This window comes from Pseudomonas sp. M5A4_2d (assembly GCF_053345295.1).
On sequence record NZ_JBKEZW010000002.1, the window covers coordinates 738,374 to 780,880 of the forward strand.

Annotated in this window: 39 protein-coding genes (1 of these 39 running past the window's edge); 14 read left to right on the forward strand and 25 right to left on the reverse strand. The window is 59.3% G+C overall.

Annotated features, from left to right (window positions below):
* On the reverse strand, positions 1 to 920 hold the 5' portion of the coding sequence (locus ACLBW8_RS10420; protein ID WP_064450051.1) for a homoserine kinase. Its footprint begins 34 nt before the window's first position; the window shows 920 of its 954 coding nt (coding positions 1-920); it begins with the start codon at positions 918 to 920; its stop codon lies beyond the left edge, outside the window.
* 56 nt (positions 921 to 976) lie between these two features.
* Positions 977 to 1,267 (reverse strand): DUF2782 domain-containing protein, encoded by a 291-nt coding sequence (locus tag ACLBW8_RS10425; RefSeq protein ID WP_053253671.1) that lies wholly within the window; start codon positions 1,265 to 1,267, stop codon positions 977 to 979.
* A gap of 74 nt (positions 1,268 to 1,341) precedes the next feature.
* Here ACLBW8_RS10425 and polA point away from each other — a divergent pair, with 74 nt between their 5' ends.
* Positions 1,342 to 4,137: a DNA polymerase I gene (gene polA, locus ACLBW8_RS10430; RefSeq protein WP_064450052.1), complete on the forward strand. Its 2,796-nt coding sequence runs from the start codon at positions 1,342 to 1,344 to the stop codon at positions 4,135 to 4,137.
* Between the two features lie 268 nt (positions 4,138 to 4,405).
* On the opposite strand, the gene yihA is transcribed toward polA, so the two are convergent.
* Complete coding sequence (gene yihA, locus ACLBW8_RS10435) at positions 4,406 to 5,047, reverse strand: ribosome biogenesis GTP-binding protein YihA/YsxC (protein WP_128591139.1); 642 nt, start codon at positions 5,045 to 5,047, stop codon at positions 4,406 to 4,408.
* Positions 5,048 to 5,239: 192 nt separating this feature from the next.
* On the opposite strand from yihA, the gene ACLBW8_RS10440 reads away from it, so the two are divergent.
* The 6 genes from ACLBW8_RS10440 to ACLBW8_RS10465 all read left to right on the forward strand — a co-directional run bounded on the left by ACLBW8_RS10440 (position 5,240) and on the right by ACLBW8_RS10465 (position 10,807).
* Positions 5,240 to 5,542, forward strand: coding sequence for a c-type cytochrome (locus ACLBW8_RS10440; protein ID WP_053253674.1), 303 nt, complete (start codon positions 5,240 to 5,242; stop codon positions 5,540 to 5,542).
* Between the two features lie 33 nt (positions 5,543 to 5,575).
* A complete protein-coding gene (locus tag ACLBW8_RS10445; protein ID WP_064450053.1) occupies positions 5,576 to 6,181 on the forward strand; it encodes a c-type cytochrome in 606 nt (201 codons plus the stop codon).
* 169 nt (positions 6,182 to 6,350) lie between these two features.
* Positions 6,351 to 6,986: a thiol:disulfide interchange protein DsbA/DsbL gene (locus tag ACLBW8_RS10450; protein WP_128591137.1), complete on the forward strand. Its 636-nt coding sequence runs from the start codon at positions 6,351 to 6,353 to the stop codon at positions 6,984 to 6,986.
* Positions 6,987 to 6,996: 10 nt separating this feature from the next.
* Positions 6,997 to 7,875, forward strand: a complete 879-nt coding sequence (locus ACLBW8_RS10455; protein ID WP_064450055.1) for an endonuclease/exonuclease/phosphatase family protein — start codon at positions 6,997 to 6,999, stop codon at positions 7,873 to 7,875.
* Positions 7,872 to 9,932: a GGDEF domain-containing protein gene (locus ACLBW8_RS10460; RefSeq protein ID WP_447805304.1), complete on the forward strand. Its 2,061-nt coding sequence runs from the start codon at positions 7,872 to 7,874 to the stop codon at positions 9,930 to 9,932. Before ACLBW8_RS10455 ends, ACLBW8_RS10460 begins: the two co-directional genes overlap by 4 nt.
* A gap of 98 nt (positions 9,933 to 10,030) precedes the next feature.
* Positions 10,031 to 10,807 (forward strand): N-acetylmuramoyl-L-alanine amidase, encoded by a 777-nt coding sequence (locus ACLBW8_RS10465; protein WP_128591136.1) that lies wholly within the window; start codon positions 10,031 to 10,033, stop codon positions 10,805 to 10,807.
* Positions 10,808 to 11,000: 193 nt separating this feature from the next.
* Here ACLBW8_RS10465 and ACLBW8_RS10470 read toward each other — a convergent pair whose 3' ends face one another.
* Together ACLBW8_RS10470 and algB are read right to left on the reverse strand one after the other, a co-directional pair.
* Complete coding sequence (locus tag ACLBW8_RS10470; RefSeq protein WP_447805305.1) at positions 11,001 to 12,788, reverse strand: KinB sensor domain-containing domain; 1,788 nt, start codon at positions 12,786 to 12,788, stop codon at positions 11,001 to 11,003.
* A gap of 10 nt (positions 12,789 to 12,798) precedes the next feature.
* Positions 12,799 to 14,145: a sigma-54-dependent response regulator transcription factor AlgB gene (gene algB / locus ACLBW8_RS10475; RefSeq protein ID WP_053253681.1), complete on the reverse strand. Its 1,347-nt coding sequence runs from the start codon at positions 14,143 to 14,145 to the stop codon at positions 12,799 to 12,801.
* Between the two features lie 390 nt (positions 14,146 to 14,535).
* Between algB and ACLBW8_RS10480 the strand changes: the two genes are divergently transcribed.
* The 5 genes from ACLBW8_RS10480 to ACLBW8_RS10500 all read left to right on the forward strand — a co-directional run bounded on the left by ACLBW8_RS10480 (position 14,536) and on the right by ACLBW8_RS10500 (position 18,924).
* Positions 14,536 to 14,823 (forward strand): hypothetical protein, encoded by a 288-nt coding sequence (locus ACLBW8_RS10480; protein WP_064450059.1) that lies wholly within the window; start codon positions 14,536 to 14,538, stop codon positions 14,821 to 14,823.
* 78 nt (positions 14,824 to 14,901) lie between these two features.
* Positions 14,902 to 15,066 (forward strand): DUF1328 domain-containing protein, encoded by a 165-nt coding sequence (locus ACLBW8_RS10485; RefSeq protein WP_003170804.1) that lies wholly within the window; start codon positions 14,902 to 14,904, stop codon positions 15,064 to 15,066.
* A gap of 2 nt (positions 15,067 to 15,068) precedes the next feature.
* Positions 15,069 to 15,536 (forward strand): inhibitor of vertebrate lysozyme family protein, encoded by a 468-nt coding sequence (locus ACLBW8_RS10490; protein ID WP_064450060.1) that lies wholly within the window; start codon positions 15,069 to 15,071, stop codon positions 15,534 to 15,536.
* 730 nt (positions 15,537 to 16,266) lie between these two features.
* Positions 16,267 to 17,598, forward strand: coding sequence for a glutamate/aspartate:proton symporter GltP (gene gltP, locus ACLBW8_RS10495; protein ID WP_064450061.1), 1,332 nt, complete (start codon positions 16,267 to 16,269; stop codon positions 17,596 to 17,598).
* Between the two features lie 96 nt (positions 17,599 to 17,694).
* Complete coding sequence (locus ACLBW8_RS10500) at positions 17,695 to 18,924, forward strand: nucleoside recognition domain-containing protein (protein WP_064450062.1); 1,230 nt, start codon at positions 17,695 to 17,697, stop codon at positions 18,922 to 18,924.
* A 94-nt stretch (positions 18,925 to 19,018) separates the two neighbouring features.
* Here the strand turns inward: ACLBW8_RS10500 and ACLBW8_RS10505 are convergent, their stop codons facing one another.
* The 20 genes from ACLBW8_RS10505 to ACLBW8_RS10600 form a co-directional block, all read right to left on the reverse strand.
* The gene (locus ACLBW8_RS10505; protein WP_447805306.1) at positions 19,019 to 19,630 is read right to left on the reverse strand and encodes an ABC-type transport auxiliary lipoprotein family protein; all 612 of its coding nucleotides are present in this window, start codon (positions 19,628 to 19,630) and stop codon (positions 19,019 to 19,021) included.
* Positions 19,627 to 20,565, reverse strand: a complete 939-nt coding sequence (locus ACLBW8_RS10510; RefSeq protein WP_053253687.1) for an MlaD family protein — start codon at positions 20,563 to 20,565, stop codon at positions 19,627 to 19,629. The genes ACLBW8_RS10505 and ACLBW8_RS10510 overlap by 4 nt, the downstream gene beginning before the upstream one ends.
* Before the next feature lies 1 nt (position 20,566).
* Entirely contained in the window at positions 20,567 to 21,370 is an 804-nt protein-coding gene (locus ACLBW8_RS10515) for an ABC transporter ATP-binding protein (protein ID WP_064450064.1), read from the reverse strand.
* Positions 21,367 to 22,515 (reverse strand): ABC transporter permease, encoded by a 1,149-nt coding sequence (locus ACLBW8_RS10520; RefSeq protein ID WP_221296002.1) that lies wholly within the window; start codon positions 22,513 to 22,515, stop codon positions 21,367 to 21,369. The genes ACLBW8_RS10515 and ACLBW8_RS10520 overlap by 4 nt, the downstream gene beginning before the upstream one ends.
* A 54-nt stretch (positions 22,516 to 22,569) precedes the next feature.
* Positions 22,570 to 23,601, reverse strand: coding sequence for a DUF5924 family protein (locus tag ACLBW8_RS10525; protein ID WP_447805307.1), 1,032 nt, complete (start codon positions 23,599 to 23,601; stop codon positions 22,570 to 22,572).
* A gap of 70 nt (positions 23,602 to 23,671) precedes the next feature.
* Positions 23,672 to 25,054 (reverse strand): M16 family metallopeptidase, encoded by a 1,383-nt coding sequence (locus ACLBW8_RS10530; RefSeq protein ID WP_447805308.1) that lies wholly within the window; start codon positions 25,052 to 25,054, stop codon positions 23,672 to 23,674.
* A 169-nt stretch (positions 25,055 to 25,223) separates the two neighbouring features.
* Positions 25,224 to 26,882: a Na/Pi cotransporter family protein gene (locus ACLBW8_RS10535; protein WP_064450068.1), complete on the reverse strand. Its 1,659-nt coding sequence runs from the start codon at positions 26,880 to 26,882 to the stop codon at positions 25,224 to 25,226.
* A 211-nt stretch (positions 26,883 to 27,093) separates the two neighbouring features.
* Positions 27,094 to 27,861 (reverse strand): TerC family protein, encoded by a 768-nt coding sequence (locus tag ACLBW8_RS10540; protein ID WP_064450069.1) that lies wholly within the window; start codon positions 27,859 to 27,861, stop codon positions 27,094 to 27,096.
* Between the two features lie 65 nt (positions 27,862 to 27,926).
* Positions 27,927 to 29,234, reverse strand: a complete 1,308-nt coding sequence (locus tag ACLBW8_RS10545) for a CitMHS family transporter (protein WP_064450070.1) — start codon at positions 29,232 to 29,234, stop codon at positions 27,927 to 27,929.
* Positions 29,235 to 29,489: 255 nt separating this feature from the next.
* Positions 29,490 to 31,451: a DUF7844 domain-containing protein gene (locus tag ACLBW8_RS10550; protein WP_447805309.1), complete on the reverse strand. Its 1,962-nt coding sequence runs from the start codon at positions 31,449 to 31,451 to the stop codon at positions 29,490 to 29,492.
* Complete coding sequence (locus ACLBW8_RS10555; protein ID WP_064450072.1) at positions 31,448 to 31,768, reverse strand: DUF2388 domain-containing protein; 321 nt, start codon at positions 31,766 to 31,768, stop codon at positions 31,448 to 31,450. The genes ACLBW8_RS10550 and ACLBW8_RS10555 overlap by 4 nt, the downstream gene beginning before the upstream one ends.
* Positions 31,769 to 31,808: 40 nt before the next feature.
* Entirely contained in the window at positions 31,809 to 32,117 is a 309-nt protein-coding gene (locus ACLBW8_RS10560; RefSeq protein WP_064450073.1) for a DUF2388 domain-containing protein, read from the reverse strand.
* Positions 32,118 to 32,223: 106 nt separating this feature from the next.
* Positions 32,224 to 32,544, reverse strand: coding sequence for a DUF2388 domain-containing protein (locus ACLBW8_RS10565; RefSeq protein WP_064450074.1), 321 nt, complete (start codon positions 32,542 to 32,544; stop codon positions 32,224 to 32,226).
* 159 nt (positions 32,545 to 32,703) lie between these two features.
* The gene (locus ACLBW8_RS10570) at positions 32,704 to 32,889 is read right to left on the reverse strand and encodes a DUF1127 domain-containing protein (protein WP_082895802.1); all 186 of its coding nucleotides are present in this window, start codon (positions 32,887 to 32,889) and stop codon (positions 32,704 to 32,706) included.
* 262 nt (positions 32,890 to 33,151) lie between these two features.
* Positions 33,152 to 33,367, reverse strand: coding sequence for a DUF1127 domain-containing protein (locus ACLBW8_RS10575; protein WP_003214752.1), 216 nt, complete (start codon positions 33,365 to 33,367; stop codon positions 33,152 to 33,154).
* Positions 33,368 to 33,685: 318 nt separating this feature from the next.
* Positions 33,686 to 35,179: an acetyl-CoA hydrolase/transferase family protein gene (locus tag ACLBW8_RS10580; RefSeq protein WP_447805310.1), complete on the reverse strand. Its 1,494-nt coding sequence runs from the start codon at positions 35,177 to 35,179 to the stop codon at positions 33,686 to 33,688.
* Positions 35,180 to 35,358: 179 nt separating this feature from the next.
* On the reverse strand, positions 35,359 to 36,795 hold the full coding sequence (locus tag ACLBW8_RS10585) for an NAD(P)(+) transhydrogenase (Re/Si-specific) subunit beta (RefSeq protein WP_447805311.1): 1,437 nt from the start codon (positions 36,793 to 36,795) through the stop codon (positions 35,359 to 35,361).
* Entirely contained in the window at positions 36,795 to 37,115 is a 321-nt protein-coding gene (locus tag ACLBW8_RS10590) for an NAD(P) transhydrogenase subunit alpha (protein ID WP_003187417.1), read from the reverse strand. Before ACLBW8_RS10590 ends, ACLBW8_RS10585 begins: the two co-directional genes overlap by 1 nt.
* A 15-nt stretch (positions 37,116 to 37,130) precedes the next feature.
* Positions 37,131 to 38,252: a Re/Si-specific NAD(P)(+) transhydrogenase subunit alpha gene (locus ACLBW8_RS10595; protein ID WP_447805312.1), complete on the reverse strand. Its 1,122-nt coding sequence runs from the start codon at positions 38,250 to 38,252 to the stop codon at positions 37,131 to 37,133.
* Between the two features lie 450 nt (positions 38,253 to 38,702).
* Entirely contained in the window at positions 38,703 to 39,602 is a 900-nt protein-coding gene (locus ACLBW8_RS10600; RefSeq protein WP_447805313.1) for a LysR family transcriptional regulator, read from the reverse strand.
* A 157-nt stretch (positions 39,603 to 39,759) separates the two neighbouring features.
* On the opposite strand from ACLBW8_RS10600, the gene ACLBW8_RS10605 reads away from it, so the two are divergent.
* On the forward strand, positions 39,760 to 40,941 hold the full coding sequence (locus ACLBW8_RS10605) for an acyl-CoA dehydrogenase (RefSeq protein ID WP_447805314.1): 1,182 nt from the start codon (positions 39,760 to 39,762) through the stop codon (positions 40,939 to 40,941).
* 12 nt (positions 40,942 to 40,953) lie between these two features.
* Positions 40,954 to 42,174: a CaiB/BaiF CoA transferase family protein gene (locus ACLBW8_RS10610; RefSeq protein WP_064450080.1), complete on the forward strand. Its 1,221-nt coding sequence runs from the start codon at positions 40,954 to 40,956 to the stop codon at positions 42,172 to 42,174.
* The last annotated feature ends 333 nt before the right edge of the window (positions 42,175 to 42,507 follow it).

Genomic DNA, 42,507 nt, shown 5'->3' on the forward strand with positions numbered 1-42,507 from the left:
TGACGCTGTGCCAGCCGATGCTCGAACTCTGCAGGGTCATGAATCAACACGTCCTGCCCGGCAAATGATTCAGCGGCGATCAGGCGTGACAGCCAGAAACGCACACACGCTACCCGCAACATCGTCGGCCACAATTGCGCTTCCTTGGCCGTGAAGGGACGCAGCCCTGCGTAGGCACCCAGCAGCGCGCGGGCGCGTTGGCCATCAATCACGCCATCGGCGTCCGAGCACCAGTCGTTCAGCGCGATCGCCACGTCGTACAGCATCGGGCCCGAGCAGGCGTTGTAGAAGTCGATCAACCCGGTCAGGTGCGTGCCTTCGAACATCGCGTTGTCGCGGAACAGGTCGGCGTGAACGTTGGCGCGGGGCAGGGCGAGGATCTGGGCCTTGTGAGCGTCTATTTCGGTCAGTGCATCTTGCAGCAGGCGCTGCTGGGCGTCGTTCAGGTGCGAAATCAGCTGCGCCCCTTCAGTCAGCATCCAATCCAGCCCGCGATCCGTCTTGCGCTCCAGCACCTTTTCGCCTTGAGTCGCCAGGTGAAGGTGGCCGAGCAGGTCGCCGACCTGGGCGCAATGCTGCGCATTGGCGTCCTTGATGTGCTTGCCGGCCAGGCGCGGTTGTAACAGCGCTGGTTTACCGGCAAGTTCGCGCAGGGCCACGCCATCGATGGTCCGCAGGGCGTAAGGCACCGGCAGATCGGCGTCGTGGAGCACGTCGAGCAGTTCGATGAAGAACGGCATTTCTGCGACGGGGCCGCGTTCAACCAGGGTCAGGACGAATTCGCCCTGTTCCAGGCTGATGAAGAAGTTGGTGTTTTCGCTACCGGCGGCAATCCCCTGGAAATCAAGCAGGCGGCCGAGCCCGTAAGGGGCGAGAAAGGTTTCCAGCTCGGGCCGAGCCAGGGGGGTAAACACAGACATGGTTAAAACTGCCAGTACGGGCGCCGCAGTGCGCGGCGCCAATTTAAGTTAAGAAATCATTTCCATTCGAAGATCTTCCATGACGGGATCAGCATATCCGGCTGGTCAGAACGGATGAAGTTCGCATCGGTTCCGTCCGCGCGCACCAGGAAATACGGCGGAAAGCCTTTCTGGGTCACCTTGATCGCGTACAGGAAGCCATTTTGGCGGTATTCCTGAATGGTCTTGTCGCCTTCCGTGCGAATGGTGACTTCCGGGTCGCCCGAAGGCGCACTGTCTGCCGCCATGGCCACCATCGGAGTGAGTGCAATCAAGCCGGTCAACAACAGGCGATTTACTGTACGCATGATAACCTTGTCCCTTTGTCGTCATTGGTCCGGCTATTCTAGCGCCTGACCCGCCGAAAAGGTTGATCCTGCTCATGAGCCAAGCCCCCCTCGTCCTGGTGGACGGTTCTTCTTACCTGTACCGCGCCTTTCACGCGCTGCCACCGCTGACTACCTCCAAAGGCCTGCCGACCGGTGCGGTCAAGGGCGTGTTGAACATGCTCAAAAGCCTGCGCAAGCAGTACCCGGACAGCCCGTTCGCGGTCGTGTTCGACGCCAAGGGTGGGACCTTTCGCGATGACATGTACGCTGAATACAAGGCTAATCGCCCGAGCATGCCTGATGACATGCGCCTGCAGATCGAGCCCCTGCACCAAAGCGTGATCGCGCTGGGCTTCCCGCTGCTGTGCGTTGAAGGCGTCGAGGCCGATGACGTGATCGGCACACTGGCCCGCAGCAGCGCGGCGGCCGACCGCCCGGTGGTGATTTCCACCGGCGACAAGGACATGGCACAACTGGTCGACGGGCACATTACCTTGGTCAACACCATGACCGGTAGCGCGATGGACATCGAGGGCGTGAAGGAGAAATTCGGTGTCGCTCCCGAGCAGATCATCGATTACCTGGCGTTGATGGGCGATTCCTCCGACAACATCCCGGGCGTTCCGGGCATTGGTCCGAAGACCGCTTCCGGTCTGTTAGTGGGCGTGAATGGCGGCCTCAAAGAGCTTTATGAGCAGTTGGATATTGTGCCGACCCTGCCGATTCGGGGCGCCAAGAACCTGCCGGCCAAGCTGGAAGAACATCGGGAAATGGCGTTCCTGTCCTATCAACTGGCGACGATCAAGATCGACGTGCCGCTGGATGTGGGCCTGGATGATCTGCACCTGATCGAGCCGGATCGCGACAAGCTGCTGGAGCTGTACACGCTGCTGGAGTTCAAGAGCTGGTTTGATGAGATTCAGCGCGACGCCAAGCGCGTTGAATTGAAGGCTTCGGCCCAGGCTGCGCCGACTGCTGAAGCTGTCGTTGAGGAGGTTGCGTCGGCCCCTGTGGAGACGGCGTACACCACCATCCTCGACCAAGCGACATTCGACCGTTGGCTGAAGAAGCTCAATGACGCGACGTTGTTCGCGTTTGACACGGAAACCACCGGGATTGACGCCCAACAGGCGCAGCTGGTCGGGGTTTCCTTTGCCGTGCAGCCTCACGAAGCGGCCTACATACCGCTGACCCACTCTTACGAGGGTGCGCCGCAGCAGTTGGACCGTGACACCGTGTTGCTGGCCCTCAAGCCATTGCTGGAAGACCCGACCAAGCTCAAGGTTGGCCAGCACGCCAAGTTCGACATGAACATCCTGGCCAACTGCGCCATCGGTGGTGACTTTGAACGGGGCATTACCGTGCGCGGTATCGCCTTCGACACCATGCTTGAATCCTACGTGCTGAATTCCACTGCGACTCGGCATGATATGGACAGCCTGGCGAAGAAGTACCTGGACTACGACACCGTCAGCTTCCAGGACATCGCCGGCAAAGGCGCCAAGCAGCTGACGTTCGACCAGATCCCGCTTGAGCAAGCTGGCCCTTACGCCGCCGAAGATGCCGACGTGACGCTGCGTCTGCATCAGGCACTGCACGCACAACTCGCGGCCATCCCGAGCCTGGCCAGTGTGCTCACGGATATCGAAATACCCTTGGTGCCGGTGCTGGCACGTATCGAGCGCCAGGGTGCGTTGGTGGATAAGGAGCTGCTGGGCATCCAGAGCATCGAGTTGGGCAACAAGATGGTTGAGCTGGAGCGCCAGGCGTTCGAGATCGCGGGCGAAGAGTTCAACCTGGGCTCACCCAAGCAGCTTGGGGCGATTCTCTACGAGAAACTTGGCCTGCCGGTGCTGAAAAAGACCGGCAAGGGGCAGGCGTCCACGGCGGAAGAAGTGCTGGCCAAGTTGGCCGAAGATGACTTCCTGTTGCCCAAGGTGCTGATGCAGTACCGCAGCATGAGCAAACTGAAAAGCACCTACACCGACCGCCTGCCGGAGCAGATCAACCCGCGCACCGGGCGCATTCACACGTCTTATCATCAGGCTGTGGCGGCTACCGGGCGCTTGTCGTCCAGCGACCCGAACCTGCAGAACATCCCTGTGCGCACCGCCGAAGGGCGGCGGATCCGCCAGGCGTTTGTCGCGCCCAAGGGCTACAAGCTGCTGGCGGCGGACTATTCGCAGATCGAACTGCGGATCATGGCGCATTTGTCCAAGGACGAGGGCTTGATGAATGCGTTTCGCAACGACCTGGACGTGCACACCGCTACGGCGGCTGAGGTGTTCAAGGTTGAATTGTCTGAGGTCACGTCCAATCAACGTCGCAGTGCCAAGGCGATTAACTTTGGCCTGATCTACGGCATGGGCGCGCAGAAGTTGGGCAAGGATATTGGCGTCGATACCAAGACTGCCAAGGCGTACATCGATGTGTACTTCGCGCGCTACCCAGGTGTTCGCGAGTACATGGAGCGCACGCGTGCGCAGGCTGCTGATCAAGGCTATGTAGAAACCTTCTTCGGGCGTCGGCTGTATTTGCCGGATATCAATTCCAATAAGCCTCAGGAACGAGCGGCTGCCGAGCGCACGGCAATCAACGCGCCGATGCAAGGCACGGCGGCGGACATCATCAAAAAAGCCATGGTGCTGGTGGATAACTGGCTGACGGAATCGGGCCTGGATGCCAAGGTCATCCTGCAAGTGCACGATGAACTGGTGCTTGAGGTGCGTGAGGACCTAGTGGCGCAAGTCAGCGAGAAGATCCGCGAGCACATGAGCGCGGCGGCGCAGTTGGACGTGCCACTGGTGGTGGATGTGGGCGTGGGCGATAACTGGGACGAGGCGCACTGATTTCGCGGCTCTGCCACTTTCGAGGGGGTGGCAGAGCGCTTTAGATCAGAAATCGGCGACAGCTATTTCCAATAGTTTTTTGAACCTGCCGGAACTTAACCCGTGAATTGCTACTCAGAGTTACTGAATGGGTGGTGAAGCCCTTCAATGCTCCTATGTTGTGTTAAGTGTTGGCAGATATCTGGACCCCGCCCTAGCGGTCCGGAACTTGGACCCCGAACTTCCCCTCCCCATACGAAGTCCGGGGTTTTTTTTGCCCGCAGAAAAGTTATTCCGCGATTTCCGCGCCCTTGTCGGCCAATTCCATCCAGCCGGCCAGCACGGTGTAGGCGTCTTCCAGGCCCATCCGCTTAGGCGCAGAGAACAACTGGATGGTGATCGCATCACCCCAACCTTTGCGGATGTCGGATTGCACTTTGAGCAGGGTGTTCTTGGCGGCGCCGTAGGTCAGCTTGTCGGCCTTGGTCAGCAGGATATGCATCGGCATGCCGCTGGCGACAGCCCAATCGAGCATCAGCAGGTCGAAGTCGGTCATTGGATGACGGATGTCCATCATCAGAATCAAACCCTTCAAACTCTCCCGACCACCCAGGTAAGCCTCCAGGTGACGCTGCCAGTGCAGCTTCAACGGGATAGGTACTTTTGCATAACCGTAGCCCGGCAGGTCGACCAGACGCCGATCATCGTCTAGCTTGAAGAAGTTGAGAAGTTGCGTGCGGCCTGGGGTTTTCGAGGTGCGCGCCAGGCTGGCGTGAGTCAGGGTGTTCAGCGCGCTGGATTTGCCAGCGTTGGAACGACCGGCAAAGGCGACTTCAAAGCCTTCGTCATCGGGGCATTGGTCAACTTTGGCGGCGCTGAGCATGAATGTGGACTGTTGGCACAGACCGAGGATGGGATTCTTGAGTTGCATGAGATTTCCGATGTGGGCGGTGCCGAAAAAGGGTGCGGCAAGCGGTGTCGTTTCCGTTTCAGTAGCGCCAGTATATAATGCCGCAGATTTTGTGTGTGCTTTGTCCCAGCGAAGGATGAAGTTCACGGGAGCGAAAGACCTTCATTGCGCATTAGAACGCAAAACGCTCTCAAACCCTGAAAAGGTCGATGTATGACCCGATGGTTGCTCGCTTTTGGTGTCCTGGTGCCGCTTTACGGCGCTCAGGCTACACAGGATCCGGAGGCGGTGTACAACCGAGTTTGCGTGGCTTGCCATGCCGGCCAACTGCCCAACGCCCCCAAACGGGGTGACCAGGTAGCTTGGGCGCCTAGACTGGCGCAGGGTATGGACACGCTGGTGCAGCACGTGACCCAGGGTTTCAAGGCAATGCCGCCGCGTGGTTTGTGCATGGACTGCAGTACTGAGGATTACCAGGCCATCATTGAGTTGATGGTGAGTAAACCCGGTAGATAACTCTTAAACCCTTAGCCGTAGTTGGATTAGCTGATGAACAAACTGATCGTGAGTCTGCTGTTGACCTTGGGCATCACCGGTGTTGCCCATGCTGCAGGCGACGCTACAGCGGGCCAGGCGAAAGCCGCCGTGTGTGGTGCTTGCCACGGACCGGATGGCAACAGCCCGGCGCCGAACTTCCCTAAACTGGCAGGCCAGGGTGAACGTTACCTGACCAAGCAGATGCACGACATCAAGGACGGCAAGCGCACGGTGCTCGAAATGACCGGCTTGCTGACTAATCTCAGCGATCAGGACCTGGCAGACATCGCGGCGTATTTTGCCAGTCAGCACGGCAGTGTGGGAGCTGCCGATCCAAAACTGGTGGCTCACGGCGAAGAACTGTTCCGTGGTGGCAACCTGGAAAAAGGCATGCCTTCCTGCCTCGGCTGCCATTCGCCTAATGGCGCCGGCCTTGCCGCTGCAGGTTTTCCGCACCTGAGCGGCCAGCATGCCCAGTACATCACCAAGCAACTGACGGACTTCCGTGAGGGTAATCGCACCAACGACGGCGATACCAAAATCATGCAAAGCATTGCCGGCAAGTTGAGTAACAAGGATATCGAAGCAGTTTCCCAGTACATCCAGGGCCTGCACTGATCCAGGCAGTACGTTAACGCTCGATTAATCTATCGATGCAAGCATAAAAAGGGTGGCTTAGGCCGCCCTTTTTTGTGGCCGGTGCCGTTACACTAACGAACTCATGCCCGCGTAGACCTGTCACAACTAAAGGTCGCGCGAGGCGACTTTATTTGTACAGGAGTAAAGCATGCGTAATCTGATCCTCAGCGCCGCTCTCGTCACTGCCAGCCTTTTCGGCATGACCGCCCAAGCTGCCGACGTGCCGCTTGAAGCCGGTAAAACCTATGTAGAACTGGCCAACCCGGTCCCCGTTTCGGAGCCTGGCAAGATCGAAGTGGTGGAGCTGTTCTGGTATGGCTGCCCGCATTGCTACGCCTTTGAGCCGACCATCAACCCTTGGGCTGAAAAACTCCCGGCCGACGTGAACTTCAAGCGCATCCCAGCGCTGTTCGGTGGCCCATGGGATGCCCATGGTCAGCTCTTCATCACCCTGGACACCATGGGCGTTGAGCAAAAGGTTCATAACGCCGTGTTCAATGCTATCCAGAAGGAAGGCAAGCGTCTGACCAAACCGGAAGACATGGCTGATTTCGTTGCTACCCAAGGGGTCGACAAAGCCAAGTTCCTCGAGACCTTCAACTCGTTCGCCGTCAAAGGCAAAATGGCTCAATACAAAGAGTTGGCCCAGAAGTATGGCGTGCAAGGCGTACCGACCATGATCGTCAACGGTAAATACCGTTTCGACCTGGGCACGACCGGTGGTCCTGAACAGACCCTCAATGTTGCCGACCAGCTGATCGCCAAAGAGCGCGCAGCCAAGTAAGGGGCCCACCATGCGCCGCTGGGGTACTGAACGTGTCGTTGGCCTGCATGATGCGCAGGTCAACGAACATCACCTGGAGTCCACAGGCCTGCCGGCAGACAGCCGCTTGCGCCTGCTCAGCTTCAATATCCAGGTGGGCATCAGCACCGAGAAGTACCGGCACTACCTCACCCGGGGCTGGCAGCACCTGCTGCCGCATAACGGGCGTGCGGTTAACCTGCAAAAGATCGGCAACCTGCTGAACGACTTCGACTTGGTCGCCCTGCAGGAAGCTGACGGCGGCAGCATGCGCTCTGGCTACATCAACCAAGTGGAACACTTGGCTCAGCTTGGCGCGTTCCCCTACTGGTACCAGCAACTCAACCGCAATCTGGGGCGCCTGGCGCAGCACAGCAATGGCGTGCTGAGTCGCCTGAAACCGACCGCTATCGAAGATCACCCATTACCAGGCCCCAAGGGCCGTGGGGCGATCCTCGTGCGATTCGGCGAAGGCCCGGAAGCCTTGGTGGTGGTAATGATGCACCTGGCGCTCGGGGGGCGTGCGCGCAACCTGCAGCTTGCCTACGTGCGTGAAATGATTGGCAACTATAAGCATCAGGTACTGATGGGTGACATGAATACCCATGCCAATGACCTGTTGCAGAATTCTCCGTTGCGTGACCTCGGGTTACTGGCGCCGCAAGTCGAAGCCACGTTTCCCAGTTGGCGCCCGCAGCGCTGCCTGGACCATATCCTGCTTAGCCCGACCCTTACGCTTGAAAGCGTGCAGGTGCTGGCGCAGCCCATCTCCGATCACCTGCCGGTCGCGGTAGAGATTCGTCTGCCGGGTTCGCTCACGGCTGATGCATTACCCGCGTTGAGCCCCAGCCCTCGCGGACCCCTTGCATGAGCGACGACGCCCAGCGCTGGAAAGAGAAATACCTGAAAGGCGTCGAGCAGCAAGACAAGCTCGAACGTCGCTGGGCCGCCCGCCTTGACCTGCTGCGGCGTGGGCTGGTGCGCAGCACGCTGGCGGCTGAAGGGACCGACCGCGCGGTTGATCAATGCATGAAAGAGATGCGCGACGTCGTGCGTACGGACGACATGGACGCCGCTCTCGCCGCCTTGTTGCCACGCCTGGAAAAAGCCGTGCTCGACTCGGAGCAGCGCCGCGAAACCCGGGTCGACCAGATCAGCACCGCGCTCACCGCCCTGATCGTGCAGTTACAGAAGTTGCCACTGCCGCGTGAGGTGGCCCGCCCGCTGAAAACCTTCGCCAAGCAGCTGGAAGGCCGGGTCGGGCAGGCGCGTGAGATCCCGCTGTTGCTCAGTGAGCTGAGCAGCCTGCAAGAGCAGGCGCTGAATAACCTGGAGCCGGACGGCGAAACCACGCGCACTGGGCCGGGCCTGCTGCAACGTCTATTTGGCGCGAAGGATGTTTCGAATGAAGTGCCGGTGGCCCAAGCTACGCCACTGCCTACACCGGAGCTGGCTGCGCCAAAACCCGCCCCCGTCCCCGCCGCGCCCAAACCTGAGCCTCAGGAACCTGCGCAATCCGAAGAACTGACACACGCCTTGCGCGCCTTCGCGCCGTTGCCGCAGACCCCGGTCGCGACGCAGCCTGAACCGATCAAGCCTGTCAAAGCCGCAGAGGTTGCCGCCGAAACGTTTGTCTTTGAGGCCCCGGCGCCAGCGGAACCCACCCTTCTGCCTGCCGCAGCACCTGAACCCGAAGCAGAGGAAGTCGTTCCCGAGAGCGCACTCGCCGCGTTTATCGAGGTCCCGCAGGTTCTGGTCGATACCCCGGACGAAACCTCCATCGGCAGCCTGTCGCTACCTCCGGTGCAGGAAAGCCCGGAGCCTGACCCGGATACGCTGCAATCGGACGGCGTTTACGCGCTGCCCGATTCGCCCGAGCCGTCCTATAGCTCAGTCGCCAGTCATATCGAAGGCACCTTGCTCGGCTTGCTGGATGATCTGTCACTGCCCGAGCGCCACCGGCCCCAAGCCGAAGCCATGCGCGAACGCCTGGCTCACGGCTTGAACTGGTACGAGTTGCTGCCGATCCTTGATGACCTGGCGGTTCTGATGCTGGCGATCACCGACAGCGGCCAGCATGAGTTCGAAGCCTACCTCAAGCAGCTCAACGAGCGCCTCGAGGCATTCCAGGGTCATCTGCAGGTGGCCAGTGATGGCCACGCGGACAGCCGCTCGGCCGCGCGGGAACTGGATACGCAGATCCGTGAGCAGGTCGACGGCCTGCAAAGCAGCGTGCAGGACGCGGCCGACCTGGACAGCCTCAAGCAAGTGCTGGAAAGCCATCTTGAAGGCTTGCTCGGCACTATGGACGAACACCAGCAGCAGCGTGACCAGCGCGAGCAGGAGGTCGCGGCGCGGCTGAAGGGCTTGGCTGAGCGGGTTGCAAACATGGAACAGGAGGCCCAGGGCTATCGCGAGCATTTGGAGGTACAACGCCAGAAGGCCTTGATCGATCCGCTCACCGGCCTGCCCAATCGTGCTGCATGGAGTGAGCGCCTGGACCATGAAGTGAATACCTGGCACCAGCGCGGCAATAGCCTGTCACTGGCCATGCTGGATCTGGACCACTTCAAGCGTATCAACGACGGCTACGGTCACCTGGCGGGTGACAAGGTGCTGAAAATCATCGCCAATGTGTTGCGCAAAAACCTGCGCCCCAACGACTTTATCGCGCGCTTCGGCGGTGAGGAGTTTGTGTTGCTGATGCCTGACTCCGCCTTGGAGGATGCCTTGGCCGTGGGCGAAGGGCTGCGCGCAGCGATTGAAGCGTGCCCGTTCCACTTCAAGGGCGAGCCGGTGACGATCACCATGTCGATGGGCCTGGCGCAGTTTCAGCCAGGTGAGCGCAGTGACTTGGCGCTCAAGCGCGCCGATGAGGCGCTTTATCGGGCCAAGGCTGCCGGACGTAACCGGGTACAGGCGGCGTAAAAAATGTTCCATTTTGTTTAAAAGCCCGGATTTGGCCGCCGCGCCTTAAACGGTACGTTACACTGTTGCATTATCGTCTTCAGTGTAATGCCTTTGCCATGAAATCCTTGTACGTCGCTTTTGTGTTTCTCCTCCTCGCCGGCTGCGCCAGCGGCCCGCGCCTGGACACCAACCACCCTTCGATGAACCACGATAACCGCGTGCAGTTCGTCATTGTTCACTACACGGCCACCAACCTTGAACGCTCCCTGGCGCTGTTGACGCACGGCCAGGTCAGCAGCCATTACCTGATTGGCGACGACGCCTCAGGCACCATCTTCAAGCTGGTGGATGAGAGCCAGCGCGCCTGGCACGCTGGGGAAAGCGAGTGGGCGGGGCGCACTTGGCTCAACTCCAGCTCCATTGGCATCGAGATCGTCAACCCAGGGTATCGCGACACGCCGACGGGTCGCGTGTGGTATCCGTACTCCGAAGCGCAGGTGCAGTCGCTGGTGGTGTTGCTCAAGGACATCAGCAAGCGCAATGGCATCAACCCCAGGAATATCATCGGCCACAGCGACATCGCGCCGCTGCGCAAGCTCGACCCGGGCCCGCTGTTCCCGTGGAAGCGTCTAGCCGCTGAAGGTTTGGGGATGTGGCCGGACGCGCAGGCAGTCGCCCGATTCCAGCAGCAGTACGCCGCTGCACTGCCGAGTATTACCTGGTTCCAGGAAGAGCTGGCACGACTCGGCTACCAAACGCCGCAGACGGGTGAGCTGGATGTAGCCACGCGGCATGTGATCGCGGCCTTCCAGATGCACTTCCGTCCATCACTGTTCGATGGTACGCCGGATGCCGAAAGCGCCGCGATCCTGCGTGCGTTGAACCGCAGCTAAGCGTGTAAATCGATTCCAACGTGGGCGCGGGACGGGTTTGCTTGCAGAAGCGGAATGTCAGGCGGCAGTAATGTTGGCTTTGAAATCGCCTTCGCGAGCACGCCCGCTCCCACATTTTTCACATGTGCGTCGAAGGTTTGATTGTGGTCTTTCAGGTCCTTGTCGCTGTGACAAGGCAACCCGAGCAGCCAGATTACAGCGGCAGCGCCATGTAGAACTGTGTGCCTTGCCCCGGCCGCGAATACACGCCCATACGGCCGCCGTGCAATTGCACGATCTCTTTGCAGAGTGCCAATCCCAGGCCGGCGCCGCCTTTCTTGCGGCCCACCTGGACGAAGGGCTCGAAGATCCGCCCTTGTTGGCCGTAAGCAATACCCTCGCCGTTATCTTCGACGCTGATAATCACTCGTTCGCCATGACGGCGCGCCTGCAGACGAATCTGGCCACCCTCTGCGGTGTGCCGCAAGGCGTTGCCTAAAAGGTTATCGAGCACTCGCTCCAACTGAGCCTGGTCGGCATACAGCCTGGGCAATTCTGCTTGGGCCTCCACCAATAACTCGATGTTCTGTGCATTCGCTGGCTCAGTGAATCGAGCCCGTGCGTGCTCCAGCAGGTCGGTGACATCACATGGCCCGAGCGTGAGCTTTTGCAGGCCGTTCTGGTAGCGTGAAAAGTTGAGCAGGTCATTGATAAGCTGCATCAGGCGCTGCATCTCTTCATTGACCGTATCCAGCAGGTCCGCTTCACGAGACTCCGCAGGGAACTTTGCCCGTTCGCGGAACAGCCCGAAGGCCATGTGCATGCCGGTCACCGGTGTGCGCAACTCGTGGGAGGCGCGCAACACGAATTCGCTGCGCACCCGTTCGAAGGCGCGCTGTTCAGTGACGTCATGCAGCACCATCACCGCGCCAAGAATGTGGCCTTGGGTATGGCTGACGGGTGTCAGGCTGTAGGTCAGCAGGCGTAATTCGCCTTCGACTTCCACTTCCAGGTCTTCCGGCGCCCGCTCCAGGTTGCCGCCACGCAGGACCAACTGAAGTTGTTCATCCATTTCCGGGCGGCCCAGTGCTTCGCCCAGCCCCTGGCCTAAGCGCGCCTCGTCCCAGCCCAATTGGCGCTGCGCCACGGGGTTGAGGTGTTCCAGGCAGCCTTGGCGGTCGATCATCAGTAGGCCATCGTCGATGCTGTCGAGCACCGCTTGCAGGCGCTGCTGGCCGGCCAGCAATTCGTCGACATTGGTCGCCTGATGCTGGCGCAGCGCCTCGGCCATGATGCCAAAGCGGCGCGTCAGTTGGTTCATTTCCGCTGCAGACGAGATGGGCAGCGTCACTTCGAAATCGCCTTGCCCGATCTTGTCAGCGGCTTTGGCCAAGGCTTCGATCGGCCCGCCAAACCGCCGTGCGATGCCGTGGGCAGTGACAAAGCCGATGATCAATACCGCGAGGCCAACCAACCCCAAAAGGCCGGCGATCAGCAATGCACGGTCTCGCGATTTGTGTTCGCTGGTGTTGATATTCTCCAACGCTTGTTTGTGTTCGGCGATCAGGCCGTTGCGCAATACATTGAAGGTTTCGGTCAGTTTTTGGTTTTTATTGTTTGCCAGCGAGCTTTGGTGGGCCTCATCGAACGCCTTGAGGAAGTTCAGGTAGTCGACGCGTGCCTGGCTGAACCCGCTGGGTCTGCCGTCTTGCTGTTCGTGGGCGACACCTTGATCCAGCAGGGCGAAATATTGCTGTTTCGAGGTTTGCAGGGCGGCGGGGTCCGGTTGATCCTCCAGCATCAGGATCAACTGGTCGCCCAAGCTCTGGCGCAGCTTGAGGCCCAGGTCCAGAGTAATGAAATTGCTGCGAATCAACGACTCCTGGCTCTTGGCCATTTGCATGACGCTGACCAGTCCCAGTACCAGTCCCAGCAGGGCGACGGTGATCAGCGCTGAGATGCTCAGGAATAGCCGAGTGCGCAGTTTCATCGCAAGCTTCATAAGGTACAGCTCATAAATTGTACTGTTTACGTTTGCGATAAAGGGTCGACGCGTCGATACCGAGGGTGCGGGCCGCTTGATCCAAGGTGTCGCTGGTGGCGAGTACTGCACCGATATGCGCTTTCTCCAGCTCATCCAGGCTTAGCGCGGCGCCGATACGCGGGGCATTGTTGGTCGGTTGTTCGGCCATCCCAAGGTGGCTGATTTCAACCTTTTCCTGTGGGCAGATAATGCTGGCGCGTTCCACCACGTTACGCAGTTCGCGAATATTGCCTGGCCATCGGTAGTTGAGCAGGGCTTCACGCGCGCTGTCGCTGAAACCGCGTGCCGGTCGGGCGTATTCCTTGACGAAGCGTGCCAGGAAGCGGTCGGCAAGGGTCAGGATGTCCTCACTGCGTTCACGCAGCGGCGGCAGGTGCAAAGTGATGACATTGAGGCGGTAGAGCAAGTCTTCCCGGAAGCGGCCGTCGCGCACCATGTCTTCCAGGTTCAGGTTGGTGGCCGCCAGGATGCGCACATCAGCGCGCCGGGTGACCGGGTCGCCTACGCGCTCATATTCCTTGTCCTGGATAAAACGCAGCAATTTTGGCTGCAAGGTGAGCGGGAAGTCGCCGATTTCGTCGAGAAACAGCGTGCCACCGTCGGCCTGGTTGACTCGGCCCAACGTGCTCTCACTGGCACCGGTAAACGCGCCGCGGCTGTGGCCGAACAACTCGCTTTCCATCAATTCCGCCGTCAATGACGGGCAGTTGATAGTAACGCAGGATTTTTTCGAACGTTTGCTCCAGCCATGAATGGCCCGCGCCAACTCACCCTTACCGGTGCCGGACTCGCCCAGAATCAGGATATTGGCGTCCGTGCCCGCCACTTGGCGTGCGGTTTCCAGTACCACCATCATCGCCGGGCTGTGGGAGTCGAGCCCGTCCTTGGGCTGGCGTACTTCGCCTTCCAGTGCTTCCAGGCGTGCGGACAGTTGGCGCACTTCCAGCTGCTTGGCGGTGGCCAGCCGCAATTGGTCAGGGCTGCACGGTTTGACCAAGTAGTCAGCGGCGCCGGCCTGGATCGCATCGACTGCGGTGTCTACGGCGGAATGCGCGGTGACAATCACCACGCGCATCCACGGCGCCTGGATACGCATCTGGGCCAATACATCCAGGCCGTTATCTTCACCCAGACGCAAATCCAGGAAGCACAGGTCAAACACCTGGCGTTGCATCAGGGCATCGGCTTGGGCGGCGCTGTTGGCAGTCGCTACGTTGTAGCCTTCATCTTCCAGGCAGTAACGGAAGGTGCGAAGGATCGCGGATTCGTCATCCACTAAAAGAATGCGGCCTTGAAGTTCCTTGGCTGATTCCATCTGTCCCGCGCTCCTTAACTATGAATGATGCTGTTTAGTCCCGGAATAATCGGGCAAGTTGCATGGTTTATTCTGATTGATAAACGGCGTCTTCGCGCAGGTATCTTCACGCTCTCCTACAAACACGCCGATTGATAGCGTTTTCATGCCTTCTTGCCACTTCGGCAACTCCCCAACTGCTTTCGATCCGTTGATCCGACCATTGGCGGTCGTGCATTTCGCACGGCCTGGACAGAGGCATCGTGCAGGATGCTGGCTTCCATAACCTTGATGCATTCATAACTTGTTGATTTTATTGAGTATTATTTTGTAAAAAATCTGGCATGCACCCTGCAATACCTCTGCTGACAGCGTCATGAACGAATAATCAGAATGCGGGAGAAATGCAGCATGACTCGCCAAAGCCTCAGCAGCCAATTGCGTGTATCGCCAGTGCGCTTGCAGCAAGGTCTGTTCGCCAGCCTGGCCTTGATGGTCACGTTGATCGCCGGCCAGCAGCTGCAGCATTGGCAGCAGAGTCAGCAACAAACCCCGCAATTTGAACGTCCGCTCATGACTCAAACCCATTTCCGTTCCGTTGGCAGCGCTACCGCCGACGTAACCGCCCCGCAATTGAGAGTGGCTGACCAGGATTCCACCCTGGGTGAATTGCCAGCTCAAGAACGTTGGGTGTTCTAGGCAACACAAGGTCGCTTGAGTTGAGCGGCTGCACGGCACTACCGCTGTTACCCCTATAAAAGCGTAAGGAGAATCACCATGTTGAGTTGGGCAATCACATTTCTGATCATCGCCATTGTGGCTGCAGTCCTGGGCTTCGGTGGCATCGCGGGCACTGCCACGGGTATCGCAAAAATTCTGTTTGTGGTCTTCCTGGTGATGTTCATCGCTTCGTTCTTCTTTGGTCGTCGCGGCCGAGGCTGAAAATGACCACTCTGTCTCTCAAAGCTATAGCTGCCGCCCTGCTCTTGGGCGGCAGCGGTCTGGTAATGGCCGCCAATGACGGTCAGACCCGGGCCAACGAATTGCTGAGCGCCGATCCACAGTTTCGTGAGACCTGGCAAGGCGTTGTGAAGAAAGAAGAGCGTCTGCCGGAATGGGTAATGAACCTCTCCGGTACGGCCGAACAAATGAATGCTGTGGAAGAAGATGGCGACAAGTACCTGGTCGGGCCGCTCTGCGAGACAGCAGACACGTGCCTGAACAAGCGCTTGGTCGTTGCGTTCAGCTACAACAAGAAACATGCCTACGCCATGTTGGTACAGGTCCCGGCAGGTCTGCCGGCAGACAAGTCACCGACACGACACGCCGACTACCGTTTCCTCGGTAAGCCGAATGAAGGCATGCAGAAGCTGCTGATGGAGCAGCTTAAGAAAGATCCGAATTGGTACTAGGTTCCGTCTGACGCATCTGTCGTCTGCGGAGCTGGCGTCCATGGAAAGAAGCCACTTTGTTTCTTTCCTCTTGTATCGCTCGCCAAGGGCGATGCATGACCAGGGGGCCGGGTTGCTCTGATCAATCGAGATCGGCGTGACCTACGGGTACAGGGAGTGCCTGCGCAAGGGCCGGGTCAGGTGAAAAGCTGCGACGCAAGTTCACAAGTCCTCAAGCTTGCTGAACTTGCGGCGGGCTTATGACTCTCATTACCCATCTTCTATGTCGTCCATAGCCGCTATTTTCTTTTCTGCCTCCTCCCAACCATTACTTGGTGTGTCGGAGCGACCTTCTATCTAGAAAATTTTGCTCACGCTATAGGACTTCTCCGACGCCAAGCTCATCAAATCCCAGGCATTTTTGCCAGTGACTTGAAGTCGTCCAACATCTCTGAGCGAGCCTGTATTGGCCGGTCCACGGCATATTCACCTGCTTAAATGGCGTATTTGAACTGACCGTTCGGACAGTTATTTTCAAAAAAAGCCATGCCGATTCGGCATAGGGTAGGCGTTTACGGCATTAGACGTCGCTCCCTTGCATGGGAATAGTTGCGCCTTTTTTCGCCTGCCAGTAAGCCATTTCGGCCACGCTGCGGTGACCTTCTACGGAGGCAGATGCACACACTTTTTCGCTTCCGAGCGTTCCAGATGGCGCATTTGCCTTAAGTCCACTTGAAGTAAGGGTAATGACATGAAGAAGGCAAAGCTAAGCCTCGCCTGGCAGATCCTCATCGGTTTGGTGTTGGGGATCGCAATCGGTGCAGTGCTCAACCATTTCAGTGCTGAAAAAGCCTGGTGGATCAGCAATGTGTTGCAGCCAGCGGGCGATATCTTTATTCGTCTGATCAAGATGATCGTGATCCCGATTGTGATTTCCTCGCTGATCGTGGGCATCGCCGGTGTGGGGGACGCGAAGAAGCTCGGCCGAATCGGTGTCAAAACCATCCTTTACTTCGAAGTGGTCACCACCATCGCCATTGTGGTCGGCCTGCTGCTTGCCAACCTGTTCCACCCGGGCGCCGGCATCGACATGAGTACCCTGGGTACCGTCGACATCTCCAAATACACCGCCACCGCCGCCGAAGTGCAGCATGAGCATGCGTTCATCGAGACGATCCTCAACCTGATCCCGTCGAACATTTTTGCGGCGGTCGCCCGCGGCGACATGTTGCCGATCATCTTCTTCTCGGTGCTGTTCGGCCTGGGGTTGTCGAGCCTCAAGCCTGAGCTGCGCGAGCCGCTGGTGACCATGTTCCAGGGCGTGTCGGAGAGCATGTTCAAAGTCACCCACATGATCATGAAGTACGCCCCGATCGGTGTATTTGCCCTGATCGCGGTGACCGTTGCCAATTTCGGCTTCGCCTCTTTGCTGCCGCTGGCCAAGCTGGTGATCCTGGTTTACGTGGCCATCCTGTTCTTCGCCTTTGCGGTACTGGGCTCGATCGCACGCCTGTTTGGCTTCTCGATCATCAAGCTGATGCGCATCTTCAAAGACGAATTGGTACTGGCCTATTCCACTGCCAGCTCCGAAACCGTGCTGCCTCGCGTGATCGAGAAGATGGAGGCGTACGGTGCGCCAAAGGCCATCTGCAGCTTCGTGGTGCCGACCGGCTACTCGTTTAACCTCGACGGTTCGACCCTGTACCAGAGCATCGCCGCCATCTTTATCGCCCAGCTGTATGGCATCGACCTGTCGATCGGCCAGCAACTGATGCTGGTGCTGACCCTGATGGTCACCTCCAAAGGTATCGCCGGCGTGCCGGGCGTATCCTTCGTGGTACTGCTGGCCACATTGGGCAGCGTGGGCATTCCGCTGGAAGGCTTGGCGTTCATCGCCGGTGTCGACCGTGTGATGGACATGGCGCGTACCGCACTGAACGTGATCGGTAATGCCTTGGCCGTACTGGTCATCTCCCGTTGGGAAGGCATGTACGATGACGCCAAGGGCGAGCGCTACTGGAACTCCCTGCCACACTGGCGCAGCAAAGAAGCGCTGCCGGCCGGCGAGGCCAGCCGCGGCTGATGCGCGAGTGATTTGAAACAAACCCCGGGAAATCCGGGGTTTGTCGTTTCTGTCAGCCCCGTTATCATTCGCTCCATCTTTCGGGGGATTCAACTGATGCTCAATGGCCTGTGGCTTGGCTTCTTTGTCGTGGCAATGGTGTCAGCACTGGTGCAGTGGCTGGTTGGCGGTAATGCCGGGATTTTTGCGGCGATGGTCGAAAGCATTTTCGCCATGGCCAAATTGTCGGTGGAAGTGATGGTGCTGCTGTTCGGCACCCTGACCTTATGGTTGGGCTTTTTGCGTATCGCCGAAAAGGCCGGGATCGTCGATTGGCTGGCCAGGGCCCTCGGGCCGCTGTTTCGCCGCCTGATGCCTGAGGTGCCCGCTGGCCACCCGGCTATCGGCTTGATCACCCTCAACTTCGCCGCCAACGGTCTGGGCCTGGACAACGCCGCTACGCCTATCGGCCTGAAAGCCATGAAGGCGTTGCAGGAACTCAACCCGATCCCGAACGTTGCGAGCAACGCGCAGATTCTGTTCCTGGTGCTTAACGCCTCCTCGCTGACGCTGTTGCCGGTGACGATCTTCATGTACCGCGCCCAGCAAGGTGCCGCGGACCCGACGTTAGTGTTCCTGCCGATCCTGTTGGCGACCAGTGCCTCGACCTTGGTCGGCCTGCTTTCGGTGGCGGTGATGCAACGCCTGCGCCTGTGGGACCCGGTGGTGCTGGCCTACCTGATTCCCGGCGCACTGGTGCTGGGCGGCTTTATGGCGCTGCTGGCGACCCTGTCCGCCACGGCCCTGGCCGGCCTTTCTTCGATACTCGGTAACCTCACGCTGTTTGGGTTGATCATGCTGTTCCTGGTGATCGGCGCACTGCGCAAGGTGAAGGTCTACGAGGCCTTTGTCGAAGGCGCCAAAGAGGGCTTCGACGTTGCCAAGAACCTGCTGCCGTACCTGGTGGCGATGCTGTGTGCCGTGGGTGTGTTGCGCGCCTCAGGGGCGTTGGATTTCGGCCTGGAGGGGATTCGCCATGTGGTGGCCTGGAGTGGGATGGACACGCGCTTTGTCGACGCGCTGCCGACTGCGATGGTCAAGCCGTTTTCCGGCAGTGCCGCACGGGCGCTGTTGATCGAGACCATGCAAACCAAGGGCGTGGACAGCTTCCCGGCGTTGGTGGCGGCGACGATTCAAGGCAGTACGGAAACCACCTTTTATGTGTTGGCAGTGTACTTCGGTTCGGTGGGGATACAGCGGGCGCGGCATGCGGTGGGGTGTGCGTTGCTGGCTGAGTTTGCTGGCGTCGTGGCGGCGATTTCGGTGTGCTACTGGTTCTTTGGTTAAGGCTTAGATTGCTATCGCAGGCAAGCCAGCTCCCACCTGTTTGAATGTATTTACACATCAAAATGTGGGAGCTGGCTTGCCTGCGATGAGGCCCTCAGCGTTTCGCAGCAGTATTGCCCTGCTGCACCACCCAATCCACCACCTGCTTATTCAACTGATCCCCCGCCTGCCCAAACGCAGCCACTACGGCCGGCACCTTGGTGTCACCCACCGGCTGGCGCACCTCAAACCGCCGGCTGGCGATAATCCGCTGATCACTCCCGCGCACCAACCGCGCATCCAGGCGGATCACTACTTCCACCGCACTGGCGCGATACTCACTCTGAAACGCCTGCAACTGGCCGCCCAGCTCGTAGTCGGCCTGCAGGTTGGTCTCGTCGGTGCTCAGCAGCGTCACGCGCCCATCGCGCTGGAAGCCGTCCATGAAGCGATTGCGCAGCAACACCGGGGTCGGGTCGCTCCAGCGTGAATTCGCGTAGCTGCTGATCAGGTTGCCATTGGGCACCACGGCAATGCGCGGGCTGTCGAGAAACTCGCTGCTCTGCGGCTTTGACACGCGCAGCGACCAACTGACCGGCGTGCCTTGGCTGCTCGTTTGTGCTGAAGCCAGGCGGTATACGTCCGACGGGTCCGGCTTGGGCAAGATCGAGCACGCGCTGATCAGAGCCAGGGCCAGAGGGGCGATCATTTGGTAAGCACGCTTCATGGCGTGAACTCCTTGTTCTTGTCGCTGCCCAGCAGGTAACCGCTGGGGTTGGCTTCGAGGCGGCGGGAGATGGCGCGCAGCGAACCCAAGGTTTCGCGCAGTTCGCGCACGGCGGGTGCCAATTCGTTGAGGCCCTGCATGCCGCTGTTCACCGAGTCCTTGTTGTTGGTCAGCAAGGTGTTGATGGTTGCGGTGCTTTGCTCCAGGGACTTCATTGCCTGCTCGGCGCTGCCGAAGGCCTGCTTGCCTTGCTCGTTGAGCAGGCCATTGGCATTGCGCATCAGCACGGTGGTTTGCTCCAGCGCGGCAGTCGCCTGTTTGCTCACTTGCATCAGTTGCTGCATCACCACCTTTATATCGCCGCGCTGTTCAGCGATGGCGCCGGTGGTCTGCTGCAGGTTGTCCAGCGTATTGCTCAGGCGCTCGACGTTCTCCCGGGAGAACATGTGGTTGGCGTTGTGCAACAGCAGGTTGATGCTGGTCATCAGGTCGTTGCTGTTATTGAGCAGGCGCGCGATCGGCGATGGCGACGCGATGATTTCCGGCAGGTTGCCGTCCTTGCCCTTGAGTTCGGGGCTTTGCGGGGTACCGCCGCTGAGCTGGATAATCGAGGTGCCGGTGATACCGGTCAGTGCCAGTTTGGCCTGGGTGTCTTCCTTGATCGGCGTTTGCCCGGCCAGGCGAATGCGTGCGAGAACACGGCGCGGGTCTTTCGGGTCCAGGCGCAGGCTGGTGACGTCGCCCACCTTGATCCCGCTGTATTGCACCGAACTGCCCTGGGACAGGCCGCTGACCGCCTCGTTGAACACCACCTCATATTCCTGGAAGGCGCTGTCGACACTGGACTTGGCCAGCCACAGGCCGAACAGCATTGCGCCGACCACCACGATCACGCTAAACAGACCGATCATCACATGATGGGCTCGGGTTTCCATGTCATACCTCGTTGAGCGATTGAGCGGCAACCAATGCCGCACGGCCACGGGGGCCGTGGAAATATTCGTGAATCCAGGCGTCGTTCGTTTCCGAGACAACATCGATGGCGCCTGCCACCAGCACTTTCTTCTGCGCCAGCACGGCCACGCGGTCGGTGATGGTGTACAGCGTGTCGAGGTCGTGGGTGACCAGGAATACGCTCAGGCCCAGCGCATCACGCAGGGTCAGGATCAGTTGGTCGAACTGCGCTGCGCCAATCGGATCGAGGCCGGCGGTGGGTTCGTCGAGGAACAGGATGTCCGGGTCCAACGCCAAGGCTCGTGCCAAGGCCGCGCGCTTGATCATGCCGCCGGAGAGTGACGCCGGGTACTTGTCGGCAGCCGAAAGAGGTAGCCCGGCCAATGCCAGTTTGACGGCGGCCAAGTGTTCGGCGTCGGCACGGCTGAGGCCCGCGTGCTCAATCAATGGCAGGGCGACGTTTTCGGTGACGGTCAGCGAGGAAAACAGCGCGCCCTTCTGAAACAGCACGCCAAAGCGCCGCTCCACCAACGAGCGTTCATGTTCCGACAGGCTTGGCAGGTTCTTGCCGAACACCCGTATTTCGCCTTCGCTGGGGCGGCGCAGGCCGACGATGCTGCGCAACAGCACGGACTTGCCGCTGCCGGAGCCGCCGACCACCGCGAGGATCTCGCCTTTATACAAATCCAGATCGAGGTTCTCGTGCACGCTCTGGCTGCCAAAGCGGTTGCACAGGCCGCGCACTTCGATCACCGCCTCGCAGGGCGCACGGTGTAGACGACTCACCAGCCCATCTCCATGAAGAACAGCGCGGCGACCGCATCCAGCACAATCACCACAAAGATCGATTGCACCACGCTGGAGGTAGTGTGGGCGCCGACCGACTCGGCACTGCCGCTGACTTTGAAGCCTTCGAGGCAGCCAATCGCCGCGATCAGGAAGGCGAAGAAGGGGGCTTTCACCATGCCCACCAGGAAATGCTGTACGCCGATGTCCGATTGCAACAGCGAGAGAAACATGGCCGGCGAAATATCCAGCGCGACAGCGCACACCACCCCGCCGCCGATAATCCCCGAGAGCATCGCCAGGAAGGTCAGCATCGGCAGCGACACCAGCAGCGCCATCACGCGTGGCAGAACCAGCAGCTCCATCGGGTCCAGGCCCAGGGTACGGATGGCGTCGATTTCTTCGTTGGCTTTCATTGAGCCGATTTGCGCGGTAAAGGCGCTGGCGGTACGACCGGCGATCAGGATTGCTGTGAGCAATACGCCAAATTCACGTAGGAAAGAAAACGCCACCAAGTCCACGGTGAAAATGGTCGCGCCGAAACTCTTGAGTACTGTGGCGCCGAGAAACGCGACTACCGCGCCGACCAGAAACGTCAGTAGCGCCACGATGGGCGCGGCGTCGAGGCCGGTTTGTTCGATATGCGCGACCATCGGCGTGATGCGCCAGCGCTTGGGGCGGAAGATGCCGCGAGCGAGGGTTTCGAGGATCACCCCGATAAAGCCCAGCAGCTGATTGCTGTCCTGCCAGACGGTATCTACCGCGCGGCCGATGCGTGCCAGCACCTGGATACCGGCGGTTTCTTCGGGCGCCTTGTCCGGCACACAAAAATCATTCAGGGAACGGTAGACGGTCTTGAGCAGTGCGCGGTCGGGGGCGGACAGGCTGCAGTCGGTTTGCTCGGCAGATTGCTCGATGCGGTCCGGTCCCAGCAACTCGACCAACAGCGACGCGCCGGCGGTGTCCAGGGCACCGAGGCCATTGAGGTCAATACGGGCGCCGGCGTCGTATTGGCCGTCGAGTTTGTCCGACAGCTTCTTCAGGTTTGCATAGTGGGCAAGCGTCCAGTCCCCTGTAATCCTGAGTAACGGGGGAACGGTAGACGAATCGAGATGGGCTGCGCCGGCCGTCGTACGAGTGGTCATAAGCTCCGAGCTTGTTTGGCTATCCACAATCCCTACGTAATAGCACGATACGGCCTACTTTGGCGTGTCCGTTTGTGCTGTGTCAGTGACTTTGAAGCGCAGCACACCGATGACCTGCCCGTCTTCCGTCAACACTCGCACCTGCCAGCGCCCTACCGAATCGGCCGGGAAGTTCTGCTTGTGGGTCCAGGCGCGGTAGCCTTCCTTGCGGCCACCGTGGATATCCAGGGCGATGCGGTCGACCTCTTGGCCGTTGAATTTCCACACATGGTAAATCCGCTCATCCAGCCCGCGCGGTGCGTTGATCGCGGTATAGGCGTACAGCCCGCCAGTGCGCAGTTGGGCGGCGCTGACTTCCTTGAGGTCGTCGCCCGGCGTGCGGTCTTGCAGCTGGGTGCTGATCGCGACTTCGGTCATCCATAACGTGGCCGGCGGTACCCAGCTGCGCAGGAACCAACCGGCGCAGCCAATGGCGGCCGTGACTCCCAGCAGCATCGCCCAGCCTTTGATACTGCGCAGCGGCAGGCTTGCGGCCAGGCTTGGAATCGACAATGCCATTGCGACGCCCAGCGCGAGCTTGTAACTCTCGGCGGTGGTCAGGTGCAGGATGATCGGCAGCGCGGTGAGCAGCGCGGCGAACAGAGTCAGGGTGTGCAGCGCCAGGAACAGCGAGCGTTTGGGCGCCAGCCACTTGTAGTACAGCGGGTCGGTAATCGACACGAGTGCCGCCGCACCAAGCAGGCCGGTGAAAATCGATTGGCCACTGTTCCAGCTGGTTGTGACGAAAAAGAACGGCAACACAAAAAACAGACTTTCCTGGTGAATCATCTGGGTGGCATAGCGCAGCAGCGGTTCGGGGATTTCGCGCTTGAAGACTTTGGCGAACAGTTGGGTAAAGCTGTTTTCCAGCATCAGCCACAGCCAGCTCACCAGCATGATCACCGCGATCCAACTGGCCATGCCTTGCTGACGATCCACCAGAATGAAGCTGCACACACCTGAGATAAAACCGCCGAGTGCGATCACCCCTGGATAGCGCTTGATCAGTACGAGGATGCGCTGGATTAGGGGCGGCAGGTTTGGCATGGGCGGTTCACAGTGGGTGTAGGAAAAAACCCGGACAGAATAACGTCTTAGGCCTGGGCTCGGTGCTTCATTACGCGATCCGTTTGCGATAAAGACGAACGCCGATCAACCCGCTGGCGATCAGCGCAAGCGCACCAACGCCGATCCAGGCCAGGGTGTCATAGCTCACCAGCGGTTTTTCCACGCGCCAATAGCCCGGTTGGTCGAACACCTGGCGCATGGCCTGATTGGTCTGTGCCAGGGTCACGGCCTTGATGCGCTTCACCGGATCACTGAAATGGCCGTTGTTGTAGTCGCCCGAGGCACTCCAGTAATAGTCGGCCAGGGCGCTGTTGCCTTGCACTGCCCAGGCCTGGCGGGCGATGGCGGCTTGCTGCAGGCGGGCGAATGTCGTCGGGTCGAGGCCGTCTTTGAGCAGTTGCGCCTTGAGATTTTGGAGCACCTGTTCGGCTTCGGGCAGGTTGTCCCGCTCAAGGTCGGCATTCAGGCTCAGGAAACCGACGCCGCCGAGCACTTCACGCTCGCTCCACGGACCGTAGGATAAACCGTGCTTGAGGCGCAGTTGACGGTAGAGCGCCCAGTCCAGGTAGTCCTTGAGCAAGTCGTAGGTTTCATCATGTTGATCGTCGAGTACCGGTTCGGGGAACAGCCAGTGCAGCTTGGCGCTGTCACCGACCCAGCCGTGGACAAGATCCCGGTGGCTGGCGGCGGCCTGCTGGATTTCCGGGAGCGGCAGATGCTCACTCGGCTCGACCGGGTCGAGTTGGCCATAGGTGCGTTCCAGGTAGGCCGGCAGCAGTTTGTCGAGGTCGCCGACGATGATCAGGGTCATGTTGTTGGGCGCGTACCAATTTTTGCGCAGGGACTCCAATTGATCGCGGGTCAAGTGGTCGACTTGCGCACGTTCGGCGCATTTGAGCCCCAGTTCGACGGCCAGTTGGTTGCTGGCAGTGTGGCCAAGGTCCTGGCGGTCGAGCAGGCGTTGCAGGTGTGAGTAGTGGCCGCCATCTTCGCGTTCGACCACCTGCTTGGCCGCGTTGATGTTGGCATCGGACAGTTCGGTGCGGGTGATGATCGCGAGTAGCAAGTCCAGCACCTTGCGCTGGTTTTGTGCGGGCGCTTCGATCACAAAGGTGGTGTCGGCGTTGCTGGTGTAGGCGTTCCACTCGCCGCCGAGGGCTTGCATGCGGTCTTCCAGGTCGCCTTCGCCGCCGCCGTCGATGCCGCTGAACAATAGGTGTTCGAGCAGGTGCGGCAGCTCCTTTTCATCACAACGGAAATCATCCAGGCCCACGCCTACGACCAGGCGGATGGCCACATGCCCGCGCTCGGTGCCCGGTTTGAGCAGCAATTGCAGGCCGTTGGGCAGGGTGTACCCCTCGACTTGCAGACGATCAAAGGCGAAGGCGTGTGCAGAGCCCAACAACAGGCAGGCGAATAACAGGCGACGCATAACAAGCTTCCTGGCGAATGATTGTGGGAGCGGGCTTGCTCGTGAAGGCGGTGGTTCAGTCGGCCGAATCGTCGACTGGCGCACCACTTTTTTCGCGAGTAAGCCCGCTCCCACATTGCCGGTTTGGTTTTAAGTCCATTTTTTACTGACTGTGCAGCCGCCCGTACGTTCAGGGCGAATGGGTGATGTCGGCAATATCTTCAGCGGAGAGTGCGCCGGTGTCGGAGGTTTCGAGCACCACATAAGCGCTGCTGCAGAACAGTGAGTTGAGACGCTTCATGTCGGCAATCAGCTCCAAGTGCAAGGAGCTGGTCTCCAGGCTCTGTACGATTTTGCGTTGCAGGCGGCTGACGTGAGCATGCGCCAGGCGGCGTTCCTGGGCGCGAAAGCGGCGCTTCTCGCGCAGCAATTGGCGGGCGCTTTCGGGGTCGGCACTCAGGAACACCGACAGGCCCAGACGCAGGTTGGCAATCAGTTGCGTATGCAGCCCGGCCAGTTCTTCCAGGCCCACTTCAGAAAACTGGCGACGCTGTGAGGTTTTCTGCTGCTGAACCTTGCGCAGCATGCGCTCGATCAGGTCACCAGCCAGTTTCAGGTTGATTGATAGCTCGATGATCTCGGCCCAACGGCGGCTGTCTTGTTCACTGAGGTCTTCGCGGGGCATTTGCGCGAGGTAGAGCTTGATCGCGCTGTAGAGTGCCTCGACATCATCGCTGAGACTGCGCATTTCCTGGGTAATAGCCGTTTGCTTGCCGCGCAGCACTTCGAGCATGGCGGTGAGCATGTTGTCGATCAAGTCGCCCAAGCGCAGGGTCTCGCGGGCGGCGTTGGCCAAGGCCAGGCTTGGGGTGGCAAGTGAGGCCAAGTCCAGGTGGCGCGGCTTGGCTTTGCCGTTGACCTCTGCTTGTTCCGGCAGTAACCAGGCGCACAGGCGTGCCATCGGGCTAATGCTCGGCAGCAGGATCAGGCAGCGGCTGGTGTTGTAGAGCAGATGGAAGGTGATGACCATGCCTTGGGCGCTGTAGTCCAAACCGTCCATCCAGCGCACGAGCGGGTCGAGTACGGGGATGATCAGCAGCAGGCCGATCAGTTTGTACAGCAGGCTGCCCAAGGCAACCTGGCGACCTGCGGCGTTCTGCATGCTGGTACTGAGGAAGGCCAGCACGCCACTGCCGATGTTGGCGCCGATCACCAGGCCGATGGCCACGTGCAGGCCGATCACACCGGCGCCGGCTAACGTTGCCGTGAGCAATACGGCGGCCAGGCTGGAGTAGGAAATCATTGCGAACAACGCGCCGACCAAGGCGTCCAGCAAGATGTCGCCAGTCAGCGAGGCAAAGATGACTTTGACGCCTTGGGCATGGGTAATCGGCCCGGCAGCTTCGACGATCAGTTGCAGGGCGAGAATGATCAGGCCCAGGCCGATCCCGACCCGTCCCATCTGGCCTGCTCGCGTCTGTTTGCGCGACAGGAAGAAAATCACCCCCAGAAAGATCAGCAGCGGTGACAGCCAGGACAAGTCGAAGGTCAGCACCCGCGCCATCAATGCCGTACCGACATCGGCGCCGAGCATGGTCGCAAGCGCGGGCGTGAGGCCCATCAGGCCCTGGCCGACAAACGAGGTCACCAGCATTGCCGTGGCGTTGCTGCTCTGCACCATGGCCGTCACCAGAATACCGGCGACAAACGCCAGCCAGCGCTTGGACATGTTCTGCCCGATGACTTGGCGCAAGTTGGAACCGTAGACCCGCAAGATGCCGGTACGGACAATGTGCGTGCCCCAGATAAGCAGGGTCACGGCGGAAAGCAGATTGAGCAAGGTCAGCATGCTCGGCCCCCCGTGTGGGTGCGCCCCAATTGGGGCGAAGGAAAGTTGCCGCGTGCCGTTCTACGTCTTGTACTTAAGCTGTAGTTGGCGAATGGGCTCTGCGCCAGCATCGCATAGCTAAAGTAGGTATTGAAACAAAACTGTCATGAAATCAGCTTTTTGCGGATGAAAAAAAGGGGCTTATAAAAGCCCCTTTTTGTCTGGCTCGGGTTTATTGACCCGGAATGTCCTTGCGCAGTTTCACTGGGTCCTGTTGTTTCTTCTTCTTCGCGATCGAGGTGCGCATCTTGATGTTGATCGCTTCCACCGCCAGCGAGAACGCCATGGCGAAGTAGACGTAGCCCTTTGGCACGTGTACGCCGAAGGATTCGGCGATCAGCACAGTACCCACTACGAGCAGGAACGACAGCGCGAGCATTTTCAGCGACGGGTGCTTGTCGATGAATTCGCTGATGGTGCCGGCAGCCAGCATCATCACCAGTACGGCGACGATGATCGCGGCGACCATGACGGGTACATGGGAAACCATGCCCACCGCCGTGATGACCGAGTCCAGGGAGAACACGATGTCGATGATCGCGATCTGGATGATGGTGTAGATGAACTTGCCACCGGCGCCCTTGGGCTCATCGTGGGTTTCGTCTTCACCTTCCAGTGCGTGATACATCTCCTGGGAGCTTTTCCACAGCAGGAACAGGCCACCGAAGAACAGAATCAGGTCGCGACCGGAAATGCCTTGGCCGAAGACCACGAACAGGTCGGCGGTCAATTGCATGACCCACGTAATCGACAGCAGCAACAGGATCCGCGTCACCATGGCCAGGGCCAGGCCGAAGATCCGGGTGCGCGCCTGCATGTGCTTGGGCATGCGGCTGACCAGGATCGAAATCATGATGATGTTATCGATGCCCAGGACGATCTCGAGGGCCGTCAGGGTGAAGAAGGCAATCCAGATTTCCGGATTGGTCAGCCATTCCATGTGTATTCCTTTGAGCAAGTGTGAAACCGCGCAAGCTGCAGCGCCGCGCGGTTAGGTCGGTAGGATTATAGAGTGCTGAATAGCGGAAAAATCCCCATCAGCAAAGCGGCGAACATTATGCACAGGCATACCAGCACTGCCCACTTGAGGGTAAAGCGTTGGTGATCGCCAAATTCGATGCCGGCCAGGGCGACCAACAGGTAGGTCGAAGGTACCAACGGGCTGAGCAAATGCACGGGTTGGCCAACGATGGAGGCGCGCGCCATTTCCACGGCGGTGATGCCGTAATGGCTGGCCGCTTCGGCGAGTACCGGCAGTACGCCGTAGTAGAACGCATCGTTGGACATGAAGAAGGTAAACGGCATGCTTACCAGCGCGGTGATCACCGCGAGGTACGGGCCCAGCGCGTCCGGGATGACCGCCAGCAAGCTCTTTGACATGGCATCGACCATGCCGGTACCGGACAGAATGCCGGTGAAGATGCCGGCGGCGAAGATTAGCCCGACTACTGCCAGTACGCTGCCGGCGTGGGCGGCGACGCGGTCTTTTTGCTGTTGCAGGCACGGGTAGTTGACGATCATCGCGATACTGAACGCCACCATGAACAGCACTGGCAGCGGCAACAGGCCGGCGATCAGGGTGCACATCAGGGCGAAGGTCAGGGCGCCGTTGAACCAGATCAGCTTTGGACGGCGGGCGTCCGGGAATTGCGACACGCTGATCTCGCTGTGGTCGATTTCATCACCTTGCAGGTGCAGCTCACCCAGGCGGGCACGTTCGCGCTTGCCGTACATATAGGCAATCACCAGGATCGCCACTACACCGGCGGCCATGGCCGGGATCATCGGCACGAAAATATCCGACGGGTCCACATGCAGCGCACTGGCGGCGCGGGCAGTCGGGCCGCCCCAGGGCGTCATATTCATCACGCCGCCGGCGAGGATGATCAGGCCGGCCATGATGCGTGGGCTCATGCCGATACGCTGGTACAGCGGCAGCATGGCAGCCACGCAGATCATGTAGGTGGTGGCGCCGTCACCGTCGAGGGAGACGACCAGGGCCAGCACGGCGGTGCCGACCGACACTTTCAGCGGGTCGCCCTTGACCATCTTGAGGATCTTGCGCACGGCCGGGTCGAACAGGCCGGAGTCGATCATCAGGGCAAAGTAGAGGATGGCGAACATCAGCATCACGCCGGTTGGCGCAAGCTTGGTGATACCCGCAAGCATCATCGGGCCGATTTCCGGTGCAAAGCCACCAAACAGGGCGAACAGGATCGGCACAATGATCAAAGCAATCAGCGCAGACAGGCGCTTGGTCATGATCAGGAACATGAACGTGATGACCATGGCAAAGCCAAGGAAAGTCAGCATAGGAATACTCCAGGCGTAGCGCGGCTAGGGAATGGCGAACCGGTTGGGGGTCAGCGCAGTACGAAAGGCACGTAGCGTACGGTGGGAGTTGGAGCGAACAGGCGGGTACGAACAGACATCAGGAATCACCATTGTTGTTGTTAACAGCCGGTCTGTTGCCGGCAGTGGTGGCGATCCTAGACGGGGAAGCTTTCAGCCAGCTTTCGCTGAGCACTCAGATGATCAGAGGTTCGTAGGACTTTTCTTTAAGGTGGGTTAAGGCAGTTCCAAACCCCCTGCCGCTTTGTGCAGGGCCCGCAGATGCTCACCTACCTGTTTGAGGTTGGCCTCGCAGGCGGCGATCTCGGCAGCGCGGGACGGCTCCAGCAGCACCCGCACCTCTTTATCCAGATCGCCGCTCAAGGATTGCAGTTGCTTCTGGCGCTCGGCGCTTTCCGATTCCAGGCGTTTGGCTTCAGAAGGTTGTGGCAGGCCGTAGCCGCTGGTGCCCAGCAGTTCTGCGGGGCGGCTGAGGAAGCCGCTGTTGGCGAGGATCTGTTGTAACGTGTGGTTGGCTTTTTCCATGCCGCCGTTTTTCAGTTCGCGTGCACCGAGGTAGCGTTGTTTGACTTCGTCCTGGGCCAGCATCAGTTGCCTGCGATAGCTTGCCTGCTCCAGCAGCAACAATGCGGCGCTGGTGCGCAGGTCGGCCTGGCTGAACCATTGGCGGCGTTCCTCTGCGCTGAGAGACAGCCAGTCTTCCACCTGGGTCTGTTTAATCGGCAGGTGTTTGCGCAACACGTCGAACATCGCCTGGTAGCGTTCGCGGAACGAGTCGAAGTGATACCCCAGGCGCAACGCCTCGCGTTTGTCATTGAGCACGCTGGTGTCGGCCAGGCCACGGGCGCTGAGTACTTCCAGCAGACCGTTGGGGGTGATGTTGTCCAGGCCGGTCAATTGCGGGTTGGCGCTGCCACTGCGTAACAGTTTCAGGCTTTCCACTGCGCAGTTATTGGAAATGAAGAAGTAGTTGCCGTCATAGCTCCAGTGCATTTCGGCGGCATGCTCGACGGTGTCGTTGATCTCTTGGCGCGAGAGCTTGAGCGGCACTGACGCCAGGCCGCGCAACTCGGTCTTGGTGTATTCGTCGATCACTTGGGCCAGCGGCAGCACAAATAGCCGTGACGGGTACTTGCCCACCAGGCCATCCCAGCTCGACAGCTGTACGTCACCGACAAATGCGCGGTAGGACAGCACCAGGTGCTGGTCCAGGTCCAGCCGGCAGTCCGGGCCGCGTGGGCGACCGGGCGCACAGATCACCAGGCGCAACATGCTGTGACCCCAGCGGCTGACCAGGTTTTGGTTGGCTTCGGCCAGCAGGTAGTCGATTTCATACACCCGCTCCGGATCGATCTGGCCCAGCGGCGTCTTGGCGAAGTCGTTGCCGGCGTTCAGGAACGCGTAGGTCGTGGCGCAGGTGTCTTGCTCGGGCGGCGCCCAGCCGAAGTGTTCCTTGTAATAGCGAAACAGCGCGGGGCGACGGCAGGCGTAGCTCGGGTCGAGGAGGAAGTACTCCATGTTGACGGCCACGAACTCCAGCGGGCTGGTGGTTTCATAGATGTCCGGGCTGCGGGCGACCTGATGGTTGTGCTGCTCCCGTTCGCCGCGACGCCCCACGTATTGCGGCCATCCGGCAAGGTCCAGCAGGCGCGGGTCGTCACTTAAGGTAAAGCGGCGGTCGTTCTGGCCTCGGCATTGATCGGGGAGGCCGATCAGGCCGGTGATGTTGTTCTGGCGGCTGCAGCGCTGGATCAGTGTGCGCTCGTCTTTGGTCCACAGGCGCGCACGGTCATAAATGTGGGTCAGTTCATGCAGCACAGTGGCGAGCATTTCGCGGCGTACGGTGCCGTGGGGGCGGTTGGTCTTCTGCGTGGCCGCGCTGCCGTCGGTCAGGCTGGCAAGCAGGTTTTGGTTGAGGTCCAGTTCGGACACCAGAGAGGCCTGGCCATAAGCGTTTTCAGGCATTTTGTCGGTCCAGCCGACATCAATGCGCCGGTCCAGCTGCTCGATAAAGCGCGGCGGCAAAGCGCGCATCGCCTCATCGAGCAATGCCTGGCTGGCCTGCTGTTCGGCCGGGCTCAAGCCTTCGGTCTTGAGCCGCAGTTGCAGGCTGGCCTGGGCTGCGCTTGCACAGAGCAGCACAGTCCCGGCCAGTAGCCAGGCGACTAGCCGCCTCACAGAGCGAGGATAGCTTCGGCGAGAGTCTGGTCACTGGCATCGCGCGCTTCCGGTACGCGGGTTCGCAGGGTGTCGAAGGCGGCTTCCAACTGCGCGCCACGGATCTCGCCATTGGTGGCGACGAAGCTGGCGGCGTCATCGTGGGCTTCGCGCACGATTTTGGAATCGCGGATGGAGGTGGTGGTGTCCGAGGTGAAATCAATGGTGCGGGCCGAGGCACGCACGACGATGTTACTGGTGGCCTTGAGGGTTTGCGCGTGGGCAACATCGGCCAACAACAGCAGGCCGAGAGCGGCGGCGATCAGCGGACTACGCATGGGATGACTCCAAAATACAAAGATGGAAATACAAAGATGATTATTGGACGAGAATTGCCTGCGCCAGTTCAAGGTCGCTGGCATGAAGTTTTGGCTGGGTCCGACGCAGATAATCCAGCGCAGATTCCAGGCGAGCTCCCCGCCATTGGCCGTCAGTGGCAATAAATGCGGCAGCGTCATCCTGGGCGGCCAGTACCAACTTTCTGTCAAAGGGTGCTGACGTCACCTTGCTGGTGGCATACGCACTGATGACGGTGCTCTGGGTGGACACGTCAAAGGCCGAAGCCAGGGGTGACCAGCAGGCGCAAAACAACACGGGAACGATCAACAGGCGGTATGAAAAAGCCATGGGACTCGACAACTGAAAGCGAGCCCCAAGGCTAGCGCAACGCCCGGGCGAGAGCCAGCGCTGACACATCTGGTGGTGGCTGGCGCTCTCTTGGGTCGACTTGGCGTCAGATGGCCAGAATGGCCTGCGCCAACTGTGCGTCCGTTGCGGTGTTCAGCTGGGGAGCCTGTTGGCGGATCTGTGCCAGGGCGCTTTCGAGCTTCACACCACGAATGGCGCCTTCGCTGGCGACAAAGCTGGCGGCGTCGTCGCGGGCCGCTTGCACGACCTTGTTGTCGCGCAGGGAAGAGGTGGCATCCGAGCTGGCATCGGACGTCGCTTTCAGCGCGCCGACGATCGAATCAGTGGTCACGATAAGGCTGCTCGCGTTGGCGTTGGCAGCTACGGCCAACAGGGCGGCAGCACTCAGCAGGCGAAGACGGGACATGGAATCACTCCTGTAGATAATCAAATAAAGCGGCGCAAAGCGCCCACTGTGAAACGGACAGTGTTGCTGTTGAGCATCAGACGCCCGTTCTACAAGGTTCGCCACGTGATGATGGAATCTTAAGCTGCCGCTTATCCGTTCGGGAAGTTTATTCACTGTTCAGTCACGCCAGAACGGCTTGGACAGCTCGGCAATTCGGTCTCCCGAACTGATTCCAGCGTCGGACAGTTCGCGAGGGTCAAGTTGTGCCAGTTGGCGTCGCTCATGGGTTTTTCGTCCCCAGCTGCCTACGGCATGGGCCATACGCACTATCAACTGCTTATAAGATGAAGTGTCTGTCTTCATGGCTGGAGCCTTTCATGAGGTCTTGAGGCACCATGTTGGCTGGCTCGAGTTCACCGATACAGATACACCGAAGTTAAATTGTACTGCTTAACTGTAGTTATTTTTAAACTGTACTGGCTATCATTAAGTGCATCTGTTTAACGGTACAAAAGCTGAACGCCAGAAACAGCAAAGCCCGCCTCCGGTTACCCGGGGCGGGCTTTGCTTTGACAAATCAGGGTGCTGGCGGTGGACCCGGCGGGTCAGGGCCAGCGGGCGCCAATTAGCGCCAGAACGGCTTGCTCAGCTCTTCGTAGCGTTGCGCTTCGCTGATACCGGCGTCAGCCAGCAGACGCGAATCCAGACGAGCCAGTTGGTGGCGGCTGGAGATGCGGCGCTGCCACAACATCAGGTTGGCGAGAACGCGCAAAGGCAGGGAAGCCTGGGTGTTTACAGCTTTTTCTTCGAAGAACAGATCGGAACTGAGTGTACGTTCCATGATGACATCCTTCCGCTTGTGGCGGGATTAGGTAGTGGTTTAACTGATGCCAATGATCCTCCTCCGACGCAAGACTCTCTAGATACAGTTCACTTGTATTGTGAGGGGCCAGTTAACTGTTTATAGCGGCTGTACGGTACGTAAATGGGGCAACTGTACCTGTCCGCACTGAAACAGTGCGAAATAGGCATTTTAGGCGAGGGGTGTAGGAGAATTCAGTAGGAAATGACCGGTACAGCAGTACAGTTTTTGAAAAAAGTACTGCTGAGATTCCCAGACTGATGAAACTGTATTTGCATCAGCCTGGATCTGTATCAATCAAGCCTTGAGCATGTGCCCGGTTTCTTCCAGGTTGATGTGCCAACTCAGTGCTTCACGCAGGATATGCGGGGTATGCCCGCCGATCGCGCAGGCGTCATTGAAGTAAGTGTTCAGCGCATCGCGGTAGGCCGGGTGTACACAGTTGTCGATGATCACCCGAGCCCGCTCACGCGGCGCCAGGCCCCGCAGGTCGGCAAGGCCAATCTCGGTCACCAGAATATCGACGTCATGTTCGGTGTGGTCCACGTGGCTGACCATCGGTACCACGCTGGAAATCGCACCGCCTTTGGCTATCGACTTGGTGACGAAGATCGCCAGGTGCGCGTTGCGCGCGAAGTCTCCGGAGCCGCCAATGCCGTTCATCATCCGTGTGCCGCAGACGTGGGTGGAGTTGACGTTGCCGTAGATGTCGAATTCCAGCGCGGTGTTGATGCCGATAATGCCCAGGCGCCGAACCACTTCGGGGTGATTGGAGATTTCCTGTGGGCGCAGTACCAATTTGTCCTTGTAGTGTTCCAGGTTGCCGAACACATCGGCGTTGCGTCGCTCCGACAAGGTAATCGAGCTGCCCGAGGCGAAGCTCAGCTTGCCCGCGTCGATCAGGTCGAATGTTGAGTCCTGCAACACTTCCGAGTACATGGTCAGGTCTTCGAACGGCGATTCGATCAGGCCGCACATCACCGCGTTGGCGATGTTGCCGATCCCGGCCTGCAGCGGGCCGAGCTTGTTGGTCATGCGTCCGGCGTCTACTTCCTGCTTGAGGAAATTAATCAGGTGGTTGGCGATGCCTTGGGTATCGGCGTCCGGCGGCGTCACCGTAGAAGCGGAGTCTGCCTTGTTGGTGATTACGATGGCGACGATCTTCTCGGGCGGGATCGGAATCGCGGTGCTGCCGATGCGGTCGTCGACCTTAACCAGCGAGATCGGCGTGCGAGTCGGCCGGTACGTTGGGATATAAATGTCGTGCAGCCCTTCCAGATTCGGGTTGTGCGCGAGGTTGATCTCAACAATCACTTGCTTGGCGAAAATCGCGAAGCTGGCCGAATTGCCCACGGAGGTGGTGGGCACGATATGCCCTTGCTCGGTGATCGCGACGGCTTCGATGACGGCAATGTCCGGCAGCTTGAGTTGGTTGTTGCGCAGTTGCTCGACGGTTTCCGACAGATGCTGGTCGATAAACATCACTTCGCCTGCGTTGATCGCCTTGCGCAGGGTGCTGTCGACCTGAAACGGCATGCGTCGAGACAGCACGCCGGCTTCGGTCAGCTGCTTGTCCAGGTCATTGCCCAGGCTGGCGCCGGTCATCAGGGTGATTTTCAGCGGGGAAATCTTGGCGCGTTCGGCCAGGGCGTGGGGGACGGCCTTGGCTTCACCGGCACGGGTGAAGCCGCTCATGCCGACGGTCATGCCGTCCTCGATCAGTGCGGCGGCATCTGCCGCGCTCATGACCTTGTTCAACAGCGAAGGCAAGCGGATACGATCACGGTACATGAATTGTTATCTCAGGCTACGGAAGCAAGGTGGGCAGTGTAGTGATTTCAAAAAAATTCGGCCCGCTACCATGGTCGAATGCCGGGCAGCGATTTAGAGCCTTTGGTCGGGTTTCGTCCGATAATAAAAAACCCCAGCCTACTGGAGGCCAGGGTTTCGGGTATTGCGCTGGCGCAGTGTTATTCGACGGCTTTGACCATGTCTTCGATGACCTTTTTGGCATCACCGAAGACCATCATGGTTTTGTCCAGGTAGAACAACTCGTTGTCCAGGCCCGCATAGCCGCTGGCCATCGAGCGTTTGTTGACGATAATGGTCTTGGCCTTGAACGCTTCCAGGATCGGCATGCCGGCGATCGGTGAGTTTGGATCGTTCTTGGCGGCCGGGTTGACCACGTCGTTCGCACCCAGCACCAGCACCACGTCGGCCTGGCCGAACTCGGAGTTGATGTCTTCCATCTCGAAAACCTGGTCGTAAGGCACTTCCGCCTCGGCCAGCAGCACGTTCATATGCCCAGGCATACGGCCCGCTACCGGGTGGATCGCGTACTTCACGGTCACGCCACGATGAGTCAGCTTTTCGGTCAGCTCTTTGAGCGCATGTTGCGCGCGGGCAACTGCCAGGCCATAGCCTGGAACGATGATCACGGTGTCGGCGTTGGTCAGCAGGAAGGTCGCGTCGTCCGCCGAGCCGGATTTCACCGGGCGTGCTTCTTTCGAGCCTGCCACTGCGCCGGCATCCGCCGTGTTGCCGAAACCGCCGAGCAGTACATTAAAGAAGGAGCGGTTCATCGCCTTGCACATGATGTACGACAGAATCGCGCCGCTGGAGCCCACCAGGGAGCCGGCGATGATCAGCATCGAGTTGTTCAGCGAGAAGCCGATGCCTGCTGCTGCCCAGCCGGAGTAGCTGTTAAGCATCGAGACGACAACCGGCATGTCGGCGCCACCGATCGGGATGATGATCAGCACGCCGAGCACGAACGCCAGGGCCAGCATCAATGCGAAGGCACTGAGGTTGCCGGTGAACATGAACGCCAGGCCGAGACCAAGGGTGGTCAGGCCAAGCACCAGGTTCAGCTTGTGCTGGCCGCCGAACTGTACCGGTGCGCCCTGGAACAGACGGAACTTGTACTTGCCCGACAGTTTGCCGAACGCGATCACCGAACCGGAGAAGGTGATAGCACCGATGGCCGCGCCGAGGAACAGCTCCAAACGGTTACCGGCCGGAATCGAGTCGCCCAAATGTTTGACGATGCCCAGGGATTGCGGCTCGACCACGGCGGCGATGGCGATAAACACCGCTGCCAGGCCGATCATGCTGTGCATGAAGGCTACCAGCTCTGGCATCTTGGTCATTTCTACGCGCTTGGCCATGATCGAACCGGCGGTGCCGCCGACCAGCAGGCCTACGATGACGTAGCCAATACCGGCCGTGGCGAGTTCTGCGCCCAGTTTATAGATGAGGCCCACGGTGGTGAGTACCGCCAGCGCCATGCCGAGCATGCCAAACAGGTTGCCACGTCGCGACGTAGTTGGGTGTGACAGGCCTTTAAGGGCCTGGATAAAGCAGATCGACGCGATCAAGTAGAGCGTCGTGACTAGATTCATGCTCATTACTTGGGCGCCTCTTCTTTTACTTTCGGGGCTTTCTTCTTGAACATCTCAAGCATCCTGCGGGTGACCAGGAAGCCGCCGAACACGTTAACCGCCGCGAGCGCCACGGCCAGGGTGCCCATGGTCTTGCCCAGCGGCGTCACGGTGAGTGCGGCGGCGAGCATGGCGCCGACGATCACGATTGCGGAAATCGCGTTGGTCACCGCCATCAGCGGCGTATGAAGCGCGGGGGTCACGTTCCAAACCACGTGGTAGCCGACATAAATCGCCAGCACAAAGATGATCAGGTTGTAGATACCGGGGGAGATAAGCTCTTCCATCGTCTGAATCCCTGCTTAGGCGTTTTTGCGGATGACTTGGCCGTCGCGGCACATCAGGCACGCGGCGACGATGTCGTCTTCGAGGTTGATTTCAAACTGCCCTTCCTTGGTGAAAACCAGCTTCAGGAAGTCCAGCAGGTTGCGCGCATATAGAGCAGAAGCATCGGCGGCTACGGCGCCGGCCAGGTTGGTCGGGCCGCAGATGGTCACGCCGTTTTCCACGACGACCTGATCGGCCACCGTTAGCGGGCAGTTACCGCCTTGGGCTGCGGCGAGGTCGATGACCACCGAGCCTGGCTTCATTTGCGCGACGGTCTCGGCGCTGAGCAGGGTGGGTGCCTTGCGACCTGGGATCAATGCGGTGGTGATGACGATGTCGGCTTGCTTGGCGCGTTCGTGTACGGCCAGGGCCTGGCGTTGCATCCAGCTCGATGGCATCGGGCGAGCATATCCGCCGACACCGACGGCGCATTCGCGCTCTTCATCGGTTTCATAGGGTACGTCGACGAACTTGGCGCCGAGGGATTCGATTTGCTCTTTTACTGCGGGGCGTACGTCAGACGCTTCGATCACTGCGCCCAGACGTTTCGCCGTGGCGATGGCCTGAAGGCCCGCAACACCCGCCCCGAGGATCAGCACGCGAGCGGCTTTGACGGTGCCTGCTGCGGTCATCAGCATCGGCATGAAGCGCGGGTAGTGGTGGGCTGCCAGCAGGACCGCTTTATAGCCGGCGATGTTGGCTTGAGACGACAGCACGTCGAGGCTCTGGGCCCGCGACGTACGTGGTGCGGCTTCAAGCGCGAAGGCAGTAATGCCGCGTTCGGCCAGCCTGGTAATGGTTTCGTTGCTGAACGGATTGAGCATGCCCACCAGCACGGTACCGCTTTTGATCAGCGCCAGCTCACTGTCGCTGGGGGCAACCACTTTGAGAATCAGCTCGGCGCCAAACGCATCGTTGGCACTGCCAATGGTTGCGCCTGCCGTTTCATAGGCATTGTCGACGATGCTGGCGTTGAGGCCTGCTCCGCTTTGAACAGTGACCTTATGGCCCTGGCCGATCAGCTTCTTGATGGTTTCCGGGGTGGCAGCCACCCGCGTTTCACCGGTCTGGGTTTCGAGAGGAACACCAATGTGCACGTCAAATCTCCTGCATGATCTTTTTGCTTTTGATCTTTTTGTAAAAAGGCCAGTGCACCGTGAGTGGCGCATCTGGGGCGGCCGATCAGCACGATCCCGCTGAAATGACAGCGGGGCGCGGCATTTTGCAGGCGAACTTTACGGCCTTCAAGGGATTATGACGGGTGACGAAAAATTAACTACAAGTCACCCTGTGACTGATTGTCGCAATGCGCGGAATAACCTCTTTAAATACAGGTGTTTAAAGGGCTTCATGGGTTTACCGACGCTTTTTCCATCGCCGGTGTGAATAGTTGGGCATTGACCGGTGATAGCCCCTGAAAACCATGATAATCATGGCTTTTAGCCTTTTTATGGTTGATAAGTACAGTCTGTCTAAAAGCGACATATACGTACATCTGTAGGTTTTCAATTTAATTGACTACAAGGTCAATAAAACCGTTCGTTCCTTTAAATGCCTGGGCTGTAGCGTTGTGACTGGTCAATAAGCCAGTCCCTGAAAGCATGCAGTGATGCAGATTCGACTTTTCTCTCGGGAATCATCAGGTAGTAAGCCTTGGAACTGTTCAGTGCCTCGGGGCTCGCGATCACCAGCTGGTTCTCTTTTAGCTCGCGCTGGATGAGGAATGGTGGAATCAGCGCGATTCCCATGTCATGCATGGCGGCCTGGGACAGCATCGAGAATAGCTCGTAACGAGGCCCTGTCATGTCACGGGGTATGTTCAGTTGTTGCGCGTTGAACCATTGGCGCCAGGCGTAAGGTCTCGTGGTCTGCTGCAGCAGAGGCAGTTCTGCTACCTCCTGGGGGCTGAAGTGGGTACGGGTGCCCAGTAATCTTGGGCTGCACACGGGGACGGGGTTTTCTCCCATCAGTCGATGGGACTCCGTACCGGACCAGTCAGCATCGCCAAAGTAGATCGCGGCATCGAATTCGGTATCGGCAAATAGAAAGGGGCGCGTGCGGTTGGTGAGGTTGACCGTCACTTCCGGGTGCTGACGTTGAAAGTCCTTGAGGCGAGGAATCAGCCATTGGGTGCCAAAGGTTGGAACCACCGCCAGCTCGATAATGTTGGTGCCCTGCTGCCCCATTATCGACAAGGTGTCACGCTCAACTGCGTCCAGTTGCGTGGCGACGCGACGGCTATAGGAGAGCCCCGCCTCTGTCAGCTTCACCCCGCGTCGTGAGCGACGAAACAGCTCGACACTTAAAAACTCCTCAAGGCTGGCTATCTGTCGACAGATGGCGCCCTGGGTAATGGAAAGCTCGTGCGCCGCCTTGGTAAAGCTCTCGTGGCGGGCCGCTGCTTCAAAACTGACCAGGGCTGTAGTGCTGGGAATTTTTCTGCGCATGTACGTAGTGCTCACTTAAAAAGCGCGTCTGCGCCGTTCTCAGTCGTTACGAAGTGAGAAATTAGCACAACCCTATGCAGAAACCTCGTTTGCCCTCTGCGCCTGCCCGGCCTAGGCTCCTTCCACGACTTCTGATTTCTTGTGTGAGGACTTATTCATGGCTGGTAAGGCAAGCTTCAACTGGATCGATCCACTGCTGCTGGATCAACAGCTCACCGAAGAGGAGCGCATGGTGCGAGACAGCGCTGAGCAATTCGCCCAAGACAAGCTGGCGCCGCGTGTGCTCGAAGCCTTCCGCCATGAAAAGACCGACCCCGCGATCTTCCGCGAGATGGGCGAAACTGGCCTGCTGGGTGCGATGATTCCTGAGCAGTACGGTGGCAGCGGCTTGAGTTACGTCAGCTATGGGTTGATTGCCCGTGAGGTCGAGCGTGTCGACTCCGGCTATCGATCGATGATGAGTGTGCAATCCTCGTTGGTCATGGTGCCTATCAATGAGTTCGGTACCGAGGCGCAAAAGCAGAAGTACCTGCCGAAGTTGGCTTCTGGCGAATGGATTGGCTGCTTTGGTCTGACGGAGCCTAACCACGGTTCCGACCCAGGCGCGATGATTACACGTGTACGCAAGGTGGACGGCGGCTACAGCCTGACCGGCGCCAAGATGTGGATCACCAATAGCCCGATCGCTGATGTGTTTGTGGTGTGGGGCAAGGACGATGCCGGCGACATCCGTGGTTTTATCCTGGAGAAGGGCTGGAAGGGGCTGAGCGCTCCGGCGATTCACGGCAAGGTGGGCCTGCGGGCTTCGATTACCGGTGAGATTGTCATGGATAACGTGTTTGTGCCGGAAGAGAACATCTTCCCGGATGTCCGTGGTTTGAAGGGGCCATTCACCTGCCTCAACTCCGCGCGCTATGGCATCTCCTGGGGGGCACTGGGTGCCGCCGAGTTCTGCTGGCACACCGCGCGCCAGTACACCTTGGATCGTCATCAGTTTGGTCGTCCGCTGGCGGCGACCCAGTTGATCCAGAAGAAACTTGCCGACATGCAGACCGAGATCACTCTGGCCTTGCAAGGCTGCCTGCGTCTGGGGCGTATGAAGGATGAAGGTACGGCGGCGGTTGAGATTACCTCGATCATGAAGCGCAACTCCTGCGGCAAGTCCCTGGATATCGCGCGTATGGCGCGGGATATGTTGGGTGGCAACGGTATCTCCGACGAATTCGGCGTGGCGCGTCACCTGGTCAACCTGGAGGTGGTTAACACCTACGAAGGCACTCATGACGTGCACGCCTTGATTCTCGGGCGCGCGCAAACCGGCCTTCAGGCGTTCTATTAATAGGAGCACGGCATGGGCGCGCTTTCACACCTGCGGGTATTGGACTTATCGCGAGTGCTGGCGGGCCCTTGGTCCGGGCAGATCCTTGCGGACCTTGGGGCTGAGGTGATCAAGGTCGAGCGGCCGGGTAATGGCGATGACACGCGCGCATGGGGGCCGCCTTTCCTTAAGGACGCCTATGGCGAGAACACCACTGAGGCGGCGTATTACCTGTCGGCTAACCGTAACAAGGAGTCGGTGACTATCGACTTCACGCGGCCGGAGGGGCAGAAGCTGGTGCGTGACCTGGCTGCCAAGTCCGACATTCTGATCGAGAACTTCAAGGTGGGTGGCCTGGCGGCGTATGGGCTGGACTATGAGTCGCTCAAGGAGATCAATCCGGAGTTGATTTACTGCTCCATCACGGGCTTTGGCCAGACGGGGCCTTATGCAACGCGTGCAGGCTACGACTTTATGATTCAGGGGTTGGGAGGGCTCATGAGTCTGACGGGTCGGCCCGAGGGTGATGATGGGGCTGGGCCGGTGAAGGTGGGTGTCGCGTTGACTGACATCTTGACGGGCCTTTACTCGACTGTGGCGATCCTGGCGGCATTGGCTCACCGAGACCACGACGGTGGTGGGCAGCATATCGACATGGCATTGCTGGATGTGCAGGTGGCTTGCCTGGCTAACCAGGCGATGAATTACTTGACGACGGGTGTGTCGCCGAAGCGGCTGGGTAATGCTCACCCGAACATTGTGCCCTATCAGGATTTCCCCACGGCTGATGGTGACTTCATCCTGACGGTGGGTAATGACGGTCAGTTTCGCAAGTTCGCTGAGGTGGCTGGGCAGCCCCAGTGGGCCGATGACCCGCGCTTTGCTTCTAATAAGATGCGGGTGGCCAATCGTGCAGAGCTGATTCCTCTGATTCGCCAGGCAACAGTGTTCAAGACGACGGCTCAGTGGGTGGCGCTGCTGGAGCAGGTGGGTGTGCCTTGTGGGCCGATCAATGATCTGGCCCAAGTGTTTGCCGATCCGCAAGTCAAGGCGCGGGGGTTGGCGATGGCATTACCTCACGCGCTGGCAGGGATGGTGCCGCAGGTGGCCAGCCCGATACGGTTGTCCAAGACGCCGGTCGAGTATCGGAGTGCGCCTCCTCTATTAGGAGAGCATACGGTTCAGGTGTTGCAGGGCGTGCTTGGGCTGGGGGCGGCGAATGTGGCTGCTTTAAAGGAGGCAGGCGTTATCTGAGCCTCTTCTTCTATATAGAGCATGCGAACGGCTCTATATAGGTTGTTTCTTAATCAATCCTAACTAATTGATAGAAAAGCAAAATTAAGCGTTGACGGCAGATTCTGGAAGTCTATAATTCGCCCCACTTCCGGCGCAGTCGAAACGGAAAACTCCTTGGTAAACAAGAAGTTATGCGGAGTTCGACAGCGAGTTGCTTCAGTTCATCGAAGCCCAGAAGGAGTTGGTGGGGCGGTGTTGTTTGGCTCTATTAACGTTTCGATCCTCTCGGTCGAAAGCGGAGAAAAAGAGGTGTTGACAGCAGCGTGTAACGCTGTAGAATTCGCCTCCCGC

Excerpts from the sequence above, each read along its gene's own strand:
- ACLBW8_RS10480 (WP_064450059.1), top strand. The coding sequence starts at position 14,536 with ATGACTCGCCAAAGCCTCAGCAGCCAATTGCGTGTATCGCCAGTGCGC.
- ACLBW8_RS10520 (WP_221296002.1), bottom strand. The coding sequence starts at position 22,515 with ATGACCACTCGTACGACGGCCGGCGCAGCCCATCTCGATTCGTCTACC.
- ACLBW8_RS10465 (WP_128591136.1), top strand. The coding sequence starts at position 10,031 with ATGAAATCCTTGTACGTCGCTTTTGTGTTTCTCCTCCTCGCCGGCTGC.
- ACLBW8_RS10490 (WP_064450060.1), top strand. The coding sequence starts at position 15,069 with ATGACCACTCTGTCTCTCAAAGCTATAGCTGCCGCCCTGCTCTTGGGC.
- gltP (WP_064450061.1), top strand. The coding sequence starts at position 16,267 with ATGAAGAAGGCAAAGCTAAGCCTCGCCTGGCAGATCCTCATCGGTTTG.
- ACLBW8_RS10460 (WP_447805304.1), top strand. The coding sequence starts at position 7,872 with ATGAGCGACGACGCCCAGCGCTGGAAAGAGAAATACCTGAAAGGCGTC.
- ACLBW8_RS10485 (WP_003170804.1), top strand. The coding sequence starts at position 14,902 with ATGTTGAGTTGGGCAATCACATTTCTGATCATCGCCATTGTGGCTGCA.
- ACLBW8_RS10535 (WP_064450068.1), bottom strand. The coding sequence starts at position 26,882 with ATGCTGACCTTGCTCAATCTGCTTTCCGCCGTGACCCTGCTTATCTGG.
- ACLBW8_RS10560 (WP_064450073.1), bottom strand. The coding sequence starts at position 32,117 with ATGGCTTTTTCATACCGCCTGTTGATCGTTCCCGTGTTGTTTTGCGCC.
- ACLBW8_RS10530 (WP_447805308.1), bottom strand. The coding sequence starts at position 25,054 with ATGCGTCGCCTGTTATTCGCCTGCCTGTTGTTGGGCTCTGCACACGCC.
- ACLBW8_RS10510 (WP_053253687.1), bottom strand. The coding sequence starts at position 20,565 with ATGGAAACCCGAGCCCATCATGTGATGATCGGTCTGTTTAGCGTGATC.
- ACLBW8_RS10450 (WP_128591137.1), top strand. The coding sequence starts at position 6,351 with ATGCGTAATCTGATCCTCAGCGCCGCTCTCGTCACTGCCAGCCTTTTC.
- ACLBW8_RS10590 (WP_003187417.1), bottom strand. The coding sequence starts at position 37,115 with ATGGAAGAGCTTATCTCCCCCGGTATCTACAACCTGATCATCTTTGTG.
- ACLBW8_RS10575 (WP_003214752.1), bottom strand. The coding sequence starts at position 33,367 with ATGGAACGTACACTCAGTTCCGATCTGTTCTTCGAAGAAAAAGCTGTA.
- ACLBW8_RS10570 (WP_082895802.1), bottom strand. The coding sequence starts at position 32,889 with ATGAAGACAGACACTTCATCTTATAAGCAGTTGATAGTGCGTATGGCC.
- ACLBW8_RS10455 (WP_064450055.1), top strand. The coding sequence starts at position 6,997 with ATGCGCCGCTGGGGTACTGAACGTGTCGTTGGCCTGCATGATGCGCAG.
- ACLBW8_RS10580 (WP_447805310.1), bottom strand. The coding sequence starts at position 35,179 with ATGTACCGTGATCGTATCCGCTTGCCTTCGCTGTTGAACAAGGTCATG.
- ACLBW8_RS10500 (WP_064450062.1), top strand. The coding sequence starts at position 17,695 with ATGCTCAATGGCCTGTGGCTTGGCTTCTTTGTCGTGGCAATGGTGTCA.
- ACLBW8_RS10600 (WP_447805313.1), bottom strand. The coding sequence starts at position 39,602 with ATGCGCAGAAAAATTCCCAGCACTACAGCCCTGGTCAGTTTTGAAGCA.
- ACLBW8_RS10585 (WP_447805311.1), bottom strand. The coding sequence starts at position 36,795 with ATGAGCATGAATCTAGTCACGACGCTCTACTTGATCGCGTCGATCTGC.
- yihA (WP_128591139.1), bottom strand. The coding sequence starts at position 5,047 with ATGCAACTCAAGAATCCCATCCTCGGTCTGTGCCAACAGTCCACATTC.
- ACLBW8_RS10525 (WP_447805307.1), bottom strand. The coding sequence starts at position 23,601 with ATGCCAAACCTGCCGCCCCTAATCCAGCGCATCCTCGTACTGATCAAG.
- ACLBW8_RS10555 (WP_064450072.1), bottom strand. The coding sequence starts at position 31,768 with ATGCGTAGTCCGCTGATCGCCGCCGCTCTCGGCCTGCTGTTGTTGGCC.
- ACLBW8_RS10470 (WP_447805305.1), bottom strand. The coding sequence starts at position 12,788 with ATGAAGCTTGCGATGAAACTGCGCACTCGGCTATTCCTGAGCATCTCA.
- ACLBW8_RS10540 (WP_064450069.1), bottom strand. The coding sequence starts at position 27,861 with ATGGAATGGCTGACCAATCCGGAAATCTGGATTGCCTTCTTCACCCTG.
- ACLBW8_RS10440 (WP_053253674.1), top strand. The coding sequence starts at position 5,240 with ATGACCCGATGGTTGCTCGCTTTTGGTGTCCTGGTGCCGCTTTACGGC.
- ACLBW8_RS10605 (WP_447805314.1), top strand. The coding sequence starts at position 39,760 with ATGGCTGGTAAGGCAAGCTTCAACTGGATCGATCCACTGCTGCTGGAT.
- algB (WP_053253681.1), bottom strand. The coding sequence starts at position 14,145 with ATGGAATCAGCCAAGGAACTTCAAGGCCGCATTCTTTTAGTGGATGAC.
- ACLBW8_RS10565 (WP_064450074.1), bottom strand. The coding sequence starts at position 32,544 with ATGTCCCGTCTTCGCCTGCTGAGTGCTGCCGCCCTGTTGGCCGTAGCT.
- ACLBW8_RS10545 (WP_064450070.1), bottom strand. The coding sequence starts at position 29,234 with ATGCTGACTTTCCTTGGCTTTGCCATGGTCATCACGTTCATGTTCCTG.
- ACLBW8_RS10445 (WP_064450053.1), top strand. The coding sequence starts at position 5,576 with ATGAACAAACTGATCGTGAGTCTGCTGTTGACCTTGGGCATCACCGGT.
- ACLBW8_RS10425 (WP_053253671.1), bottom strand. The coding sequence starts at position 1,267 with ATGCGTACAGTAAATCGCCTGTTGTTGACCGGCTTGATTGCACTCACT.
- ACLBW8_RS10505 (WP_447805306.1), bottom strand. The coding sequence starts at position 19,630 with ATGAAGCGTGCTTACCAAATGATCGCCCCTCTGGCCCTGGCTCTGATC.
- ACLBW8_RS10610 (WP_064450080.1), top strand. The coding sequence starts at position 40,954 with ATGGGCGCGCTTTCACACCTGCGGGTATTGGACTTATCGCGAGTGCTG.
- polA (WP_064450052.1), top strand. The coding sequence starts at position 1,342 with ATGAGCCAAGCCCCCCTCGTCCTGGTGGACGGTTCTTCTTACCTGTAC.